This is a genomic window from Lacrimispora struthionigena (assembly GCF_048627165.1).
Classification (GTDB): domain Bacteria; phylum Bacillota; class Clostridia; order Lachnospirales; family Lachnospiraceae; genus Lacrimispora.
On the sequence record NZ_JBMBWP010000002.1, the window covers coordinates 2,579,434 to 2,637,104 of the forward strand.

Below are 57,671 nucleotides of genomic sequence, written 5' to 3' on the forward strand. Positions count from 1 at the left end.
TTAAACTGAACCCGAAATCCCTTATTAACTCTTACCTGTCCGTTGTCATCTACCCACGGCACACGAAATGAGATGATACGCTCAGGCTCTACCAGGCGCTCTAAAAGTGCGGCTTTTCTGAATTTTTCTTCATTTGCTTCAATGACAATGCGCAGAGAATCAAGAACTTCTTTTACTGCCTGATGAAATTCTACTTCTCCCTGGTTCTGCTTTACGACTCTGTCATAAACTTCATCCACGTAAGACATAATTTTCTTTCCTCCTAAGATTATAAATAATACAGTATTATTAATAAAATAAAGTTATTCCTAATGTTAAAATAAGGCCGGAACTCCTTAAAGTTCCGGCCTTATCTCCCCGCCATAACTTTTTAAAATTATAGCAAGTTAATTTAGTAAAGTCAATAAACCATTTCCTATATTTTACTTATCTGGCTTCTTTTTTTTATTAACCGCTGCATAGAGCGCCAGCATGAAGCCCGACAGTGCCACCATCACCTTTCCGGCATTGGACTTTCGTTCCCCTGTTTTAGGTAATTTTGCCAGAGGCACATTCCCATCATCAATTGTAACGAAATCCATCTGGCTGTCTCCCGGCATATTTGCCAGCGGCACCGGATCCGGTATTATGGTTACTGTACTTTGAGGAGTTCTTGGACCTGGACCATCATCATCTCCTCCATCCCCTCGGATTCTTTCATCCTGTATGGTAATTGTAAAGCTATTAATGCCATCAAGAGTCAGAGGTGTAATACTGGAGTTAATATGATATCCGTATGGTGCTCTCGTCTCCACAAATGTATACGTGTCTGCAGGCAGACGTTTTATTGAATATTGACCGCTGCTGTCTGTTTCAAATCTGGTAGCCTCTTTTTCATTGGCTGTATATCCGGCGAATGAACCATTATTCAGTTTCACATAACCGTCTTTAGAGGCCTTTACAATAAATTCTGCCCCACCCAGTCTGATATCTGCAAACACCGCATTGGTCTTAACTACAATCACTTTAGATGGCTGATTTTCAACAGCCCCTTTGGTTTTTTCTAATAAAGTAGGTTTCACATAAAGCTCGCTGGTTTCAGACTGACTTAAGGTAAATTCTCTGCTCCATGGCTGAGTCCCCAGTAAATATCCACTGGGCGCTTTCGTCTCTGTGATCCGGTACGTTCCATAAGGCAGGTTTGTAATTACTGCCTTTCCTGAAAGGGTGAAGACAATGGAACTGCCGGTTACATTATCTGGCGTCCAGGCTGCTCCGTCAGAGGCTGCCAGACTTCGATAACTGTCCCATGCTCCCGGTACCATGGTAGATACATTGGTAAGCATAAATTCCGCCCCAGCCAGCCTTTTATTTGTATCTTCACTGTCTACCTTTTCCAGGCTCATGCTTCCTGTACTGATCTGATTTGTTACGGTTAAGCTTACCTCAGAATCGTTATCTACCGAAACTGCCTTGCTGTTATCCTTTAAAATGCTTACCTTCCCTTTTTCATCCACTCTGATATAGAACGGTTCAATGGAATCATAGCGGTCAGTGGCAGCCTCTCTGATCTGGTAATCTCCGTGTTTTAAACCAAGACTTATAGTACCGTCATCCCCTGTAACAAAGGTCCCGTTTCCGGCATCCGGCAGGGTGTGGAACCGACTGGCTCCGAATACAGATAAAATTCCGTTATCCTCATACTTCCCAGGTCCCAGGATATAAAAGCTGATTCCACTTATGCTTCTTTTCAGATTATCTGTCTTCTTCAGCTTAATAACAAACTGTGCCCGGTCATTGACTACCTGGTTATCTTCGTTCAGCTTCGCATTCTTCTGGTCTGCAGAGAGGGTAAATTCAAATTCTGCTTTTCCGTTTAAGCTTAAATAACCCTCCGGTGCTTTTTCCTCCTTCAGCGTGTAGGTGCCATAAGGTATATTGCCAATATCAACGTGACCGCTTAACGCCGTAAATCGAATGCTGTCTCCGTCTTTTTTTACATCCCTGATTCCCATGGCTTCCAGTTCTTCCACACTGGTATCAAGCAGTTTATTAGCGAAATCTTCATATGTCCCTTCTATCTGCGTGGTTCTCTTCGTTAAAGAGAATTCCGCTGACGGAAGAAGTTTCTCTGTCACTCCATCCACCTTGTCAAAGGTCAGGTTTCCGGTTCCATAATCATTGAAGACAAGTTCACTTCCATCTGTTGTTACGATGCTGCTTTCACTGTCTGCCTTTAAGGTGACTTCATAGACCCTGCTGCCAGCTTCATATCCCGCCGGTGAAACCTTCTCTTTCACATAATAAGTTCCAAGAGGAAGCATCTGTGACTCACCCAATCCGTCAATTCCAGTTGTAATCGTACCTGCCAGTGCTGTTAATCCCTGATCAGAATAAATATCAAATACGGCTCCGGAAAGATGCATTTCATGGTTGTGGGACGCCGCCTTGTTAATACGTATCTTAGCCCGCTCTCTTGTATCAAATACCTGGATCCTGTCTGTATTACCAGTTTCCAGCACGGAAACTTCCGTGTCCGCAGACACACTGTAGTTTTCCGGGGCTTTTATTTCTTTTAAAACATAGTTTCCTGCAGGCAGACGTTTTATCGTTACCAAACCGCTGCTGCCAGTTGTAAAGGAAGATCCCTCCTCTTTTTTGTCTGTCAGACCGGTAAAGGAGTTATTGCCATCAAGGCTTACATACTTTCCTTCTGGTGTCATTAAAATAAATTCAGCATTGGAAAGCAGAGCATTTGTTGACTTATCCCGTTTCTCAATTGTCAGTTCATGAGGTGTATTAATAATTGCCTCATTTCCTGTCAGACTGATTCCTTCCGGTTCTTTCAGCTCAAACTCTTTTGTAAACCCATAATCACCGCCGAAGAGATATCCACTTGGTGCCTGAGTCTCCTTCAGTATATAGGTTCCGTATGGTATCTGGGTCAAAATTCCCTGTTTAGAATCTCCCAGGCCGTCTACCCGGAATGTTACAGAGAGGACATCCCCATCGGTTTTGGTTGTAACGAAAGAGACACCGGAGCCTGTCACATTACTTAAATATTTTTTAAATGCTCCATCTACCAGTGACGTACCGCTGAGTTCAAACCACGCTCCCGTAATAAGACTCTTACTTTCCCCATCCATTTTCTCAATCACAATGGGTGCAGTCAGCACATTGTTTGTTACAACCACATTGATTGTCTTCTGTTCCTGACTATCAAGAACAATCTCCGGCCTGTCTTTTGCGTTTAGCAGTGATACTGCTCCATCCTGGCCGATTCTGACATAAAACGGCTCTACTGCCTGATATCCAGGAGCTGGAAGCTCTGTAATCTCATAATCGCCGTAAGGCAGATTCCAGGTTACAACGCCATCATCACCGGTCTGTTTCACTTCATAACCGGTATTCCCCGGATCATTTACTTTAAACTTGTTTCTGCTAAATGGATTCCAGGTATTGCTTACATATTTCCCTGGACCTGAGATGGAAAATGAGATATCCTTTACTGCTTCATTTCCGGCGTTATCTGCCTTTCTGATGCTTAAACTGTATTCTGTTCTGGTATTCTCAATTACATTTCCATCTATATTGTTTAATTGTGCCTGCTGTCCATCCGAACTGATTTCAAATGCGGTTTCTTCCAGTTTCTTTGAGATATCATATCCGTCAGGAACCTGGATTTCTGAGAGAGTATAGCTTCCAAGGGGTATTCCCGTAATATGAACCGATCCGTCAGTAACCTTAAAACTTACGCCCTGACTGTTCTCTTTCACATCAGTTATTCCCATGGATGCGGATTCTTTCTTCATTGATGCAATCATAGCATCCCATGCATCTTTCACCACATCACTCTTTTTATTAATCTGGAATGAAGCACCGGCAATTTGCTCTTTGGTAATCCCGTCAATCTTTGTAAAATCAAGTGAACCGGCTATATACGAATCCTCTACTGTAACCGTACTTGGAATGGGATCAGCCTCTGTTTTAAACTCTTTACTCTTAAGAACCCATGCCTTTTGACCCTGTACCTGATAGGTATCCATTGCTTCCATATCACTGGAAACAGCGTTAGAAAGCTGGTAACCTGCGGGAGCACCATCTTCAACAATAATATAGTTCATGTAATACAGAAGCTCTCCTGCATTCCACACTGCTTCACCGTCTGTAAGCGTTGTTTTGCCTTGCGATACCGGAGTCTTCAGCGCGTTTGTATTAGTAATTTTTGTATTACGTAAGGAATCCATTTCCTGGTTTGTAAAAGGACCATATACCGTAAAATGAGCACCTTCAACCGGGTTTTGAGCTTTGTTTGTTTTCTTTACTGTTACACTTCTGTAAGGTACAAAGCCTATGTCCTTGGTTGTATCGTATTCCCCCGTTGTTGACCATAAGAAGAAATCTTCTGAGGAATATCCGTTTTTCGTTTCATTAAAGTTGCTGTCACGGCTTTCGTCGTAATTGACTCCACCCTCCAGCAATGTCTTTGGAACTCTGGATCTGCCAGCTTTTTTATTTTCTCCATCTGGCAGCATATTCGGCTTTGCAAGTTTTAATATCAGATCTTCAAAGCCTTTCGGCATAGTTCCTTCATTCACTTCAATTTGATAATGAGCCGGATCATCACCCTTTAAGCTGTTTAATTTCAGTGATGTACCACTGTACCATTTATCCTGTATACTCTCCGTAATCTCTGAGTCGGGGAGATCATAAGGCTTAGCCGGAGTCAGGCTGTCAAATAAGAATCTGGCATCTCCGGTTCCCGGTACCATAGAGGTCTGATCATCACCATTTTTACTAAACTTCAACAGGCTGACGTTGAAGTAACCACTTTGTAACAGTGGGAACAGATCGGTAAGCAAATGATCCTTGCTAACACTTTCATTCTGTATTCCGTTGTCATCATCATCAATCCAGATTCGTCCCGATACCTTTACTTTTCCAGGAACCAGAAGCACCTGAACGGAATTGCTGGTCTGCACCTGTGAGAATGGCTTTTCTATACTCTCAAGACTTGCTTCTTTATAACTATAGGCTGTTGCAAAATCATTGACAGCATATCCATAAGCAACATCCTCCAACTCTTTTGCCGTACTGTAGGGCACCACAGTCTTGTAGGTAACAACCAGATTTTCTCCTGGTGCCAGATAAAATTCAGGATCTGTGATTTTAATGCGGATGGCGGTAGGTTCACTGGAACTTGCCGACCAGAATCCGGAAGAGTTGTTATTTAGCATTGCATTCTTTCCGGCACTTGCCGTATCCCGATTATCAAATATTTTATTGGAATGCGAAATCTCATAATTAAATCCCTGAACTTTTCTTCCTGTACTTCCGGTATCTTTTCTGTTTTCAATTTCAATAGACTGAATGCTGTCATATTTCAAACGGAAATCACTAAGTCTTTCAAAATTACCGGTACTGTAATCTCCTTTAACCGGCAGAATATCCATAAGCTGCAGCTGGCTCACATAATCCTGCGCCGATGCATTGTTTACCATAAGCCGGTATAATACGGTTCCATCATACTGAGTAAGCTCGGTATCCTCTGCTGACTTCGCCACCTTACCAGTGGTAGTACCGGAAACATATCTGGTATCCAAATTACCTTTAACTTCTTTATAAAGCTGGATACCCGTTCCGGTGCTCATGGTATTTTCTGCGGAATCAGAAGCATAACCGTAGCTGCGGTATTTTTCATCCGGCAACAGCGCTCCAGACGGTAAATCATTGCTGGGCCACTTGGTACCAGAGCTGGTATTAATCATAAAGGAGGCTCCGGTATGATTCAGCGAAAATGCCGGTTGCAGCACATCGCTTGTTACAAACAGGGTGTTTAAAATGTTCTTACCATAATTAATAATATTTCCTGCAACTTTTGCTTTTACCGATACTGTAACAGACTCCCCTTTTTGCAGATTCCCATTCAGACGTATAAACAGTGTCTCACGCCCTGTTTCAGGGTCCACTTTCCGGACTGTCTTATCAATGGTTACACCAACAGGTGCCCGATCCAGTGCGACCGCAGTCAGCAGTCGCTCCTCTCCGGAAGTTTCTCCGGAAACGGATACTCCCAAAGGTACCAGATCAACAAGAACCGGCTTCTGGATAGGTGCAATTCCAGTATCACTGCTGGTGGTTGCGTTGGTTACAGTAAGCGTATAGGTAAGTATATCACCTGGCTGTACTCCCTTAACAGGATTTACATTTTTACTTACTGACAGGATTGGAGCCTGGCTCTGAACTACATTAATATCACATAATGCTTCTGCCTTGCTGACATCCTGGCCTGGATTTAAGGCTCCATTTACATCCCACTTCCGGTATTTCATAGATACATCTGCTTTGTTACGAATAAATTTAATATCCTTTTTGTAGCTTCCATCAGTAAGAGTTGCATCCTGACGATTCAGTTTCGCTGTAACAGCAATCGTTCCGGGTACAAAATCCTGCCCCAGTGTATAAGCGTTTTTGGTAGATCCCTTTAGCGTCTCATCCCGGTAACTAATCTTAAATGATTTGACTTTCCTGCTTCCAGCAGGTTTTATCTCACCAATTTCACCATCCCCGGATACGCTTACGGTCTGCACTGTACCAATTTGGCTTCCGTCAAATCCATAGAAGGTAACATCTGCCATAATGGTTCCTGTTCTTCCTTCCTTCAGACGGTTTACCTGAGCGGCCTTGCCTGGCTTAACAGAAAGAATAGTATACTTTTCATTGCTGTATTCTTTTTCATCAAGAACATTTTTACCTGAATCAAGCATAGTCAGTCCCTGGTCGGTTACTTCGTACTGATCAAGAGGAATGGTATTAACTGCTCCTGGTGTAAGGGTGTAGGTAACCACCTGGCCATCATTCCACCACAAATCTTTTAAAGAAGTGGTCTGAGTGGACTTTTCAAGATTTACTCCAGTCTTCTGCTTAACATTGGTAAATTCTAAGGGCGACGGAATAGTTCCTTTTTCAATGGTTACTTCCTTTTTATAAACGGTTCTGTTGTCATCCGGATTAATTACATATCCATCTGTATTTGGCGTAATAGCTGTCTCTTCTATCTCATAGGTTCCGGGAAGCAGCATAACTGTGGTTCCGCTTTCACCATAAGGCACTGAAACAATATCTCCCGCCTGTTTTCCGTTTTCTATATTTGTTACCTTTACAAATGCGCTTATGGCAGAGGACGGATTATCCTGTTTATTTACATCATTCTTAAACAGTTTTAATGGCAGCGCTTCCTGATTATGAACCGTAAACTGATACACTCCCGGAGCTTTGGTATTACTATCAGAAAGCACGTATAAATCTAGGTTCCGTATGGTCTCGCCATTCTTATTTAAATCTGCGGTCACGGGAAGAATGGTTCCGCTTTCCCCATCAAACGCCTCCAGCCGGAAGGTATCAAATCCATGATCCTTTACAGGCACTTCATATAACCCGTAAGAATATCCCGATTCCTGTTTCAGCCCCCGGAAAGAAAGTTTACCCTGGGCATCGGTGGTTCCCTCTGTTACATAGTTCCAGGTATTGCCGGCCTCTTTTTTATAAAGCTCAAAGGTGATTCCAGCTTTTCCGGCCTCTGTTTTACCATCTCCGCTGTATTTGGTAATCTGGAAATCAATGCCGCCCTGATTTTCTACGGTAATCTCCGTAGTCTTTCCGGTCTCAGCTGTCAATCCCTGTTCCGGAACTGCTGTCCCAATGGTTAAATATCCCATAGGGGCATTTGTCTCTTTCACATAATAGGTTCCCGGATTAAATGTTTTTGTAGATAATAAAAACTCATAAATACCGCTTGTTCCAATTTCTTTAAAGTCACCTACATAGGATGTCAGTGCCTGATCGGAATATAAGCTGAATCCAGCACCGGTCAGCTTCTTTGAAGAATCTGCTGAATCAACCTTAATTATGCGTATCTTAGCTTTTGCATATTGATTTACAACCCCTATGGCAACCGGAGTCTTGGTGGTAAAATCTGAATTCGTTCCTACCTGGATATAACCATCAGACCATAGTTTTCCATTGGTTACACCTGTTTCTCCAGTCAGCATCCAGTCTGGATTTTCCCGCTCTTTTACATAATAAGCTCCGCCTTCCGGATTCTGAGCCAGCTCAACTTTACCTTCCGCGGTATAATACCCGTCTGTTGCCGCAAAGTTATGAATCGTTACGGTAACTTGCTGGTTCTTCTCATCATATACCGGCTTATAGGCCTTTTGGGCATCAGAGTAGGTATAAACATCAAATACAACCTGAGATGGAAGTTTATCTTTAATATCCTGGTCATTTATAAACCCATCTCCAAAAATAAGTTTCTTTGTTATTGTCAGGGTAACCTTTTGCCGGTTCTCAAAGGTCACTTCCGTATTTTTATAAGCTCCGGTCATATCACCGGTTACAGCCACTATTAACGGTGCGGTATCAACGGTATATCCCTCGGGTGCTTTTGTTTCTGTAATACGATACCAGCCCGGCTGACAGTTCTTAAGGATATAAGAACCATTCCCCTGATCTTCCAGAGTTTTTGTCAAAGCTGTAAAGCCATCCCCTGGTTTGTCGTAAGCAGGATCTTCTACATTACCAAGAACACCTCCGTCTAAATCTGTACCCGGACGGAACTTCATGTATTCCAGACGGAACTCTGCTCCTTTCATGGAATCACCGCTTTGCTTATCCTCACCGTCTGTCTTATGTAATGTAAGCTGTGAAAGTCTTGGGTTTCTAACGGTCAGTGCAGCCAGAGGACTTGTTATGCCATCAGCAACCGGAACGAGAGTGACTTTGTTACCGTCTGCAACTGGCCTATAACCAACGGATACGGAATGTTGTTCGAAATAATAATCCGTTGCTGTATTTTCAGCGCTGCTTCCCAGTTTCTCACTGAGCACAGTATAGGTGCCGCTGTCAAGTCCGTTTAATACAGCAAGATATCTTCCGTCTCCCTGCTTTTGTGTAACAGCTGTGACCTGATTGCCTGAAGGAGTCTTTAGTGTAAACGTAATGCCTGAAAGTCCTTCTGGCCGCTCTCCGTTCCATGCTGTTTTTTCAATCTCAAGCTTTGGCTTTTGCGGATTGTAAACAGGTACTGTCAACGACGTACTGGCTACGGTAAAATACCTCCAAAGCCCGTTGTTACCGGTATACATGGTAATATATTGTTTGTTCTGTTCCGTAGTCAGGGTTTCCTTCATTTTATATAGACCGGAAGGAAGTCCGCCGGGAATTAAAATCTTGCCGGTACTGTCTGTTGTATAAGTGCCATATTCCTTATAATCATATCCAGATGCACTCCACTGATATTGCCAGACTTCAAACGCAACCCCTGAAAGAGGTGTTTTCTGAATATTCATCCCGTCTAGTTCGTCATCTGTTTTCTGGAATGTACCTGTATCTGGGGTATAACCGTATTTCTTAAGAGTAACCGGATATTCTTTAGAGACCTTGTTAATCAGCCTGAATTCAGTTGCTTTTCCAGAGTCCCAGAAATACTGCTCATCAATATAATCCTTACTAATTGGTACTGTCACATTTAAAACATGAAGTGTTGCATCCATCGTAACCTTAGATGGCGCATAAATCTCTTCCAGTCCCAGAACCAGCGTAACCGGTTTTCCATCTGTATTATATTGAAGAATATCTTTTGGATTCTTACCCAGTTTAGTAAGTTTATTGCTTATTTCATCAAGCCTGATAATTTTTGAAAGTGCATAGCCTGTTTTATGAGTTCCATCAGATTCCAATCCGGTTTCCACTACATCGATCGGCAGAAGTTTTTCATTATTTTCCGGATTGAGCAGCCATATCTGGAATTTTGCTCCGCCAAGCAGGCTATATTGCTTATCTGCTGTTTCCAGCCATTTATTTAAGGCAACCTGAAAATGATAATTTTCAAGTCCCGTACCTCCGCCAGAATGCTGATTGGTAATGACTGCTATCTTTTCATTTCTTCCACTCTGATAAGAGTGACGGATTTCATCATATCCGCTATATTCCCAATGATCAGGTACAAATACGGCAGCGATTTTTCCGCCTTCTTCCAGAAGATATCCCGGTGCGGCCTGGTCCTCAACCAGCCAGTATACATATCCGTCATCCAGAATCGTAGTATCAAACTGTCCATCCTGACGTTTACCTGTCTGGGGATCAATCCGGGTGCCGCTCTCATACTGGCCTTCTGTCTCAAATCTGCTTCCATCTGCTAAATCCTTCATCTGAATGGAGGCTAGATTCTTGGTGCTATCAAGCATTTTATAGAGTGTAAATCTTGCACCGTTTACCATGTGGCGCTCTTCATGTGTTCCTCCGCCAAACGTTATCCCATCACAGGTTTTCCATACGTTAAACTGGACCCAGGATTTATAATTGAATATTGGATCCGTATACCTGACCAGTGAATCTACATTTGCTGGAAGGTCTTTACCACTAAATGCAACTGCATTATACCGGGTTTGTAAATCTGCAACAGACAGACTCTTGGCAGGCTGACCATTCTCAAGTGGAAGGGGTTCTTTATTGCCCATATTTAATTCAAAAGGCAACTTGGATTCACCCTTTGTGGGAACCCGTACTTCAGCTACATAATATGTATCTTTACGGTCAATATCGTTGAACGTGGCAATACCATCAAATTCATTTGTTACCTGTGTCTGCACAAAATCTGCAATACCTGGCTGATCCCGGTTCACTTTATAAAGAGCCAGGTTTACATTTCCTAACGCCCGGTTCACCTCATAGAACTGATCATTCCAGCCATCACGCCAGTATTTCTGGGTACGAATGGTCAATTTGGGCTCATCTTTAATTATAAGAGGTGGGCCTGATGGCTCTCCATTTATAGTGTAAATAGTTTTCCCTTCTGTTAAAGTAGTTACCAATACTTCATGAGATGGAAGATATTGCGATGGTGGATTGATTTCAGCGATTACATATTTAATTTTATTTCCGTTCTCATCAAAAATTTTCAATCTCGGGTCATTAAAAAGAGCTTCTCCATTGGAATTTGTAAATACTCGCTGGAGAGGAGTCTTCTTTACGCTGTTCTCCCAGTCACCTGAATTAAACTCCTTCTCAAGGAAAATACCAAACTCTGCATTAGCTAATAGGCTTCCTCTAAGAGCATCTTGTTTCTTAACCAATATACTTCCCTGATTCAAATAATTACTTATTGGCTTACCACCTTTTTCCAATTTTATATCCATCTTTTGGAATTCTTTAGTTTGAGCCGCATCTACAGAAACAGGACCGTAATAAACTTCGTCATTGTGTATAATTCCATTTGTTTTATCCGAAAATAGAAATAACGGATTAATTACTTCTTTGTTCAGTACCTCTTTAAAGTAGTATGTACCCGGTGCTAGAGGTGTGTCTGTATTTGATTGTATTGTTGTAAAGTAATTAAAATTGTCATCTGATTTTTGAAAGACTTCAAAGTAAACTTTTATATTGGTATTTGGTGAACCAAATGCATCATATTGTGTTTTCTTCAAATTAATGATTTTATATGGTTTATTGTAAATTATGCGACTGACATCCGGTGATTTTATTTTATTTTCTATCCAGTCCTGCAACATTTTTTTTGTTATTGGCACATTGGGGGTTTTAAATTCAAAATCATCAATTTTTACATAATTTGTTGGTGCACTGATTTCTTTAACTCGGTAGCTAGTCCCTGGCTCCAAGGTGAGAAATATTCCTACTTTAGAAATCTTTCCATAAAAAATATCTTGTTCATTATCCAAGTTTGTTATTTTGAAGGTCGCACTTATGTCCCTGCTATTGTCTGTTATATCCTGTTTATAAAGCCAAAAAGGAACTTTCTGGGATATATTATAAGCCTTAACAATTGTGTCTGTTTCTCTACTGACTTTATATGGACCAATTAGAGAAACCTTTTCTCCATTAATCTCAACTTTTCCTTTGGTCTGCTCTTCAACTTCTGCCTCCAGGTAATCTGTATTTTCCACTTCACCCCAGTAATACGCCTTATTGATATCCAGATTTTTCACTATTATATTACCATATTCATCCGTGATATCCGTTGATACTTCAGTATAGTTAGTTTTATCAGTATCAGTGGCATAAAGTTTGAAATGATATCCACCTTTTGTATTATTCTGATTGATACTTATTTTGTTCTTGTTATTAACTATGGTCCAGGCTTCCTTCTGAAGTTTTAAAACTCCCTGCCTGTTATTTTTTATTTCAACTGAAGTTGTTTTTAATGGCACCAGAGTAAATTCTTTATAAAGGTAAGTTTTGCTGTTTTTTGTTTCAGTAGTAAAACCGCTTCCTGCAGGATTTCCATCCGAATAACCATCCGGAAGTTCTTCTACTACCCGGTAGCGAATCTCGCGGTTAACATTATCATAAACAGGAAGAACTGCTTCAAAACCGCTGTTACCATCCAGTGAATAGGTTTCCTTTGAATTTACGGAAACTCTGGTCCAGCTGTTTCCATCAGTAGTCGTTTCGAACCAAAAATGGTTATCAAAATTCCCTTTAAACTGTTGTGGAACGGACTGATAAGTCCCATCATCCTTTTGGAGCAGTTTTGTTACCTGAACCTTTGCCTGGTTTAAAGTATTAACCAGATAATTGCTGCCATCCTTTAAAACAGATGTTTCCCCTCTTTTTACAGTAACCGGGTACTCCCTGGTATCAATAATATACCCGTTTGCACTCTTTTCCTTAATTACATATTCTCCGGGAGTAACAGGCTTAAAACGTACCAGACCATTTTCATCAGACTGCACTGTTGTTACCTCTGTTAATGTACCGTTATCCTTTGTGTAAAGTGTAAACTGTGCACCTCTTAAGGCATTTAAATCGGTCTCCTTTGCGTCAGCGCTATCCCATGTACGTGCCTTCTTATAAAATTCAATTGCACCTTTTCCCACAACGTTATTAACGACTTTAACTTCCTTAATCTCTCCAGCCTTAATGGTAAATTGAATCTCCTGACTGTCTTTAAATGTCTTAGTATCCACAACTGCATAACTGTATTCTGTTCCTGCAGGCTTCTTTCCTTCCTTAATCACATAAGTACCAGGATCAGCCTGAATCTGAATATATCCTCTGTCTCCGGTTGTATATGAGATCGTTTCACCAGCTTCATTGGATGGATTAACAGCTATAGTTCCTTTTTGAATACTTTTACCGTTTGGATCTAACACAGTATAGTTGTCATAAGGTGTCTGGTTTCCCTGGGCATCAACGGAATAAATCTCAAATTCAGCAGATCCGGGATATTCCTTTTCCATCGTCAGACCATACGGTTTTAAAACTCCGATTCCTTCATCCAGCATTTTGGTTATCTGAATGACAGCTGGTTTATTAACCTCATGAACCGCTACCGCAGCTTCAGAATCATCTTTCATAACCTGGCTGGTTCCCAGTTTTACATATTCCAGATGTGCCTGGTTTAAAACAGTAAATACTGTAGAATCATTGACACGAGGATCATTGTATTTTAAAACAAAGGGTTCAAATGGATACCTGGCTGTAACCAGATAGGAACTGTAGGTAGGTGCCAGATCCGATACATAAATATGATCAGCCCCGTTTTGCCCCTGTGTCTTATAACTGTTTATTACTATAGAACCATCTTCCTTTTGATCTACAGGAATGCTGTTTCCATCGCCCCATTTTGCTGTAACAGATATTGGCTTCATCTCTGCGGGAGCATTGGGTGTTGTTATAGAAAGATTATCCGTAATATGGAAGGAACCTTCTTTAAATCCGGTACGCCCATAGGTCTGATAAACCGTGCCATCAGGCTGTCTTGATATCTCTCCCTGGTTTCCATACATTCCCACTTCTATCGTATAGGTAATGTCCACGTATTGAGGATTCCCCTGATTATCATTAATGATATCGTAAGACTGATCCGTTGGATAAACTCTCTTTTTAATATGCCACTGATCATCGGATATTAATTGGAGCTGGGTCTGTGACGGCTGTGTGGCATAAGTAACGGTTGGAATGTTTCCGGGATAAGTAACTTTATCTTTATCTGTTTTATCCGCAACCTTAACATCAGCATGAAATGCAACGCTGTTGTCTGGAAGGGTAAAGTTTTCTCCCACCGCTCTTTTACCATTTCCGTCTATGTACGCGTTTATTATGATATTATCCGATTTACCCGGACGTATGGAACGATTTTCGTCGCCTGCCTGAATTTTATAAACGCTTTTCTCGCTGTCTGAAGTGTCAAGTTCTACTTTTCCCTTCTGCTCTTCCAGGGTGATTCCAGCAGGAACAGTAAAATAAATGACAGCATTTTCATAAGTATCAAACAAAGACAATTTACCGCCCGCTGCATATTCATAAAGAGGTGCAGCCTGCATGGTATAAGTAATTGTATAAGTAAAGAGCTTCCCTGCCTTGATTTCTCCGGTCATACTCTGGGCAAGGTTGATTTCTACCGTTTCTTTTTTATCTGTGGCATCTTCTCCATAATAGCTTAATGCTGTCTCATAGGGTGTAAGCTTCGCCTCATCGCTTACTTCCATATTCAATAATGTGATACCATAGCTTGGAACTACCATAGAGAACGAAGGTTGAACAAATAAGGAAGTCAGGCTAAAGCCACTGTCTTCTTCACTGCTAACTCCCATTAATGCAGACTTTTCATCACCAGATAATACCTTTCCATCTCCAATAGATACAATATCTGCACTGTCAAATTGTTCCGGCGCAGAAACTGCCTCTGAAGGAGTGGCAACAGTATCCTGTGCTTCTGATAGCACCGGAACCTGGTGTCTGGAGATAGAAAGCTGCTGACTACTTATTTCATTTTTGCTAACAGTCACCTCATCACCAGATACGGAATTACCGGAATCTTTACTACCTTCCTCCGGCTCAGCTTTTTCTATTTTTACCTCATCCTGTTTAACATCCTCTGTCTTTTCTTCTCCAGTCTCGTCTGAGATGGATTCCTGTGATTCATCTTTACCCGCCTGTGTTTCAACAGGTTCCGATTCATTCTCCGTTGATGAAGCAGCTTTGGTTTCTGTATTTTCAGTACTGCCCTCATCCTTATTACCTGAAGTCGTTTCATTGGCCTGTGTTTCAGCAGCCGTTTCTTCTATTGTCTCTGCTTTTGTTCCTGCTGCTGCAGCTGCTCCTGTAGAACCTCCAGTTGCATTATTTCCACCATTCTGTAATGTGGCTTCCTCTGAATTTTCTCCCACAACCGCATATTCATCCATCTGGGCATCAGTGACAACAAAATTATCACTTACAACCCTGAGACGGAATTCGCATTCCCGATCTTTATAACCATTCACACCAATAATCTGAACGCTCTGAAGAATAGATTCCTGTTTAATACGGTCTGATTCATCAGTTTCAGAAAAGGGTTCGCCATCAAGAACATCGGAAACAACCACAAGGTACATGGCCTTTCCTTCTTTTTTCTGAAGAATTAAGGTTTTTCCTTCCAGCTCTTCATACAATTTTTCCGTAACCAGATCTTTTTGCTCCCCTTTAAACGGAATCAGATCTTCTTTTAATTCAGGTCTTCTGTCAGCATCCTTTTTAAGGACTTTTTCTATTGCAGACTGGGTGACTTTGACATCGATAACTTGTTTTGCCTGTGATGGCGTTGCTTCCGACGGAGATGCCTTGGACGCATTGGATGGACTAGCCGTATTTTGTTCAGTATACTCTCCCGCATAAACCGTAATTGCGGTAAGCTGTGATACATTTCCCGAGACAATGGCAATTGTTAATAACCAGGCAAGTACCCGCTTAAAGCGATGTATTTTTTTCATTGCTCCCTTCATTTTCACACCCTCCTATATATTTTTTACTCTTTCTAAATTCGTCTTCTATTTTAAGCCATGAGATGGCAATATTTCCCTCTTTCTCAGTATACATGAGACCGGTTACAAGCCAGTTATTTTTGGTTACATAATCATTTTTAACCAATTAATTTTTATGCTTGTTTTCTCACTACTTTGTATGCTTTTTCCCTTAATTCAAGTACATTTTTCATTACTTTTTAACACAAAATTATAACTTGATTCTAACTGTTAACTTAACATATATTTGTTGTTTACATTTATTGTTCTGTGTGATAAAAATAACAGATATGATTGTTAAAGAAAAAATGAGAATTGGTATTAAAGTTGCTATCTTGACAGAACGCCTGATTAATTCTAAAATAGATCCAACTGACTAATTTCTAATTACAAAAAAGAAGGTCTTAAACATATGATACAAGATATTTTTCCCCACGTATTTCATAACGAATTTGAAGTAAAATCACCCACTGAAGACAGCTGTTTTTTCTATTTTTCAGAAGGGAGCATCTGTCTGACAGAAGGCAAATCCAATACAATTCCCCGATTCTCCGCATTAGAAGATGAGGTTCGTAACCGATTCATGTCCCATTGTGATTATTTATTTTCCATCGATCAGATGGATTTTTTTCTGGTAGACGAAACCAGCGTATCACTGGCGGATACCCCCGGTATCAGTCTTTTCAAAAATAGCATATTGCGGGAATTAACCCCCATGTGGGTATCTTTTTCAGCTGTGTGTGCCTCCCAGCTTCACCGCTTCTACTCCTCTAACCGCTACTGTGGTTGCTGCGGATCAGAGATGATTAAAAGCAAAAAAGAACGCTCTATGGTTTGTTCCTCCTGCGGTAACACCGTCTATCCAAAGATTGCACCCGCAGTGATTGTTGGCATCATCCACGACGGAAAGCTGCTGCTTACGAAATATGCAGGCAGGGAATATACACGCTATGCACTTCTTGCTGGTTACACAGAGTTTGGTGAAACCTTAGAGGATACGGTAAACCGGGAAGTCATGGAGGAAGTAGGTCTGCGGGTAAAAAATATACGGTACTATAAAAACCAGCCATGGGGCTTTTCAGATTCCATTTTAATGGGCTATTGGGCAGAGCTGGATGGTTCTCCACAAGTCACACTGGATGAAACAGAATTATCCACAGCTGTCTGGATGGCTCCTGAGGATATCCCCGATGATTTTACCAATATCAGCCTGACCCATGAAATGATTCTGTTATTTAAAAATGGTAAAATAAACGAAACCCAGGAGTAAAAAAGCCTGATCAGGCTTTCCTTCCTGGGTTTCTGTAAAAAGTTGCATATCCATTTGCAATAAGAATTCCATCTTTCGGAACCTGTGAAAGAATTAATATTACATTTAACACATCAACACACGCGCCTCCAGCATTAAATACACTTAAAAAAATGAGATAAGCACTTAATCGACCGAAAACAGCGAAAAGAAACGGTACTGCAAATGAGAGAATAAAAAGCGGCATAAGTGATATGACCACCATTCTTTTTCTGGTAAGGATTTCTTCCGTAAATACAAAACCAAACAGTCCATTAAATCCCCAATAAGTCTTATCTGAATTTCTTATTCCTGGTATATATGCCGCATGAATCAACTCATGAATGAGAAGGTATAAAATCATTCCTAAGAGATAATATAAAAACTCTATGCCAATGGTAATTTCCAGGGAAAACCCCTGCTGTCCGGAAAGCAGATTCTTAAATGGCGGGTATAAAAAATAACACCATACTGCTGCGGATAACATCAGGATCAAACTGATAGGCATAGACCATAAAATTGCTCCCGATACAGACCTTGGTTCTTTTAAACGAAACCAGCCTTGCTCTTTCAGTTTTCTGGTTGTGTCTTCATTCTCCGGTGGTATTTTTTTAATAAATTTCATAGTTTGTCACCTCAATTATTGCATAATAGTTCTTATATATTATATATCGCTTTGCGACAATATTAAACAGTGATATTCCCGGATTTTTTAACGTATATAATTTCAATCAAAGGAGTTTTTATAAAATTAACCGTTTTAGTTGAATACGCTAAAATCGTTTGTAAAACTGAAACTGTCTTAGGAGTAATTGGAGGATTTCATCTTTTTCAAACAGGCACAAGGCTTGAGCAGACAATTCAGTATTTTCTCGATAATAACATTAAGGAATTATACCCTTGCCATTGCGTCTCTTTTAAGGTTAAAGCCGAAATAAACAGCCGCCTCCCCATCCATGAAGTAGGTGCTGGACTGACAATTACAATTTAACAATTGACTTACGACAGCGTTGCAGCCCATTTTGCCGCGCTGTCAATGCTTTCGGGATTTTTCTTAGGTTCCACAAATGCAATCTCACCTAAAAATTTATTCTCCGGCAATGCCTCCTTTAGCTTTGCAAAACACTTTGCTGCGCCTCCCCCGCCATGGCTTGCAAATATTGCAATCTTTTTATTAACAATCTTATAATCGTTAACAAAACTTCTGATAGGTGGAGCAAATGATCCCGCCCAAACCGGAGTTCCAATGATAATTGTTTCATAACAACTCAGATCAATGCTTTCGTTTGTTAACGTGGGCTTATCTCCAAAAACAACACTTTTTCCACCCCAAAAATACTTTCCAATCCCCTCTGTCGGATACTTCTTACTAGTCTTTAACTCAACAACATCCGCATTTAATGTCTCTCCAATTTTTTCCGCTATCAATTTTGTATTGCCTTCAAATGAAAAATATACAACTAAAGCACTCTTCATTATGATTCCCCTTTCTCAATTATAATTTTCTTTGCTTCTACAGCCCAATCCTTCATTGCAGAATAAACATGTACACCACACAGCGCAGTCAGGTGGCTATAAGTAAAATCAATCCCCTCACACGTTAACTGGCTAAGATTCTCCATACAGTCCTTCATTTCTTTTACCAGTTCTTCATTTCTCCTGATAAAATCATCCAGATGTCCGATTAATACTTCCGATTCAGTATTCTCTCCAAAAGAGATCTTAAGTAGTATTTCATATCGGAGCTTTTCAATCTCCGGTTTCTCCCGCAGCCATTCCGAAAGTTCTTTTCTGCCCGCTTCGGTAATGCTGTATACGATTTGTCCCCGTCCGTTACCATGCTCTCCCTTGTCGGAGCAGACAGCTAATCCCTGGGCAACTAATATCTTTAAAGTGGGATATATCTGTCCATAGCTTTCCTGCCAAAAATGACTGTATTCATTTTCAAGCCATTTTTTAATGTTGTAACCGGTCAGCGGCATACGGGCAAGCATTCCCAGTATTACATATTTTGACTTTCCAGTGTTCTCCTTCATTTGTATTCCTCCTGCGTTTATATAACATAATGATATATCATATTGATATATAAATCAAGTGAAAATTTCAACAAAATATAAAGCTGAATGTCCTTATCAATGCTCATTTTTCTATTTATGGCATGAAGAGAATGGTAATAGAACGTTACCTATGATATAATATCCACCAAAAGACATTAAATTAAAAGCGCAGATACAAAAAGATTTTTTAAGGCGGCGAAAAAATGACAAATGAAAAAACAGAAAACAAATACGCTGATTACGCGTTAAAACTAAAAATAAATTGCATAAATTGCAGCGGTTTATGCTGTGTTTCTTTATATTGCACAAAGACAGATGGATTTCCTGAAAACAAAGAGGCTGGAATACCATGTACATATCTCGACTCTGATTATGGGTGTAACATACATTCCAAACTAAGCGAAAAGAATTACAAAGGTTGTATCGCTTATGACTGTTTCGGCGCTGGACAAAGAGCCACTCAACTCTGTCTGAAAAATGGCACTTGGAAAACAAATCCCAAACAGGCAGACATGATATTCGAAACATTTATGATTGTATTTCAGCTTCATCAGATGCTATGGTATTTGGTGGAAGCATTTCAGTTAACATCTGATAATAAATTAAAATCAACCATAGATGAACTGATACTGGAAAATGAACAGATAGCAGAAATGCTTCCAGAAAATTGTTCAAAGACAGACCTTTCAGCATACCGCTTAAAAGTAAATACCGTTTTAAAACAAATAAGCACCCAAAATTCAATCAGTACATCAACAAGCAGGCATTCTGACATGATGTATCTGGGCAAAAATTTTAAAAAAGCAAATCTGGACGGAAAAGATTTCAGTATGTCACTGATGATTGCATCCGATTTTACAGGGTGCAGTTTGAAGAAAACCAATTTTTTAGGTGCTGACATCCGTGATGCCAACGTTAAAGATACGGATTTAAGTGAGTGTATATTTTTAACACAGATGCAGATCAACTCTGCAATTGGAAATAAAAACACCAGGTTGCCGGACAATCTAAGCCGTCCGGCAACCTGGAACTAACAACGTTAAATATTGTATTTTAATATCTTTCAAGTACAATTAACCCGTCACCTTTAAAATCATGCATGGACACAGAAGTTTCTCCAACCTCAGGAGTCAGCCTGACTCTGGCGGTTCTTCCAGTGGCCAGATCCACCACTTTGCCGTAATATCCTTTCAGTTCCTTTTCAATTACAAGCTTTGTCGTATAAGGTACATAGATAAGATACCGCTCATCATTGGTTACAGCCATCCGAATCTGCTCTGATTTCTCAAGTAAGAGCTCCTGCGCAGGGATCAACTCTTCAATACCATTGACTTCTAAAAAGTTAGCAATAAACCCGTAATCCCAGGCACCGGGAAAATGAATTGCCTCCCAGGCAGGGAACGCCTCATCAAACCCTTCACCCAGTACAGGATTGGCTTTCTTTCCTGTTTTTTTCCAGTTCCAGATTCCATGGGCTCCATACGTAACCCCGGCACATGCGCCAGACAAAATTCCGCTCCACGCTGCCTTACGTAAGTCATATGGCTGAAAACGTCCGTACATCTTCCGGCTGTATCCCATCTGCTCATAGCAGGGTTCCGCGTTTACAATCGGTTTTACCGGATAATCCCTGTAGAATTTTTCAGCAAGGAGATACGCCATATCCTGTCCCTCTGCAAAATGCCCTGACTGGTACATATAAAAATCCAGGCGGTTTAAAAACTGTTCCGGTATATAATCATATCCTCTCTTAATATGCATGGTTTTTAATGATTGGGGAGATTTCTCACATACCGTTTTAAGCGCTGCTTCATAATAAGAAACCGCCTCCGCCGTATCAAAATCCGTATCTCCGCTGACAACATAGATGGGATCAAACTCATCAAATACTTCCACTATTTTTTCCGTATAAGTACTGACAAACTCCTCCGGCATTACATTTAAATCTACCACTCTGCTTCCCCAGGTTCCCGGAACATAATTAAGCCACAATACAACCAGAGCCAGCTGAAATCCTTTATTAACAGCCATGCGGCACATCTGCCGTGCTCTTTCATAATACGCTTCATCCCACTTCGTAAAATCAAATTTCTGACCATCCTCAGTGTAAAATGGATATACCCCCACATCGGACATACATCTGTCCCATTGCGGCATTGTATTGATCTGCAGCACATTGAATCCCTGAACCCAGCGTCTTTCCAGATACTCTTCCCACTCCTCCAATGTAATTGAGGTAAATGCGCTCCAAACCGTATCTGCCAGATAAAAGAAATTCCGCCCCTCCAGTGTAAACCCCCTCTTGTTTTCATGTATCTTAAGTCTGCTCATGGAAAACCTCCAAATCTTTTATTACCTGGGAATACAACGAATCATACATTTTCCTGCCACAGCCTTTTTTTCCTCTGTAGTTAAAATATCTGCATAATCATTGCTGTTTGTTACCAAAACCATGGTAGTTACATCATAACCTTCCTGCCTGATACTGTTTAAGTCGGCCTTTATAAGAAGATCACCTTTCTTAATCCTGTCTCCAGTTTTTACCAAAAGCTCAAAAAATTTACCTTCCAGTTTCACCGTGTCTAAACCAACATGAATAAAAACCTCAGCCCCCTGATCCGTCATGATCCCCACTGCGTGATGATATGCAGTTTCAACTGTTCCATCACAAGGTGCATAAAATGTGCCGTCATCCGGTAAAATTGCACTGCCTTTTCCTAATCCTCCTCCTGCAAATACAGGGTCCTTTACTTCAGATAATGACAGGATGGTTCCGTTTACAGGCGCTGCTAATTCTTCTTCCTGTTTAACCACATCGGCAGAAGTCTCTGTTGTTGTTTCTTCAAGGAGCATATCATCACTAAATCCAAACAGATACGTACATATGGCAGATCCAAAATAGGCAATCGCGCATGCCACACAGAATCCTGCAAATCCCACTCCGATATAACCAGTTAAGGTAAGAAGGCTGGTCCCTAAAACGGTAGGAGCTCCTGCACCAACTGCTGCAGTGATTGCTCCTGCAATACCAGAGAAAAATGCTCCGATAAAGAACGGCTTTTTGTATTTTAATGTTACTCCATAAATGGCTGGTTCTGTAATACCGGCAAGTACTGCTGAAAGTGCTGCAGGTCCGGCAATATCTTTTACTTTTTTATTCTTAGTCTTTAAAAACACTCCGAGCGCAGCTCCCGCCTGAGCAAAATTGTTCGGCCCAGTTATAGTAAACAGAGTATCTCTTCCATACTGTGAAATGTTATTGATAACAATGGGAATAAATCCCCAGTGAAGTCCAAACATAACCGCAGCCGGCCATACAAGTCCCAGAATAAAGCCTGCAATAATCGGATTGACAGAAACAAGAGCTGTATAACCTCCTGCCAGCATTTTTCCCGCAAAATCAGAAACCGGACCAATTACCAGGAAAGTAGAAGGGACCATAATGACGAGCGATAATAGAGGTGTAAAAATATTCTTAACTATATCCGGAAGAATACTCCTAAGTCCTCTTTCCAGCTTAGAAAGTACATAAACGGAAAGAATAATTGGAATTACAGATGAAGTATAGCTTACAAGAACCACCGGAATATTTAAAAATGTCAAAGACTCTTTTGCTGCAAACGCTGCAGTTATGTTCGGATACATCAGTGCCGAAGCGATTGCCACTGACACAAACGGATCTGCCTTAAATCTTTTGGCTGATGTATAGGCAAGGAAAACCGGAAGAAATGTAAATACCCCGTCTGCCGCAGCAAATAAAATACGGTAGGTTCCCATATCCGTTGACAGCCAGCCCATTGTTGTAAACAGAATCAGGAGTCCCTTTAATAAACCGGCTCCTGACATCGCTCCCAGTATTGGCGCAAAGATACCGGAAACTGTACTCATGAACATGTTAATAATATTTTTATCACTACTCTTTTTATCGTCCGTATCCATATCCCCGGCCTTAATGGATGACGTTGCTAATATTGTATCATACACATCTCCTACTGCATTTCCGATCACTACCTGAAGCTGACCACCAGCTTCCACCACCGTTATAACTTTTTCCGTCTGGCTCAGCCTTTTTTTATCAACTTTAGCCGGATCTTTAATCTGGAAGCGCAGTCTGGTTGCACAGTGTATCAGGGAATTAACATTACCCGCTCCCCCTACGCTGGCCACAATCTGTTTTGCCAGCTCATCGTAATTTTTCTTAGCCATGATTATCCCTCCTGAGATTGAGTCATACCTTTAATACCTTCTTTGTATTACGTTTTGTAAACTCATACTAACACCCGTTTTTTTCTCAATCAATCCCCCTCGGACATTTCTCCGTATCAATCAAAACACCCTAGAAAACCCCCACGATTTTCCATGTTTTTTATGCATTTATGATAAATATTTAAATTTAATTTAAAAACTATTACTTGTAAATGTACTTGTTTTTATCAAAAACACTTTCTCCCTCCAGCAGTCTGGTTTTGTAATAAACCCGGACCATCTCCCCTTCTTCATTTTCCATATGCCTGATCAGATGACTCATGGCTGCTTTATGCCTCATTGTATGGGTTCCCTTTATTAGTGTAAGATTTATTCCAGGTATACTAAGATTCGGAAGTGCATCAAACCCAATTAAGGAAATTTCTCTCGGCACACGTATATTTCGTTCCAAAAGAGCTTTGCTCACTCCCAGGGATACCACAGAGCTTTCCAGAACAAAAGCGGTTGTTTTTCTGAGACCTCCATCCAGATACCGGTTCATAGCATCATATACCTCATCAATCTGGTTTCCCAAGCGGATAATGCGGCTGCTTCCGTCTCCACAGTGACGTTTCTCCATTTCCTCTACAAACGCTTCTCTACGCTCTGTAAAATTAAAGATATCAACCTTTTCTGCAAGATAGGTTATATAGCTGTGCCCTTTATCAACCAGATAATCTACCGCTCTGCAGATTCCTTCTTTATTATCAATCAGAAAGCTGTCCATCCCCTGTTCATAAAACAGATTGTCTCCCACCACTACAGGAATTTTAAGCTGGCCAAAAGGATAAATATCACTGTAATTCATTTCCGCTGCCATCATGTAGATTCCCTTTATATTTCCGTTCCTGCATTTATCCAGCAATTTCTCCAGACTTCCTGTCTTTTCATAAAACTCCTGGTAATCAAACCGGTATCCCGCTTTATTACAGATGTACTCAAAATCATCAAAAAGCAGAGGGTTCCGTTTATTTTCCCTCTGCTTTAAAATAATCCCATGCTTAATATAGTTAAGCATCAGCACAGTTCCCTTACTTTCGGTATACTCTGCCCTTAACCTGCTGTTATTTTTCTCTTCTTCCATCAGAATATAATTCTGAATCCGCTTTCTTGTTGAGGGTTTAACCCCGGGCTTATTATTTAATGCCAGAGAGACGGTCGCCGGTGAAATCCCCAGCGCCGCCGCAACATCCTTTGCTTTCAGCCGCATAGCCGTATCCTTTCTTTTATGGTCTTTTAGCCACCGGCATTTAAGCAGACCAGATTAATCCCCTCCTTCCAGCGGTTTTTTCTCTCATTTCTGCTATCCTTGTCCATGTGACTGTTATAAATTTCATAATCTATATTGGTAAATATTTTACTTCTGTCATATATCCCTGCCGCGATTCCTGCCATGTATGCTGCCCCAATGGCAGAAAGCTCTTCCTGTTTTGATACCCGCATACGGATATCTGATATATCAGACTGAAACTGCATTAAATAGCGGTTTTTAGCAGGCCCGCCATCTGCACACAACTCCTTTAGCATTTTATTACTGTCCTTTTCCATGGCAGTCAGTATGTCAGCTACCTGGAAGGCAATGCTCTCAACTGCCGCTTTTACCAGCTCTGCTTTTCCTGTAGTCCGGCTCATACCTAAAATCATGGCTCTGGCATGTTCCATCCAGTAAGGCGCAGAAAGTCCCGAAAATGCCGGAATTAATACAGCTGTATCCTTTTGATTTGCATGATAAACCAGTTCTTCCGCTTCTTCCTCTGAGCAGATAAGCCCCATCTCATTTTTCAGCCAGGAAATAACTGCTCCTGCGTAATTAATATTCCCCTCTAAAACATATTCTACACGACCTCCCAATCCCCATGCAAGAGATGTGGCAAGACCTGTACTGCTTTTTACAAATGAATCCCCGGCATTCATCATAATGGAGGATCCCGTTCCATAGGTTGCCTTTGCCTGTCCCGGCATATGGCATCCCTGCCCAAACAGGGCCGCATGGGAATCTCCCATTACTCCGTATATAGGTACCGGCACATCAAGATACCCCTCAAAATCAGTATAACCAAAACAGGCATCACTGGAACAGACTTCAGGCAGTTCCTTTATGGGTATCCCAAACATCTGGCACAGATCTTCATCCCATTTTAAGGTATGGAGATTAAATAACTGGGTTCTGGATGCATTGGAGTAATCTGTAAAAAAACCACATCCCTTTGTAAGCCTGTAAACCAGATAACTGTCCATTGTTCCAAGACAATAAGATTCCTTTGGCGAGATATTTTCTAAAAGCCATGTCATTTTAGCCGCCGGAAAATAGGGTGATAGCGGAAGCCCAGTCTTCTCATAAATATCACTGCTGCAGTTCTTAAAACGGTCAGCGACCCGTGCTGCCCGGTTACACTGCCAGACAACGGAATTGGCAAGTGGTTCCCCGCTCCGGCTCCATATGGCAGTTGATTCTCTCTGATTACTGATTCCTACCGCTGCCACGCTCTCTTTTCCTATGTCGGAACAATCCAGTACTTCCCTTACAGATAAAATTGTATTTTCATAAATTTCTTTTAAATCGTGAGAGATCCAACCCTTTTCATTGACGATCTGGTTATGCTTTCGGTCTGCCCTGCCAATTAATTTTCCCTTATCATCGAATAGTACTGCTTTTGTACCCTGTGTACTCTGATCGATAGCGATTACACAACTCATTTTACCAGCCCCTGACTCAATCCGGCTATAACAGCCCTTTTTATTCCCTGATCGTCCAGTCCATAATATTGAAATATTTCATGATTTGTACCTGCAATAATATGTCCGTCAGGTAGCGCCAGGTTCACTACCTTTTTGGGACAGCTGGCAGATACAATCTGTGCCACCATGCTCCCAAGCCCCCCGTAAGGAGAATGCTCCTCTGCTGTCACAATTAAATCAGCCTTCTCTGCCGCATCAATCACAGCTTTCTCATCCATTGGCTTTAAGCAATACATATCAATGACTCCAACACCATACCCCTCACGTTCCAGCTCCTTTGCTGCTTTCACAGCATAAGGAACCAATTCTCCGCAGGAAATAATGACGGCATCTGCTCCCTCCTTAATCACATTGGCGCGATTCAGTTTAAAATCCATATTCTCTTCATATACATCCTCAGTGGCAGAACGGCTGACTCTTACGTAAGCAGGTTTTTCATCCTCAAGAAGTGCCTCAATCAGCTTTCTTGTCTGAAAACGGTCGCAAGGCAGATAAACCCGCATATCAGGCAGACTTGCCATGGCGGCTATATCCTGACAGGAATGATGGGTCATACCCAGTGCTCCGTAGCTGACACCTCCGCTGATTCCGATTAAGGTTACATTGGTCTTTGAGTAAGCCACATCAACCTTTACCTGTTCGTAGCTTCTGGTAGACAAAAAGCTTGCTGGTGATGCTGCGAAAACCTTTTTATTGCAGGAAGCTAAACCCGCAGATACAGATACCAGATTCTGCTCCGCAATTCCTACTTCAACAAACTGTTTGGGGTACTGTTCTGCAAACGGTGCCAGGGAAGCGGAACCTCTGGAATCAGAACATACTACCACGATATCCTGGTCTTTCTTTGCTGCATCCAAAAGAGTATCACAAATCACCTGACGGTTGGTTATCTGACTCATGCCAACACCCCCTCTATTTCTTCAACTGCCTTCCTGTATTGCTCCTCTGTCATGACACCATGATGCCATTTCTTCTGGTTTTCCATAAATGACACCCCTTTTCCTTTTGTAGTATGGGCAAGAATGACGGAAGGCTGACCTTTTTTAGCCTCAGCTTCCTGGTAAGCGGCAAGAAGCTGCTCACAATTATTTCCATCTTCTACTTCTATTACATACCAGCCAAACGCCTTGAATTTTTCACCCAGATCATCACTTTTCATCGTCTCCCCAGTAGTCCCGCTGATTTGAAGACCATTTAAATCGACGGTTGCGCACAACTGGTCCAAACCATAATGTCCGGCTGCCATCATAGCTTCGTAATTTGATCCCTCAGCCATTTCACCATCTCCCAGAACAACATAGGTTCTGTATGACCGTCCATCCATTCTGGCTGCCAGTGCCATTCCTACTCCCAACGAAAGTCCATGCCCTAATGATCCGGAATTCATCTCAATTCCAGGCACATCTGTATTAGGATGTCCAATAAAAACAGAACCAAAGCTGCTGAATGTGTCTATGGCTTTCTGCTTATCAAAAAAACCCCGCTCTCCCAGAGTTATATAAAGTGCATCAGTACAGTGTCCCTTACTAAGCAAAAAGCGGTCTCTGTCCTCAGACTTCCAGCTTTCAGGATTCACATTCATTACTTCAAAATAAAGCACGGTTAAGATATCAATCACACTTAAATCCCCGCCAATATGTCCGGCTTTCGACCGGTATACTTCCTCAATTATATCTCTTCGAAGCTCATAAGCCTTCCTGGTGAGTCTGTCCATGTCCGTTCACATCCTTTCTTATTCTCCCCGTATCCACGCTTTTACTTCTTCATCATTGTTATCATACAGATCCGGTGAAATACCAATATACTTACATGCCTCATAAAGAACCGGTACCACGTTTTTATGAATCCCTACGCAGTGATGGATATAAGGTCCTTCCACAATTTTAGCTTCCAGCCTCTTTAAATTTTTAACCTCCACCCATACGTAAGTTCCCTTGGTATAAGGCCCCTCGATGCCTTTCGCATTGCCAAGAAGCAGACTGTACTCTCCGTTATCACCATCAAACCGGCAAAGGGTCATCTCTCCCAGCTTTGCCTGTGCTTCTACGGCTCCCGGATGGCTGAAAGCAAGAGGATATCCAATTGACGGTTTACAGGATGCGCAGGATAGAGGCCATGGACCGCAGTGCTGCAGAAGTTCTCCATTTTCATTATCAGGGTGCCGGACCGTCCAGTCAGCAAAAAATGTCCTTGCTTCCCCAAGTCCTGCAGCCTCACACATGATTGCTGTAATAGCACCATGAATATCAGTCTCGCATACAACAGGAAGTCCCTCTTCGTTTAACAGACTGTTTGCTGCACAGGGCATAATTCCGATTTCTTCCTGTAGTTCATTCCAGCACTGCAGGGCAATTGCATTGCACCCATAACGGTCTGCCAGAGCTTTCATAGCCGCTTTTAGCGCTGCCACCGTCTTAAGATCCTCATCCTTTATGTTCACCTCAAAATTTTCCTTACAGTAACTTATAATCTTCTGAATTTTATCCTCATCTTCTCTTACCCGTTTCATTTCTCTTGTCAGTTCAGGCATGGGGATAGGTGCCAGCTGAATATTAAAATTCTCAAGAAGTTCCCCTTCATTACACATAGTGGACCAGAAATCAAAGGGCCTTGGTCCAATCTGAAGGATCCGGGTATTTTTAAATGCCTTTACCACATTACATACAGCCAGGAAATTAGTGACCCCTCTGTAAAATGCCTCATCTTCCAGACGGCAATTGCATAAATAAGTAAATGGAATTTTAAATCTTCGCAAAACCTTTCCTGTTGCAAAAAGCCCGCACTGACTGTCTCTGAGACGGATTCCGTTTTCATCCGGCCGTTCATCTCTCGGTCCCCAAAGCAGTACTGGTACACCGCATTCCCTGCAAAGTCTTGCTACCTCATACTCTGTTCCAAAGTTACCGTGGGGAATAAACAGACCATCAATTTTTTCTGCCTTGAATTTCTCTGCAATTCTTATTCTGTCATTTTCACTGTGCAGCAAACCATCCTCTGAGATATCTGTAATATCTACGAAAGTAACTCCCATTTCCTCCAGCTTTTTTCTGGTCAAATCTGCATACTTAACTGCATCCGGTGCAGAAAAAATGCTCCTTCTCGTTGGTGCAAATCCCAATACTACATTTGTCATACACATGTCTCCTTTTCTTAACTGCTACCCATATTATTTACTGGAGCCAACTTAATTACAATTAATAGTTAAGTGAAATATAGTATTTTGTTGACTTAATTCACTTAATCTGTTACCTTGATAATTAAGTAGTCTGTCAGTAAGAAAGGAGCCCATTTCGATGTCCATAACAGCAAAGGAACTTGCTAAACTGCTTAATCTGTCAGAGGCTGCTGTCTCCATGGCACTTAACCATAAACCAGGAGTCAGCACTCAGACAAGAAAGAAGGTCATAGAGGCTGCAAAAGAACATGGTTTTGATTTTTCAAAGATAAAAGAGACCTCTCTGAGCACCAGCCCTCAGGGCATGATACAATTTATCATATATCGAAAAAATGGCGTTGTTGTTTCAGATACCCCCTTCTTTTCCCAGTTATCAGAAGGAATTGATGCCGGCTGCAAAGAGGCCTGTTATTATCTGAACATTTCATATCTTTATGAAGAAGATGATATTCCAGCCAAGGTTTCCGAAATGATGCGGTTAGGCTGCAGGGGAATTTTGCTACTAGGAACAGAGATGGGGGAAGAAGACTTTAAACCGTTTTTAAGTCTTCCCGTACCCGTTGTGGTAGTAGATACCTGCTTTGAAAACCGGAGCACTGACTGTGTCATAATAGACAATGTGCAGGGCGCATTTTTTGCAACAAATTATCTGATCAGAAAAAGGAAAAAGCAGCCTGGATATTTAAAGTCCTCCTATCCCATCAAGAATTTCGAGCAAAGATCTGACGGCTTCTACCAGGCAGTCAGAAAGAACGGAATGTCTGTTTCCAATTCAAAAGTTCACAAACTATCTCCGTCCATGGATGGTTCCTATGCTGACATGGCGGCTATTTTAAAGCAGGGAGAAACCCCGGCAGACTGTTATTTTGCAGACAATGATCTCATTGCAGCCGGAGCCATTAAAGCACTGAAGGAATATGGTTACCGGATTCCACAGGATGTGGCCGTAACTGGTTTTGATAATATGCCTTTATGTACGTTCCTGGACCCACCCCTTACAACTATCCATGTTCCCAAACAGTATATGGGAATGATGGCGGCAAAGCGTATGGCAGAACTTATTAAAACAAAATCATCATACCCTGTGAAAATTGAAATCAGTACCACTCTGGTTCTAAGAAAATCTACTTAATATATTGTTGCAAAAAAAAAGAGAACAGATTTGAAATAACTCCAAATCCATTCTCTTTTATTGATTGTCCTGTCAAAAGATCCTGTTATGATCTTTTCCCGGTTTCTATTTATTTACCGTAGTAAGCCTTTAAATACATTTCCTTAATTTCACTGAACAGCGGATATCTTGGGTTTGCACCGGTACACTGATCATCAAATGCATTTTCAACCATCTCATCAAGTGTATCTAAGAAATACTTCTCATCTACGCCGTAATCTTTAATAGTTGCCTTAATGCCTACTGCTTTCTTTAATTCCTCAACCTTAACAAGGAATTTTTTAAATACTTCCGCATCATCCTTGCCTTCCACTCCACAGAAGCGTGCGCATTCTGCATATCTGGCCAGTGTATGGGGATACTGATACTGGGGGAATGTTCCCATCTTAGTCGGAACTTCAGAAGCATTAAACTCCATAACCAGAGTGATTAACAGTGCATTTGCCACACCGTGAGGAATATGGTGGTAAGCTCCTAATTTATGAGCCATAGAGTGACAAACTCCTAAGAATGCATTGTTAAATGCCATACCAGCCATACAGGAAGCGTCAGCCATCTTGCATCTTGCTTCAACATTTGTTCCATCGTTATAAGCGGTTGGAAGGTATTCAAATACATTTTTCATAGACTTCAGTGCAAGACCGTCCGTATAGTCAGAAGCCATGACTGAAGCGTATGCTTCCAGTCCGTGAGTCAGAACATCAATACCAGAAGCACTGGTCAGCCCCTTAGGCTGGCTCATCATGTTGTCTGCATCAACGATAGACATATTGGGCATTAACTGGTAATCTGCAAGCGGATATTTTACTCCAGTGTTCTGATCTGTAATAACAGCGAAAGAAGTTACTTCAGAACCAGTACCGGAAGAAGTTGGGATTGCTACAAAATAAGCTTTCTCGCCCATCTTCGGGAATGTGTAAACTCTCTTACGGATATCCATAAAGCGCATTGCCATATCCTGGAAATCTACTTCCGGATGCTCATACATAACCCACATGATCTTCGCAGCATCCATAGCGGAACCGCCGCCCAGAGCAATGATTGTATCTGGCTGGAATGCCTTCATAGCTGCAGCACCGGCCTCAGCGTTTGCAAGAGTCGGGTCAGGCTGAACATCTGAGAATACAGTATAAACGATTCCCATTTCATTGAGTTTGTCAGTAATTGCCTTGGTATAACCATTCATATAAAGGAAAGAGTCTGTTACTACAAATGCTCTCTTTTTGTTATAAACATCTTTTAACTCACTAAGTGCAACTGGCATACAGCCTTTTTTGAAATAAACTTTCTCCGGATTTCTGAACCACAGCATGTTCTCTCTCCTCTCAGCAACGGTTTTAATATTCAGCAGATGCTTCACACCTACATTTTCAGAAACAGAGTTTCCTCCCCAGGAACCGCAGCCCAGTGTCAGAGATGGCTGTAACTTAAAGTTATAGATATCACCGATACCGCCATGAGAAGATGGTGTATTAACCAGAATACGACAGGTTTTCATTGCAGCTGCATGTTTTGCCATCTTTTCAGTTTCATTCACATTCACATACAGAGAAGCTGTATGGCCATAACCACCGTCTGCAACCAGCTGTTCTGCCTTTTCAATTGCCTCATCGAAGGTTTTAGCCTTATACATAGCCAGAACTGGAGACAGCTTTTCATGTGCAAATTCTTCCTCAAGATGTACGCTTTCCACTTCACCAATTAAGATCTTAGTTGATTCCGGAACTTCAACACCTGCAAGCTTTGCAATGGTATGAGCTTTCTGACCAACAATCTTTGCATTTAACGCACCATTGATAATAATGGTTTTACGTACTTTCTCAATCTCATCGCCTTTTAAGAAGTAGCAGCCTCTTGCTGCAAATTCCTTCTTAACCGCGTCATAAACCTTTTCAAGAACAGTAACAGACTGCTCAGAAGCACAAATCATACCGTTATCAAATGTTTTGGAATGAATGATGGAGTTGACTGCCATCTTTACATCAGCTGTATCATCAATGATAACCGGTGTATTACCTGCACCAACGCCCAGAGCCGGCTTGCCGGAGGAATAAGCTGCTTTTACCATTCCAGGTCCGCCTGTTGCAAGAATGATATCTGCACTTCTCATAACCTCGTTGGTTAATTCCAGAGACGGTACATCAATCCATCCAATAATTCCTTCCGGAGCACCTGCTTTGACAGCCGCATCAAGAACTACTTTAGCTGCTGCTATTGTACAGTTCTTTGCTCTTGGGTGTGGGGAAATGATAATAGCATTTCGGGTTTTTAAGCTGATTAAGGTTTTAAATATAGCAGTTGAAGTCGGGTTTGTAGTGGGAATAACAGCTGCTACCAGTCCGATTGGTTCTGCAATTTTCTTTATTCCAAATGCTTTATCTTCTTCAATTACACCGCAGGTTTTTGTATCTTTATAAGAATTATAAATATATTCAGCTGCATAATTGTTCTTAATTACTTTATCCTCTGCAACGCCCATTCCGGTTTCTTCGACGGCCATCTTTGCAAGAGGGATTCTTAATTTATTTGCAGCACTGGCTGCTTCATAAAAGATCTTATCAACCTGCTCCTGAGTGAAGGTTGCGAATACTCTCTGAGCTTCTCTCATTGCCTCCATTTTTGCGATCAGGGTATCTACACTATCAATTATCTGGGGAACCTTAACCAGTTCTTCTTTTTTTGCCATCTTGAATTTCCTCCATTTTATAAGTATCAATCCCATTGGTTACTTGATCGATATTTTTTTAACGATCTTTATGATCTTATTATATTCTATCGTTATTTTTTTGTCAATGTGAGAACTCACAAAAAAATACATCAATCGCTATATTTTTTATATAATTTTTATAAATATTTTTTTACTTATATAAGAATAGGCCTGAACCTTATAAATCTCATAAAACAAGGGTTTATAGGGGTTGATATTGATTCAGAATAATCAATAAACCGTTATACCCTGTTTTTTCTTTATTTTTATCTCAATTATAATAAAGAAATTACATGATTCTGCCCTGCTTCTATGAACACATTTAAGAACTTGGCATTTACCTATAAATATGGTATAGTTAGCCTTACTACCTGCTATAATAAGGTCCGGACAGGTTGATTAGATAAGGTGATTTAAGGGGACATATATGAAAATAACCATTGGAATTGATCTTGGAGGAAGTACAACGAAGATTGTAGGATTTCAGGATCATAAATTGAAAATACCCACATTTGTGAAAGCAGATAATCCCATCGCTTCTCTATTTGGTGCTCTGGGTAAATTTATCTATGATAACAACATTCAGTTAAATGAAATAGAAAAAATTATGATTACAGGGGTAGGAAGTGCATATGTAGAGCAGCCCCTTTATGGTATTCCAACTTTTAAGGTGAATGAATTTACCTGCAATGGATTAGGTGGTCAGTATTTTACCGGATTAAAAGATTTAATCGTGGTAAGTATGGGAACTGGTACTTCACTGGTACAGGTAAATGGAGATTCCATTGTTCATACCGGAGGTATTGGAATCGGCGGAGGAACCATCCTGGGTCTTTCAAGCCTTTTATTAAAAACCCAGGATATCTCCCATATCATGGATCTGGCCAGCAGAGGAACTTTGAGTAATATCGACTTACAGATTCAGGATATTTCAAGAACTCCTCTTCCAGGGCTGCCATTATCTGCGACAGCATCAAACTTCGGAAAAGTGAGGGGTTTTGTATCAGATGAAGATATTGCAATCGGTATCATTCATATGGTACTCCAGGTAATAGGAAAGTCCGCCATTCTTTCTTCATTAAACAGCAATATTAATGACTTTGTTATGACAGGGAATCTTTCTAAGTTTCCTCAGTGCAGGGAGATCTTTCAATCCCTGGAGACCATGTTTGATGTTCACTTTATTATTCCTGAACAGGCTGAATACGGTACTGCCATCGGCGCTGCTCTCACAGAAGAGCATCATTTTGAGATGACAGAGATCCGTTAGTTAAAACGAATATTCTTTCTTTTCACTGGTAAGGGACTGGATTACAGCTTTGGCATTTTGTAAATAGAAAACTTCCATTAAGTAATCGTCAACCGAATACATTCTGCTTAAAGCTGATCCATACTCTTCCATCATTGCTACTCTCGCTTCTCTTCTGGAATCTAAAACAGCTTCGCACTGAAGACGGATCCAGGTCCCGTGGTTCATTCCGCTGATTTCAATTTTAGGGTTTTTCATCATTTGATCATATACCGGTTTTTTATTGTTGGTAATAATATAAATTCTTCCTTCAAACTGGCATACTGCTCCAAAGGGGCGTACTCTTGCCTGATCGCCGTCACAGGTAGCCAGATAAAACGTTTTGCATTCCTTTAAATACTGAAGTACTTCTTCCATATTGATTTCTCCTCTTCTTATTATAATGATTCATAAAACATATATATAAAAAACACGGTAAAAACCGTGTTTTTATGAATGATATCCCAATGCCCGTTCCAGAGCTTCTTTTTCTTCACTTCCAAGAAGTACTTCTGTTTCTCCTCTTTCTACTTCTTTAATGTATACATAACACCCTTCTCTGCTATGAACTGAGTTCAGCACAAATCCACTGTTTGTATAATCCAATAATGACATAGCAAAGCTTAAATTACCTCCCATGCCCTTAAAAGCGTTATATTTTACAAGACCAAACTTCTGGAATGCACTTCTATAGTTTTTATTGGTATTTCTCAGAGAGTCTTTATTCGCACGATCCTCTGATTTTAACTGGGCAATATCTTCCATCTGTTCCATGATAATGCCCTCAAGTGTCTCTGCATCTTTACCTCTCATAAAAAAATCATACCTGCGATACAATTTTTTCATTTGTATCATACAAATAATTACGACAATTAGTAATATTAGTGTAAGCGCGGATAGTCCAATGATCAAAAAGGCTGGATCAATCGGCAGCTGATTTAATATACTGTTATCCATTCTTTCGTCCTCACTTCCATGATGTTATCTTATGGATTCTAATAACTCTACTATTCTTTCCAATTCTGCCTCAGAATAGTACTCAATTTCAACTCTTCCTTTATTTTTATCTTTTCGGTTAATGCTGACTTTGGTGCCCATGGCAGTTTTCATTCGATCTTCCAACTCCCGGAATATCAGTGAAATACTTTCATCCTCATCTTTTACTTCCTTTGGTTCTTTCTTTTTTGACAAGGATTTTACAAGTTTCTCTACTTCCCGGACACTCATGTTTTCAGCCACAATCTTACCGGCAAGCTGATATTGTAAATCTCTATCTTCCACTGCCAGTAATGCTCTTGCGTGACCACTGCTGATCTGATCCTGTATCAGCATCTCCTGAATTCGTTCATCCAGCTTTAATAATCGCATGCTATTAGTTATGGTAACCCGATTTTTAGCTACACGTGCTGCTATTTCTTCCTGCTTCAAACCAAATTCCTGCATCAGGATAGAATAAGCTCTGGCTTCTTCAATGGGATTTAAATCTTCCCTTTGAACATTTTCAATTAATGCTATTTCCATGGATTGCTGCTTTGTATATTCCCGGATTACTACCGGTACTTCTTTTAAGCCAGCCAGTTTCGCTGCCCGCCATCTACGTTCACCAGCGATAATTTCATAGTATTCGCCTTTTTTTTGCACTAAAAGTGGTTGTAATACACCATACTCCTTCATGGATTCAGCCAATTCTACTAATGCTTCTTCCCGAAATTCCTTCCTTGGCTGATTATGGTTAGGCTCAACCATTGAAATTTTTAAAAACATCTCTTTCCCAGTTTCCGAATCAGCTTTCTCTTTTTCCGGTACTTGAGTTGGATGTTCTGCTTCTTTATGATTCTTCATTTCCTGCTCTTCTGCTGCAGATTCCATTACTTCATCTCCAAAAATTGCGCCAAGGCCTTTCCCTAAACCTGTTCTCTTTGCCATATCTAGATCTCTTCTCCTCTGCTGATAACTTCTGCCGCCAGTAACCGGTAGCTTTCTGCCCCCGCTGATCTGGAATCATATAAATTGATCGGCATTCCATGGCTGGGAGCCTCTGCCAGTCTGACATTTCTGGGTATGATTGTTTTATAAATATTTTGATTCAAATTGTTTTTTACACTTTCAACAACTTCCAATGAAAGATTTGTTCTTGCATCATACATGGTAAATACGACTCCCTCCATTTCAAGGGAAGGATTCAATTTCTTTTTTACTAAATTTACTGTCTTTAATACCTGACTAAGACCTTCCAATGCATAATATTCACACTGGATGGGTACTAGAACGGTATTAGCTGCTGTTAAGGCATTAATTGTCAGTAGACTCAATGACGGAGGACAATCTATAATAATAAAATCATAGTTTTTCTTGACTTTTTCAAGATATGACTTAAGGAGTATCTCCTTATTTTCTATTTCCAGCAGTTCAATTTCAGCTCCTGCCAGATCCACGTTTGATGGCAATAAATCCAGATTTTCCTGAACGTTAGGTATCAAACATTCTTCTATTTCACATTCTCCAACCAACAGATCATAAACAGTACGCTCAATCGTTGACTTTTCCATACCAAGTCCGCTGGTTTCGTTTCCCTGTGGATCAAAATCCACAGCTAATACCCGTTGTCCTGACTCTGCAAGACAAGCTGATAGGTTTATTGCGGTCGTTGTTTTACCAACTCCGCCCTTCTGGTTTGCTATCGCAATGATTCTTCCCATTTTTAATTTTCTCCTGTTACAACGTACGGAAATGCAGTTCAAATTAGAGTATAACATACTTTATTTTTTTTTCCTATGGTTTCAAGTAAAAAAATACAGAAATTACAAAAAATGTTTCACGTGAAACATTCTTCCAAGTTTAAGAATAAATTAATATGTTTGACGTTGTAAGTCCATATCGATTATATTATAATAAGAAGAGATTATCCGCACTCAGGAGGTATATAATGAAAACTAAGAGTAAATTACTGACTCTGCTCATCCTTTCAGCAAGTACAGCTGCCGCAACTGCAGTTATTAATAAATTTGTTAAACTCTCTGCATCTTCTAAAAATATCTTATCAGATGCAAAGTCCCTATGTTACAAATGGAGATTTGGTAATATCCATTATACGAAATCTGGCACAGGGAAACCACTTCTTTTAATCCATGATCTGACTGCATACTCGAATGGCTATGAGTGGAACAGCATGACTTCATTGTTGAAAGAACAGTATACCGTATATACCGTAGATCTTCTGGGATGCGGTCGTTCAGAAAAACCCGATCTTACCTATACTAATTATCTCTATGTACAGATGATTTCCGATTTTATTAAATCAGAAATTGGACACCGAACCAATGTAATCGCTACCGGTGCTTCATCAGCGCTGACTCTTATGGCATGTAATAATGCTCCGGAACTATTTGACCAGATTATGCTCATTAATCCGGAAAGTCTAATGACGTGTAGCCAGATACCCAATAATCACTCCAAAGTATATAAATTCATTTTGGATCTGCCAATATTAGGTACTCTTCTATATCATATATCAGTAAGCAAACAATCTATAACAGAAGAATTTAGCAAAAATTACTACCTCAACCCCTATTCCGTAAAAAGCTCAATCATAGACGCATATTATGAATCGGCTCATTTAGGAGAATCACCAAAATCGCTGTATGCCAGTGTTAAGTGTAATTATACAAAATGTAATGTGACTAATGCACTGAAAAAAATTAACAACAGCATCTACATTACTGGTGGTGAAGAAATGGATCGCATCAGTGAAGTTATTTCAGAATACCAAAAGTATAATCCAGCTATTGAAAGTTCACTAGTGCCGAAGAGTAAATATCTTCCACAATTGGAGAATCCTAACAGTTTGTATCAAATAATTCAAATGTATTTTCTATAAAAAAATGTTTCACGTGAAACATTCCTACAGAGATATGATTCTCCACTGGATGTTTCACGTGAAACATTTTACTTTAACGGCTCTTTTGATGGTGATCCTGCTTTTCTTGGATACTTTTTAGAAATACCGTTTACTTTATTAATTTTAATCAATGATCTCTCTGCCTCAGTACCTGGCAGTAAAAATCGTTCTGTATCTTCTATTTTTCCACCTAAGAGAAAAACCGCATGTTTTGCTTCTCCTAACTCCTCTTCTATCTTGCCAGATTTGTATGGTATAAAATATCCACCTACTTTCACAAATGGCATGCAATATTCTGATAAAGTGCTTAAATTTGCTACTGCTCTGGAAACACAAAGATCATACCGTTCTCTATGATTGGTATCACGTCCTAAATCTTCCGCTCTTCCATGAATTGCATAAATTTCTTCTAAACCCAAATTATTAATTACTTCATTAAGAAAATTTATTCTTTTATTCAAAGAATCCATCAATGTAATTTTAAGTTGTGGAAATGCAATTTTTAAGGGAATTCCAGGAAAACCAGCACCTGTACCAACATCTATTATGCTATAATCCTCAGTACCCAGATCACTCAAAATCTTTATCAGAGATAAGCTATCAACAAAGTGTTTCGATATAACTTCTTCCATCTCCGTAATTGCAGTAAGATTCATTACTTTGTTCCATTCAACTAATATTTCATAATACTTATAAAATTGCTCCAATTGATTCTTTTCCAAATTAATAGATAATAGACTCAATTCACTTTGGAACTTCTCATAGAAAGCATCTGTCATATTTCCTACCTCACTCCTTCTGATCTGTATTTTTATGAATCTTCATCTGTTCTAAGTAAACCAGAAGCACGGAGATGTCTGCTGGAGAAACACCTGATATTCTGGATGCCTGTCCAATGGACAAGGGTTTATATAAATTCAGCTTCTGGATGGCTTCTCTTCTCAATCCTTTTACTTCTGCATAATCGAATTCTGCCTGCAGCTTTCTGTTTTCCAGTTTTTTATATTGTGAGACCTGTTGCTTCTGTCTGCGTATATATCCTTCATACTTAATATTGATATCTACCTGTTCCATTACATCATTTGGAAGTGGCAGCCGATTGGTATCTATATCAGTTAACATAACATAATCAAGTTCTGGTCTGCGCACTAATTCCGCTAAAGTTGTTCCTGTTTTTAGCGGAGTGCTCCCATGCTTCTCCAAAAACTCCTGTACTTTACTGGATGCTCCCATATTGGTTGATTCCAGACGTTTAATTTCTAATTCGATTGCTTCTTCCTTTTTTAATAATTCTTTATATCTTTCATCACTGATCAAACCAATCTGATGCCCAATTCCCATTAAACGCAGGTCCGCATTGTCCTGACGAAGAAGAAGCCTGTATTCTGCTCTTGATGTCATCATACGGTAAGGTTCCAGATTCTCCTTGGTAACCAGATCATCAATTAATACTCCGATATATGCCTGTGAGCGATCTAAAATGACTGGCTCTTTATTAAGAATTTTCATGGCAGCATTTACTCCCGCCATAAATCCCTGAACAGCCGCTTCCTCATAACCTGAACTTCCGTTAAACTGTCCGCCGCTGAATAAACCACTGACTGCTTTAAATTCCAAGGTTGCGTACAGCTGTCTGGAATTAATACAGTCATATTCAATTGCGTATGCATTTCTCACAATCTTAACATTTTCCAGCCCAGGAACCGTTCTGTACATAGCATACTGGACATCCTCTGGAAGGGAACTTGACATTCCTCCCAGATACATTTCATTGGTGTAAAGGCCTTCCGGTTCCACAAAAACCTGGTGACGGTCCTTATCCGGGAATTTCACCACTTTATCCTCGATGGATGGGCAATATCTTGGTCCTGTACCTTCAATTGCACCGGAATATAAAGGGGAACGATCCAGATTATTCCTGATAATCTCGTGCGTGTTGCTATTTGTATAAGTCAGCCAGCAGGATATCTGTTCCTTCTGGATGGATTCCGGATCCGTTGAAAAGGAAAACGGTACTACTCTCTCATCACCCAGCTGCTCCTCCATTTTAGAAAAGTCAATGCTTCTTTTATCCACTCTGGCAGGAGTACCTGTTTTAAAGCGCCTCATTTCGATTCCATTGGCCTTTAAGGAATCAGTTAAGTGATTGGCTGCCTGCAGCCCATTGGGGCCTGTATAATTACTTACATCACCGTAAATACATCTTGCTCTTAAATAGGTTCCTGTGGCTAATATAGCTGCCTTACAGTGGTATACAGCACCGGAATAAGTTTTAACTCCAGTCAGAATCCCGTTTTCTGTTATGATTTCAGATACTTCTGCCTGCCTTATGGTCAGATGATCCGTATTCTCCAGGATTCTCCTCATAGATCTTGAATAGTCCTGTTTATCAGCCTGAGCTCTTAATGAATGGACAGCCGGACCCTTAGACTGGTTAAGCATCTTTGACTGAATAAATGTCTTATCAATGTTTTTTCCCATCTCTCCGCCTAACGCATCCAGCTCTCTCACCAGATGGCCTTTTGAGCTTCCACCAATATTGGGATTACAAGGCATCAGGGCAATACTGTCTACACTGACAGTAAACATAATTGTCTCAAGGCCCAGCCTGGCGCATGCCAGGGCAGCCTCACAGCCAGCGTGACCAGCGCCGACTACTACTACGTCATAAGACTCCTCTAAATACTGCATTTTTATCTCCTCTTTTCTGATCCTTACTTACCCATACAGAATTTACTGAATATTTCTTTGACCAGATCATCTTCTATGGATTCTCCCAGTATAATTCCAAGCTGCTCATATGCATCCATTAAGTCAATGGAATAGAAGTCCTCAGCCATCCCGTCATGTATGCTCTGCTCCACCATAGAAAGACTTTTAAACGCCTCTTCCAGTGCATTCTTCTGCCTTACATTCGTGATATAAACCTGATCATTAAAATCAATTTCACCCTCGTAGAACATGGTCTTAATCTCATGCTCCAGATCCTCTATACCAGAACGGTTTCTGGCAGAAATTGTAATCACCTTATGACTGGTTCTTTCATTTAATAAATCTGGTGTAACAACCATGGATAAATCTGATTTATTTAAAACAATCACTGCTTTCCTGCCTTCAATAAAAGATAATATATCTTCATCATTTTCATCAAGCGGGCAGGAACCATCCACCACATAGATAATTAAATCAGCGCCCTCAGCCGCCTGCCTTGCTTTTTCAACCCCTATTTTTTCAACTACATCTTCCGTATCACGGATACCAGCTGTATCTATCATATTCAGGCTTAAATCTTCCAGCATGATCTGTTCCTTTAATGTATCACGGGTAGTTCCGGCAATATCTGTAACAATTGCCCGATCCTCACCCACAAGAACATTGAGAAGAGAGGATTTACCAGCATTGGGTTTTCCCATAATGACAGTTTCAATGCCTTCAGAAAGTACTCTTCCGTTCTCAGAAGAACGAATCAACCGCTTCAGTTCCTCCTTTATGGGCATAATCCCCTGAAGCAGAGTTTCCTGATAACCATCCAGAGAGATATGCTCCGGATCATCAAGTGCCGATTCGATAAAGGCAATATGATAAATAATCGTCTCTCGTAGTGCACGGACACGCTTGGATACAGCACCATCCAGCTGACTGACGGAAGACTTTAAAGCATATTGATTTTTTGCATTAATTACATCAATGACTGCCTCTGCCTGAGTTAAATCAATTCTTCCGCTTAAAAATGCCCGTTTGGTAAACTCCCCTGGTTCAGCCGGTCTGGCCCCGTACTTTAATACAGTCTCCAGTATCTTTTTAGTAACCAGAACTCCTCCATGACAGTCAATCTCAACGGTATCTTCTCCCGTATAACTGCCTGGTCCTCTCATGATCAGAACCAGAACCTCATCAATCAGTTCCTCGCCATCATAAATGTATCCGTAGTGAATCGTATGTGATTTCTCCTCAGAGAGCTTTTTCACACGTTTCCCTTTTCCTTTAAAAATTCTGTCTATAATCTGAAATGACTCCTCGCCGCTGATCCTTACAATTCCAATTCCGGAACTGGATATCGCTGTGGCAATCGCCGCTATTGTATTCATCTTCATATTCTATCACCTGTTTTACACCAGTCAATATACTGGCGTGAGAAAAGGGTTGAGGGTGCCTTCCGACAGCCCCAACCCTCATTGTTGTTTGACTATTTATCTCTATCCTGATATCGTTCTTTTTTCACATGTTCCTTTTTCAAGGATATTACCACATGTCTGAATGGTTCTTCCCCATCACTTCTGGTAACAACAAATTTGTCATTCTGAAGTGCGGAATGAATAATTCTTCTTTCATACGGATTCATAGGCTCCAGAGATACCGGTCTTCTGGTTCGCTTTACTTTATAAGCAATATTCTTAGCCAGTGTTTCCAGAGTCTCTTTTCTGCGCTCTCTGTAATTTTCCGTGTCCAGTTTCACGCGAATATAATCTTCGCTTTCTTTATTAACAACAAGACTTACCAGATACTGCAAAGAATCCAGAGTCTGTCCTCTTTTTCCAATCAGGATTCCCATGTCATCACCAGACATATTGATGGAAAGCTCACGCTCTCCCTGATCAAATGCGGCTTCCATAGAAACTCCTAAATTCATTGCACCAAATACATCGGAAAGAAAGGTCATTGCCATGTCCTCCAAGGTTTCTTTCTTCCTTGCGCGGATGACAGCAGGCTTTGAACCGATAAATCCCAGAATACCATTACTACCTTTATCAACAATCTCATACTCCAGTTTATCACTGGTTGTTTCCAGTTGGATTAATGCTTTTGTAATCGCCTCATCAACGGTTTTTGCTGAAACTGTAATCATATCCATAGGTCACCCCTCCTATTTACTGTGCTTTTCATTATACTTCGAAACCATACGTGCTTTGGCAGAAATGCTGTTGGGATCTGAAGTTGAGCTTTGATAGTAATCGGTAGAAGCCTTTACCTGCTCCTTTGCTTTTTCTATTTTAGCATTCAGTTCCTGCTCTGCTTTCTCATTGTTAGCCTGAAGATTCTTAAGGTTCGCAGTAGCATTCTGAGAAACACGCTGAGGTGGAAGACCTTTTTTCGCACGCTTTTTATTTGCCTTATCCAGATTCTTCTTAATCATCTCATCCATATCAATGCGGTTTAAATGACGGTTAATTAAAACCTGCTGAATGATCTGGAACACACTGGACGCAATCCAGTAAATACCAATACCAGACGCAAATGTAAAGCAGAAAAATACAGACATTAATGGCATAACTGTATTCATGCTCTTCATTGACTGTGCCATAGCATTATTCTCATCTGCTCCACTCTGAGGCTGATTCACTGTCATAAGCTTTGTACTAAACCACTGGCTGGCACCAGCAAGAATAGGAATCAGGAGTGCAAGGCTTAAATGAAAACCGCCGCCAGTTGGGAAAATAACACTGGCTGGTGTTGATGCCAGGTTTATACCAAGGAAGGAATTCATATGCTCAATCTGTGCAGCATTGGTAGTAATGGTATCCTGGATGGTTGGATAAAGAGCCTTTAAAGCATTCCACTGATCCGGATTTAACTGGTATAAGAAATCCACCATTCCATTACTGGTATTTAAATCTCCGATTCTTGATAATGTGACCTTATGATCAGCTGCAAACTGTGTCAGCTGTGCAACATGATCACCACCAAGAGAAGTAATTGCAGTCACTACATTAACAAAAACAGCCTTAACACTCTGTACGTAAGCAGGAATATGATAAATTACCTGATAAAGAGCGAACAGAATTGGCATCTGGATTACCAGCTGAACACAGCCACCAGTCATGGATGTTCCGTATTTCTCATAAACTGCCTGCATTTCCACGTTCTGTTTTCTCATGGATTCCTGGTCAGTTTTACCTTTATACTTTGCCTGTACGGCAGAAATTTCCGGCTGCATAACGCTCATCAGTTTTGATGATTTCTGCTGTTTTAATGTCAGCGGAAACATTAGAAGCTTTGTCACGAGAGTAAATAAAATAATACATAAACCAATGTTCTGGATTCCAACTGCAGATGTCATCTGGAATAGCAAATCCATGATTACACCCAGAACAGTTGCGAAAGGTCCCAGAACTCCTCCTACCTTAGTGAGTACTAAGAATTCCAATGAACTACCTCCTCATCATTTACGGAACTGGATCATAACCGCCTTTTGCAAAAGGATTACAACGAATAATTCTTATGCAAGCCAAAAACGTACCTTTTAACACACCATACTTTTGCAGTGCCTCAATGGCGTATTGAGAACACGTAGGTGTGTATATACAGTGAGTTCTTATCTTCAGAGGAGACAAATACTTCTGATATCCTCTGATCATCAAAATCATGATTTTTTTTACCATAAGATCACTTCGATTCTTTTTTTAAAATGTTATGAAGTCCGCACAAGTGCAGATATGCACTTTCGATTGTCTTGTATTTTTCTTCTTTTGCCGATGTTCTCACAACGACCACGATGTCTAATCCTGTCTCAATCATATCTTCATGAAGCCTGAAGCTTTCTCTGATTAATCTGGTTATATGATGCCTGATTACACTGTTTCCTACCTTCTTGCTCACCGAAATACCGATTCTTGTATCCGGCCTGTCCGTCTTTAAAACGTACATGACAAGAAGTCTGTTAGCAAGGGATTTTCCACTCTGATATACTTCTTTGAAATCCCTGTTCTTTTTAATCGAATTAAAATGTTTCATTCAACTCTTTCCTTTTCCGATTTCTGGAATTTGAGAAAAGAAAAGGCCACAATTACTTGCGGCCTGGTCCATTAAGCTGATAATTTTGCTCTTCCTTTTGCTCTTCTGGCAGCTAAAACTTTTCTTCCGCCGGGAGTGCTCATTCTGGCTCTGAAACCATGAACTTTTGATCTTTGTCTCTTTTTTGGCTGGAACGTCATTTTCATAATATACGGACACCTCCTCTTGTTACAATAGCTTATCATAGGCAATATGATGAAACATATTGAGACTATTTTAATTAAACATCATACCAATTATATAGAAGAAACCATGGTTCGTCAAGGGAAAAATATAAGTTTTCATTAGACTTCTAATATTTTCCACATTCCCTGATTATGCAGTATAATAAATAAAACTATTTAATTTCCCAATGGGGATTCTTAAAAGAATAAAAAAGGATGGGTTAATACGATGAAAAGTGAGCAAATCAATATCAGAGATCCTTACGTACTGCTGTCTGACGGTATCTATTATATGTACGGAACCAGAGCAGAAACCTGCTGGATGGCCGCCACAGGCTTTGATTGTTATACCAGTACTGACTTAATTGAGTGGGATGGCCCTCATGAAGTTTTTCACAAGCCTGAGAACTTTTTTGCAGACCAAAACTGCTGGGCCCCTGAAGTTCACTGCTATCAGGATTCCTATTATATGTTTGCTACATTTAAAGATACTAAAAATCATGGCGGAACTGCCATTTTAAAAGCAGACCATCCACTGGGACCATTCACCTTATTCAGTCAGAAACAAATAACTCCCCCTGATTGGGAGTGCATTGACGGAACCTTTTATGTGAGTTCTGATGGAACTCCCTATATGGTTTTTGTGCATGAATGGGTTCAGATATCGGATGGTTCCATCTGTGCAGTAAAGTTAAGCAGCGATTTAAGCCATGCCGTATCGGAGCCTGAACTTTTATTTCATGCATCGGAAGCCAAAAGCTGGGTCGTTACAATTGAAAATAAAAACAGACCAGGAAAACATTATGTTACGGATCGGTCCATTCCTTTACCGGACAACAAACGGCCGCCTTCTTATGCTGTGGTCAAGTTTTGGAAACGAAGGTTATACCCAGGCCATTGCATATTCTGATAATGGGGATATTACTGGCAACTGGATACAGCAGGATCAATTGCTCTTTGAAAAAGACGGAGGTCACGGCATGATCTTTAAAGATAAAAAAGGAACGCTTATACTTACCCTTCACACACCCAATGAGCACAAAAAAGAGCACCCCGTTTTTTATCGGCTGGAAGAACGAAATAATACCCTGACTGTTAAAGGACTGTATCAATGAAAGAAGTCATTTTTGCAGGAAAATGCCGGGGCGTCGGGATGAGCCATGTATCCAGAGACTGTGATCTGGCTGAAACCATCGGATTCTATAAAAATGAATATCAGATTTATTATATCTTAAATGGAGAGCGTTTTTTTTATTACGGCAACCAAAGCTACCGGATGGGAAAAGGCACGCTGACCTTTATTGACAAGAAACTCATCCCTTTTACCAATGTAATCGGTGGTAATTATCATGAACGGATTCTGATCGAACTGGAAGAGTCCTGGCTTCGTCTTGCAGGAAATGCAATGGAACTTAATCTTTTGGAGTTTTTTCAAAATAATCACGGTGTTCTGCAATTAGACGAAAAGCAGCAAAGCATTCTGGAAAAAAAACTGTTCCGCATGGAATCTGCATTGAAAAACCAGAAAACATACGGTGCAACAGAGGTTAAAAATCAGCTGCTGTCTTTATTTCTCATGATACTAAATGGAGCCGGAATCAAACCAGAGGTCTATTATATGCCAAAGAGAAAAATGATGCGCTACGTAAAAGTCGCAGAAATCATACAGTATATTATGATTCATTATTCAGAAATCTTTGGCTTAGAAGATCTGGCCAACATATTTTATTTAGATAAAAGCTATTTAAGCCGAATATTCAAAGAAGTTACTAATTTTACTGTCAATGAATTTATCAATTGCCAGAGAATTGAGCAAGCCAGAATTCTTCTACTTGACGAGAAACTTACCATGGAAGACATCTCGCAGAAACTGGGTTATGAACGGTTGTCTTACTTTGATCGTGTTTTTAAAAAATATACCGGTTTATCCCCTCTTCAATACAGAAAATCCAAGAAATATAATGACGTTTAGTCAATATAGTGCAAATTAAAGGTTTTTTTTGATGTATTGGGGCTTTCCTTCAAATGTATTGTGATTGTGGTTGATTAATAGTAAAATGTAACTATACAAAAACAAATCCGGATTTTATAATTGGTACATTTACACAATATTTTATAATGCAATCACAATTAGGAGGAACTATGAAAATCAAAAAGTTTACTGCACTGTTTTTATCTGGCCTGATGACTTTTTCTCTTGCCGGCTGTTCCGGAAGCAAACCTTCCTCTTCTGCAGAGACCGTCTCTAAGGACACAGGAAAACAGATAACTCTACGAATGGCCTGGTGGGGTTCTCAGACAAGACATGATGCCACCAACAAGGTTATTGAGCTCTATGAATCACAAAACCCCAATGTGCATATTGAAGCAGAATTTTACGATTTTGACAGTTACTTTACCAAGCTGGATACTTTGGTAGCAGCTGACGATGTGTGGGATATCTTTCAACTGGGTGGGAATTTTCCAAAATACATCAAAAATATAGAACCACTGGATGGTTACATAAAAGATGGAATTATTAATACCAGTGATACCACCGAAAATTTTCTGGCAACAACAAAAGACAACAACGGTTCTCAGATTGGGATATCCATTGGCACTAACACTTATGGAATTGCATACGATCCGGAGTTATTTCAAAAGGCCGGCTTAGCCGAACCTGAAAATGACTGGACGTGGGATGACTGGAAAAAAGACTGTATTACCATAAAAGAAAAACTTGGTATCTACGGGAGTTCAAAGATTGACCATTTTATAGCAGGTGTAACCATGCGTGCCTCACAGACAAAAAAAGATGCAAATTTCTTTAAGAAAACCAATGATGGCATTGAAGCAGAAGATCCGGCACCCTTTGCTGATTACTTAAAAATGATCAAAGAACTGACAGATGACGGCGCCTATCCCGATGCCGGGGCGATAAAAGAAATCAAGGACATAGAAGGGGATTATCTGGTTACCGGGGATGCAGCAATGACCTGGGTTTCCTCCAATCAGGTTTCTTCCATTGTCCACGCCTCTGGCAGAAATATTAAAATTGCACCAGTACCAAGATTAACGAAAAATGGCCCTTATGGAATGGGAGTCCAGTCTTCCCAGCAGCTTTGTATCTCCAGTAATTCCAAAGCAAAGGAAGAAGCCGCCAAATTCATTAACTTTTTTGTCAATGACATAGAAGCGAATAAAATATTAAACGGAGAACGGGGCGTTCCTATTATGTCAAAGGTAAGAGAAGCTGTCGTTTCCCAGGCAGATGACTCCGGTAAAATCATTTATGATTTTGTTGATAAAATAGGAAATTTTCCAAAAGAAGACAGCAATGTTATAAGCCCTGATCCAAAAGCTGAAATTGAAGATCAATATAAGCTTCTGATTGAAAAAGTACAATATGGTGATGTAACACCAGAAGATGCTGCAAAACAATTGCTGGATTTTTCCAAGTCAAAATTTCAGCATTAAGGATCATTAAGAGGCAGGTAAGGATTCTCTTTGCCTGCCTTTCCTATGGAAAAAAGGAGGTAATAAGCAATGAACGAACTAAAAACTAACTGGAAAAAAATCCTCTATCATAACAATACCGTAGGTTATATTTTTTCCTTTCCCTTTCTATTTGGATTTTTCGCATTTACATTGATTCCAGTTCTGGTATCCGTATATTATTCCATGACCAATTATAAACTGGGTCAAAGTCCGGTATTTATAGGACTTGAAAACTATAAAAATCTGTTTTCAGATGACCGTTTCTTAAATTCAGTAAAAGTCACCCTTATTTATGTCATCACCTCCGTTCCATCCAAACTGGTTTTTGCCCTTTTTATTGCATATCTTCTGACGCAGAAACACAGTGGTGTAACATTTTACCGGTCTCTCTATTATGTTCCTTCCCTGATTGGCGGAAGCATTGCCGTAGCACTTGTCTGGAAAACCATATTTTCAAGGAAAGGACTGGCAAATACCATTCTTGCCTCTTTTGGTATTCCAAAACTATCCTGGCTGGGAGAACCCCATCTGGCAATGGGAATCCTTGTCCTCATGTCCGTCTGGCAATTCGGATCATCTATGATTATATTTGCTGCCGGATTAAAAGAAATATCTCCAACTTATTACGAAGCTGCTGAAATTGATGGTGCAAACAAATGGCAGCGCTTTACAGCAATTACACTCCCCTGCCTCTCACCCATTATTTTATATAATCTGATTATGCAAACCATAACTGCCTTCATGGCTTTTACCCAGGCTTTCGTCATCACGCAGGGAGGCCCCAACGACTCCACTAATTTCTACGCGCTTTACGTTTACAACCATGCCTTTAAATGGTCCAATATGGGATACGCCAGTGCCATGTCCTGGGTCATGCTGGCTTTAATAAGCATTATTACTTTCCTGTTTTTTAAGACATCAAAATTCTGGGTATTTTCAGAAGCAGACCAATAAGGAGGATCATAACATGACAAACAAACATAAAATACATGCTTCTGTCTATCATTTATTTGTCTGTATTCTTGGATTGGTGATGATTTATCCGGTTCTCTGGATGGTCAGCGGTTCACTTAAAAATAATGCGGAAATTTTAAATGGAGGTATGAACTTAATTCCACCCCAATGGAGATTTTCTAATTTTTTCACTGGTTTTCAGGGTTTTGGCGGCATTACCTTTCAAACATTTTTTTCCAATTCATTTTTTGTTGCATCTGTCTCCACATTTGCAACGGTTCTGTCTTCATCCTGTGTTGCCTATGCTTTTTCCAGGGTGAGTTTTAAAGGGCGAAACATCTGGTTTATGTCTATGATCTGCACCATGATGCTCCCATCCCAGATAATTCTGGTGCCTCAATATATTATATATAACAAACTTGGCTTTGTAGGAACTTATCTCCCACTCATACTGCCCCATTTTTTCGGTCAGGCATTTTTCATCTATCAGATGATGCAATTTGGTGCTGGTATTCCAAAAGACCTTGATGAAGCTGCAATTATTGATGGGTGCAGTAAATATTCAATATTTACCAGAATTTTTTTACCTCTTTTAAAACCATCCATTGTAACCACAGTCATCATTCAGTTTTACTGGAAATGGGATGATTTTATGTCTCCCATGATTTATTTAAGCAAACCCCGGATGTATACCGCATCTGTGGCAATAAAAAATTTTGCAGATTCCACCTCCACAACCGATTATGGAGCAATGTTTGCCATGTCCACACTTTCATTAATACCAGTATTTTTGATCTTCTTATTCTTTAACCGTTATCTGGTGGAAGGAATCAGTGGAAGTGGGATCAAAGGTTAATATACATACAGAGAGGAAAAAAAGTGAATATCCAAACCAGTGTATCATTTCAGACTTCTAACGAACTTCTGCAAAAACTAATGGATTCAGCACAGAGGAAAACGTTAAACAACTTAAAAATGTTTGAGAACCGGCTCGTTCTGATTGAAGGAGGCGGATATGAAAAAATATGGCTGGAAACCCAGCCTATGGGCGGAGAAATGTATGCCAAACGCAACATGGAGGCTGGAATTAATAATCAGCTCCTTTTTATGGAGCACCAAAGAGCGGATGGCCGCATGCCCGGAAGCATTGCCTTAATTAATAACCGGATCACTCCCCAGTTTGATAAATTCCAAGGCTTTTGCTTCCCCTCTTCTGCTCTTAACATATATTACTTAATGGGAAAAGATAAAGAATATTTAACTCTTCTTTACCTTACTCTGGAAAAATTTGATTCCTATTTATGGAAAACCAGGGATTCAGACGGCGATGGCTGCCTGGAAAGCTGGTGCAAGTATGATACAGGGGAAGATCATGCACTTCGATACCAGGATGCTCCCGACTCCTGGAGTAAAGAAACTCCTCCAAAAAATTGCACAGCAGTTCCCATGGCATCTCTGGATATTATGAGTTTTTCCTACTCTGCCAGAGAGACCCTATCCATTATCAGCTCTATTCAAGGTAATGAAGACCGAAAAAACCATTGGAAACGAAAGGCATCGGCCATCCAGAAAACCATAAAAGATTATCTCTGGGTCGAATCAAGAGATGCCTGCTTTGACCGGAATAAAAATCATAAATCTATTGATGTTTTATATCACAACAATTTAAGAGCAATGTACTGGAACAGTTTTACAAAGCCCATGGCAGAACGTTTTGTCAAACAACACTTATTAAACCCAGAAGAATTCTGGACGTATATGCCCCTCCCCTCCGTTGCGGTAAATGATCCTCTTTTCCGTAACATAAAAACAAATAACTGGAGTGGGCAATGTGAAGCCCTCACCTACCAGAGAGCCATACGGGCTTTTGAAAATTATGACTATGATGATCTGATTCCAAAACTGGGAAAAAAATTATTTCACGCCATTGGAGATTCCTGCGTTTTTGTGCAGCAATATGATCCTTTTACAGGCTCACCTTCCCTGATATCTCTGGATGGTCTCCAGGATTCCTATGGCCCCGCCATGTTATCTGTTATGGAATATACCTCCCGTATGTTGGGAATCCATATAGAGCAGGATCACATCTTTTGGGGAACATGCAAAGGATATGAAAGTGACTATGAACAAATCTGGGGGAATCATTCATTTAAAATAATAAATAATGAAAAAACAGCTGAGGCTTTTGTTGACGGAAAAAAAGTTTTTGAATCAGGAAAAGACTTAAAAATTATAACGGATCTTTCCGGTAATCTTCTTTATATAAAGCAATTTTCTGCTGACGCTGATATCAGGAGCATTAAAACATTCAAAATATCCCCTTAAAAAAACAAAGTCTCCGGTATCATTCAATAACCGGAGACTTTTATATACATATATTATGAAGCGTACAAATGTAATCTATTTAATTTCTCATAACCTTAAAAAGTGCCTGAGTGATGGCAACCGTTAAAATTCCTGCTACAATCGCCTCTGGAATCCCATTCATACAGATGATACCAATAATTACGGAATAGATTCCCTCAGTCAGCCCCTTAGCCGCCTGACCGTACTCTTTGCCAAAAAGAAAATAAATCAGATTCATTACCAGCAATGTGTTGGTTAATGATCCGGCAACGCCTGCCGCTGCAAGAGCCACAGTCGTTTTCATCTTACTTCCCTTTAAAGCTTTTAATACTCCCCTGAATACATAATATGCCACGATTCCAATGAGAATTCTTGGCACCATACAGATAATCAGGCTTCCTAAATTGCCTCCGTACTCTCCCATCTTTACAAATGGTGAAAATACAAATGAGGTTGCATTGGGCATGTTGGTGTTTTTCCACAGACTTGTCAGCCCAAAAATCATTCCCAGAAATCCGCCATATTTTGGTCCAAGTATAATGGCTCCAATAATGACCGGAACGTGAATGATGGTGGCGTTCATAAATCCCAAAGGAATATATCCAAAGGGCGTAAACGCCATGATGATGATAAGGGCAACAAAGATTGCAGCCAGTACCATGTCGCGTGTTTTGTTTCCAGTATTCATATTTTTCCTCCTGTGCTACTGTTCTTTTATAAGATACAATGCATCTGGTTACAACTGCATTATACATAACTGAACTTTATCCGTCAATCCTGTCTATTAAATCGACATTTCTTTGTTAATTTACATAAAGTTATCAACATTATGGGGATAACTTGTGGAAAACTCTCTGGATAGTATCTTGATAACCTTTTTTTGTACACATGCCTGTCCGAAAGATTTTGATAAAATCAATATTTCCCGGATGTGAATAACCAGAGTTTTAAAATCGGGTTTTTTGTGGACAACTTTCCCTCTGGATGCTTATCAACAATCCATACACAGCTAATTCACAGCCCTTTCACACACTTATCCACAATTTTTTACTATTATCATTGAAAATTATTACAAAATAGTATAGAATGAACAGTAGATTGGGCTAATGCGCATATTTGCATTTTAATAGATGTAGGAGACATACAATGTTAGAAAAGTTAAAAGAAAAATGGGACGAAATCTTATTGAATTTAAAAGAAGAGCACGAAATTACAGATGTTTCTTTCAAAACCTGGCTTCTCCCGCTTAAAGTTCATGCCGTTGACGGAGAAAAGGTAATCGTCACGGTACCGGATGTAGAATTTCTAGGATACATCCGCAAAAAATACGGGTTTCTTCTAAAAATCACCATAGAAGAAGTAACTGGCTTTGAATGCAGCGTTGATTTTGTTGTGGAAAATCAGATTCAAAAAGAAGCAGCTCCCGCTCCTGCAGGAAATACACTGATAACCAATACGGTAAATTCGGTCAGTCAGTCCGCAATCATAAACGCGAATTTAAATCCAAAATACATCTTTGATACCTTTGTTGTAGGTGCCAATAATAATCTGGCGCATGCGGCATCCCTGGCAGTTGCAGAATCCCCCGGTGAAATTTACAACCCTCTTTTCATCTATGGAGGTGTGGGACTGGGGAAAACTCACTTAATGCATTCCATCGGTCATTTCATATTAAAGAATAATCCGAATGCAAAGGTTCTCTACGTGACCAGTGAGAAGTTCACCAACGAGCTGATCGATGCGATCCGAAACAAGAACAACTTCTCTCCTACTGAATTCAGGGAAAAGTACCGAAATAACGATGTTCTATTAATCGATGATATTCAGTTTATCATCGGTAAAGAAAGTACACAGGAAGAATTCTTCCATACATTTAACGCATTATATGAAGCGAAAAAGCAGATTATTATTTCATCTGATAAACCGCCAAAAGAAATTGAGACATTGGAGGAACGTCTCCGATCCCGTTTTGAATGGGGTTTAACAGTGGACATACAGTCTCCCGATTACGAAACCAGAATGGCCATTCTTCGCAAAAAAGAGGAAATGGAAGGCTACAATATTGACAACGAAGTTATTAAATACATAGCTACCAACATCAAATCCAACATCCGGGAGCTGGAAGGCGCCCTGACAAAAATCGTAGCACTCTCACGCCTTGATAATAAGGAAATCACCGTTGAGCTGGCTGAAGAAGCCTTAAAAGATATTATATCACCCAATGATAAACGGGAAGTAACCCCAGAACTGGTGATTCAGGTTGTTGCTGATCATTATGGTCTGACACCTCTTGACATCTGTTCTCAAAAGCGTAACAAGGAAATTGTATATCCACGCCAGATTGTGATGTACCTTTGCCGTGAGATGGTTGGAACTCCACTGCAGATGATTGGAAAATTCCTTGGAGGAAGAGATCATACCACCATTATTCATGGTATTGATAAGATCTCCGTGGAGGTTAACAAGAACGATACCTTAAACAACACCATTGAGATATTAAAGAAGAAAATTAATCCACAATAGGGTGTGAATCACCTGTTAATCTCATGTGGATAATTAAGCTTCTCAAAAGTGTTCTGATCAGTCTGTGGATAACCTTTCATTTTTCCTCACGTTTTGTGGACGTTATTCACATTGTTATGAACAGGACAACTTTAGGCTTTATAACGGTTATGAGGGCTTTTACACAAACCCACAGCCCCTACTACTAATACGACGAAATTAATCTATATTATTTATCTATTTATTGTTATTTTGAGAGCAAAGGAGTTATCAACAATTATGAAACTGACATTTAAGCAGGATGCCATTTTAAATGGTATTAATATTGTATTAAAAGCAGTTCCCAGCAAAACAACCATGTCCATCCTGGAATGCATCTTTATCGATGCCAGTGGTTCTGAAATTAAACTCACTGCCAATGATATGGAGCTTGGTATTGAAACAAAGGTGGAAGGAACCATCCTGGAGCGGGGAAAGATTGCTTTAGAAGCCAAACTTCTTTCAGAAATCGTAAGAAAGATGTCCTCTTCTGGTGATTCCATGGTAACAATTGAAAGCGATGAAAAATTTACAACAACAATTTCCTGTGACAACTCTATTTTCCATATACAGGGCCGGGATGGGGAAGAATTTGCATACTTACCTTATATTGAGCGTGATCACTATATCTGCTTATCCCAGTTTTCCTTAAAAGAAGTCATCAGGCAGACTATTTTTTCCATCGCACCCAATGACAGTAATAAGATGATGACAGGAGAACTGTTTCAGGTTACAGGTAACCAGTTAAAAGTGGTTTCTCTGGATGGTCACAGAATATCCATTCGAAATATTGAATTAAAAGATACCTATCGTGATATAAAAGTCATTGTTCCTGGCAAGACTCTAAATGAAATCAGCAAGATACTTGGCGGAGATAACGAAAAAGAGGTTCTTATTTTCTTCAGCACAAACCACATCCTCTTTGAATTTGATCATACAATCGTTGTATCCCGTCTGATTGAAGGAGATTATTTCCGTATTGACCAGATGCTCTCCAGTGATTACGAGACAAAAGTCAGTGTAAATAAGAAAGAGCTTTTAGACTGTCTTGACCGGGCAACCATCCTGGTAAGAGAAAATGACAAAAAACCTCTGATCATCAATATTGAAGATCAGGAGATGGAACTTCGTATGAATTCCAGTTTTGGATCTATGAATGCCCAGGTACCAACCCATAAAACCGGAAGTGACATCATGATTGGATTCAATCCAAAATTCCTCATTGATGCATTAAGGATTATTGATGACGAAGAAGTGACAATTTACATGTTAAATCCCAAATCCCCCTGCTTTATCCGGGATGAGGAAGGAAAATACATTTATTTGATTCTTCCTGTAAACTTTAACGCGGCATCTGTTTAAATTAACTGCAGGAGCGTCCTGCGGACATACCTTTATGTCCGAAAGCGTGGACAAGAAAGAGGAGCGTCCTTACGGACATACCTTTATGTCCAAAAAGCGTGGACAAGAAAGAGGAGCGTCCTTACGGACATACCTTTATGTCCAGAAAGCGTGGACAAGAAAGAGGAAACCATGGAAACAATAAAATTAAGGGATGAGTATATTAAGTTAGGACAGGCTTTAAAAGCTGCCGGTCTGGTAGGATCCGGTGTTGATGCCAAGTTTGTTATCGAGGATGGTCTTGTTTCCGTAAATGGACAGCCTGAGTATCAGAGAGGGAAGAAATTAAGAAGCGGAGATATGGTTACATTCGATGGTAAGAGCATTAAAATTGAGTGATACTAAACAGCCATACCTTTATGTCCAAAAAGCGTGTACAATAGAGAGGGACGCCCTGTGGGCATACCTTTATGTTCAGAAAGAGTGGACAATAGAGAGGAACGCCCTGCGGGCATACCCTTATGTCCAGAAACCAGGGACAATAGAGAGGAACGCCCTGTGGGCATACCTTTATGTCCAAAAAGCGTGGACAATAGAGAGGAAATCACAACATCCATGATCATTGAATCGATAGAGCTTAAGAATTATCGCAACTATGATGAATTACATATGGATTTTAGTCAGGGAACCAATATACTCTATGGGGACAATGCCCAGGGAAAAACAAATGTCTTAGAAGCTATCTATGTCTGTGCTACGACAAAATCCCACAGAGGCAGCAAGGACAAGGAAATCATACAGTTTGACAGGGATGAGTCGCATATCAAGCTAAACGTCAGAAAGAATGACATTCCATACCGGATTGACATGCATTTGAAAAAGAATAAAGCCAAAGGCGTAGCGGTTAATGGTGTGCCCATCCGCAAAGCCAGCGAATTATTTGGAATTGTCAACGTTGTATTTTTTTCTCCGGAAGACTTAAATCTCATAAAAAACGGACCGGCAGAAAGGCGTCGGTTCGTTGACATGGAATTATGTCAACTTAACAAGCTGTATGTACACTCATTAGTCCAGTATAACCGGATTGTGACACAGCGTAATAAATTATTAAAAGATCTTGCATTTCGCCCGGATTACGAGGAGACACTGGATATCTGGGACATGCAGCTGGTGCAGTATGGGAAAGAAATCATACTGTACAGAAAAGAATTTGTAGAGAGACTTGGAAGGATTATTGAACCCATCCACCGTAAGTTATCCGGGGATAAAGAATCTTTGCATATTCTTTATGAACCGGACGTGGAGGCAGATTCTTTTGAAGAAACCTTAAGACGAAGCAGAAGTCAGGATCTGAAGCAGAGAACCACTCTGACCGGCCCCCATCGGGACGATTTAAGTTTCATGGTGAATGGCATTGATATCAGGCGGTTTGGTTCTCAGGGGCAACAACGGACTGCAGCTTTATCTTTAAAACTGGCAGAAATAGAACTGGTAGAAAACATTGTGCATGATTACCCCATTCTTTTGCTGGATGATGTACTGTCTGAACTGGATAACAGCAGGCAGAATCAATTACTGGCAGGAATTAATCATATACAGACTGTAATTACCTGTACGGGACTGGAGGATTTTGTAAATGACCGGTTCCATATTGATAAGATATTTAAGGTAATAAACGGTACCGTAGACAATGAAAATTAACGATT

General features: G+C 40.3%; 42 protein-coding genes (1 of these 42 running past the window's edge). 16 read left to right on the forward strand and 26 right to left on the reverse strand.

The window, feature by feature from the left end:
• On the reverse strand, nucleotides 1-248 hold the 5' portion of the coding sequence (gene gdhA, locus ACOAOT_RS21095) for an NADP-specific glutamate dehydrogenase (RefSeq protein ID WP_420218756.1). Its footprint begins 1,087 nt before the window's first position; 248 of the gene's 1,335 nt are visible here — the first part of the coding sequence; it begins with the start codon at nucleotides 246-248; its stop codon lies beyond the left edge, outside the window.
• A gap of 174 nt (nucleotides 249-422) precedes the next feature.
• Complete coding sequence (locus ACOAOT_RS21100; protein ID WP_420218757.1) at nucleotides 423-15,764, reverse strand: doubled motif LPXTG anchor domain-containing protein; 15,342 nt, start codon at nucleotides 15,762-15,764, stop codon at nucleotides 423-425.
• 430 nt (nucleotides 15,765-16,194) lie between these two features.
• On the opposite strand from ACOAOT_RS21100, the gene nudC reads away from it, so the two are divergent.
• Nucleotides 16,195-17,052, forward strand: coding sequence for an NAD(+) diphosphatase (nudC, locus tag ACOAOT_RS21105; RefSeq protein WP_420218758.1), 858 nt, complete (start codon nucleotides 16,195-16,197; stop codon nucleotides 17,050-17,052).
• A 10-nt stretch (nucleotides 17,053-17,062) separates the two neighbouring features.
• Here the strand turns inward: nudC and ACOAOT_RS21110 are convergent, their stop codons facing one another.
• The 3 genes from ACOAOT_RS21110 to ACOAOT_RS21120 form a co-directional block, all read right to left on the reverse strand.
• Nucleotides 17,063-17,695, reverse strand: a complete 633-nt coding sequence (locus tag ACOAOT_RS21110; RefSeq protein ID WP_420218759.1) for a DUF3267 domain-containing protein — start codon at nucleotides 17,693-17,695, stop codon at nucleotides 17,063-17,065.
• Between the two features lie 374 nt (nucleotides 17,696-18,069).
• Entirely contained in the window at nucleotides 18,070-18,546 is a 477-nt protein-coding gene (locus ACOAOT_RS21115) for a flavodoxin family protein (protein ID WP_420218760.1), read from the reverse strand.
• Entirely contained in the window at nucleotides 18,546-19,106 is a 561-nt protein-coding gene (locus ACOAOT_RS21120; RefSeq protein ID WP_420218761.1) for a PadR family transcriptional regulator, read from the reverse strand. Before ACOAOT_RS21120 ends, ACOAOT_RS21115 begins: the two co-directional genes overlap by 1 nt.
• Nucleotides 19,107-19,330: 224 nt before the next feature.
• Here ACOAOT_RS21120 and ACOAOT_RS21125 point away from each other — a divergent pair, with 224 nt between their 5' ends.
• Nucleotides 19,331-20,161: a pentapeptide repeat-containing protein gene (locus ACOAOT_RS21125; RefSeq protein ID WP_420218762.1), complete on the forward strand. Its 831-nt coding sequence runs from the start codon at nucleotides 19,331-19,333 to the stop codon at nucleotides 20,159-20,161.
• 19 nt (nucleotides 20,162-20,180) lie between these two features.
• Here the strand turns inward: ACOAOT_RS21125 and ACOAOT_RS21130 are convergent, their stop codons facing one another.
• From ACOAOT_RS21130 to ACOAOT_RS21160, 7 genes are all read right to left on the reverse strand, one after another.
• Complete coding sequence (locus ACOAOT_RS21130; RefSeq protein ID WP_420218763.1) at nucleotides 20,181-21,458, reverse strand: glycoside hydrolase family 140 protein; 1,278 nt, start codon at nucleotides 21,456-21,458, stop codon at nucleotides 20,181-20,183.
• A 21-nt stretch (nucleotides 21,459-21,479) separates the two neighbouring features.
• Entirely contained in the window at nucleotides 21,480-23,333 is a 1,854-nt protein-coding gene (locus tag ACOAOT_RS21135) for a beta-glucoside-specific PTS transporter subunit IIABC (protein ID WP_420218764.1), read from the reverse strand.
• A 202-nt stretch (nucleotides 23,334-23,535) separates the two neighbouring features.
• Nucleotides 23,536-24,582 (reverse strand): LacI family DNA-binding transcriptional regulator, encoded by a 1,047-nt coding sequence (locus tag ACOAOT_RS21140; RefSeq protein WP_420218765.1) that lies wholly within the window; start codon nucleotides 24,580-24,582, stop codon nucleotides 23,536-23,538.
• A gap of 26 nt (nucleotides 24,583-24,608) precedes the next feature.
• Nucleotides 24,609-26,069: an FGGY-family carbohydrate kinase gene (locus ACOAOT_RS21145; protein ID WP_420218766.1), complete on the reverse strand. Its 1,461-nt coding sequence runs from the start codon at nucleotides 26,067-26,069 to the stop codon at nucleotides 24,609-24,611.
• Nucleotides 26,066-27,010 carry a transketolase family protein gene (locus tag ACOAOT_RS21150; protein WP_420218767.1) on the reverse strand — a complete coding sequence of 315 codons (945 nt, stop codon included), beginning with the start codon at nucleotides 27,008-27,010 and terminating at the stop codon, nucleotides 26,066-26,068. Before ACOAOT_RS21150 ends, ACOAOT_RS21145 begins: the two co-directional genes overlap by 4 nt.
• Nucleotides 27,007-27,825, reverse strand: coding sequence for a transketolase (locus ACOAOT_RS21155; RefSeq protein WP_420218768.1), 819 nt, complete (start codon nucleotides 27,823-27,825; stop codon nucleotides 27,007-27,009). The genes ACOAOT_RS21150 and ACOAOT_RS21155 overlap by 4 nt, the downstream gene beginning before the upstream one ends.
• A gap of 18 nt (nucleotides 27,826-27,843) precedes the next feature.
• Nucleotides 27,844-29,244 carry an L-fucose/L-arabinose isomerase family protein gene (locus ACOAOT_RS21160; protein WP_420218769.1) on the reverse strand — a complete coding sequence of 467 codons (1,401 nt, stop codon included), beginning with the start codon at nucleotides 29,242-29,244 and terminating at the stop codon, nucleotides 27,844-27,846.
• A gap of 160 nt (nucleotides 29,245-29,404) precedes the next feature.
• Here ACOAOT_RS21160 and ACOAOT_RS21165 point away from each other — a divergent pair, with 160 nt between their 5' ends.
• Entirely contained in the window at nucleotides 29,405-30,418 is a 1,014-nt protein-coding gene (locus tag ACOAOT_RS21165) for a LacI family DNA-binding transcriptional regulator (RefSeq protein WP_420218770.1), read from the forward strand.
• A 109-nt stretch (nucleotides 30,419-30,527) separates the two neighbouring features.
• Here the strand turns inward: ACOAOT_RS21165 and adhE are convergent, their stop codons facing one another.
• Nucleotides 30,528-33,143 (reverse strand): bifunctional acetaldehyde-CoA/alcohol dehydrogenase, encoded by a 2,616-nt coding sequence (gene adhE / locus ACOAOT_RS21170; RefSeq protein ID WP_420218771.1) that lies wholly within the window; start codon nucleotides 33,141-33,143, stop codon nucleotides 30,528-30,530.
• 448 nt (nucleotides 33,144-33,591) lie between these two features.
• On the opposite strand from adhE, the gene coaW reads away from it, so the two are divergent.
• Nucleotides 33,592-34,434: a type II pantothenate kinase gene (gene coaW, locus ACOAOT_RS21175; RefSeq protein WP_420218772.1), complete on the forward strand. Its 843-nt coding sequence runs from the start codon at nucleotides 33,592-33,594 to the stop codon at nucleotides 34,432-34,434.
• Here the strand turns inward: coaW and ACOAOT_RS21180 are convergent, their stop codons facing one another.
• The 4 genes from ACOAOT_RS21180 to ACOAOT_RS21195 all read right to left on the reverse strand — a co-directional run bounded on the left by ACOAOT_RS21180 (nucleotide 34,435) and on the right by ACOAOT_RS21195 (nucleotide 37,151).
• Nucleotides 34,435-34,830, reverse strand: coding sequence for a pyridoxamine 5'-phosphate oxidase family protein (locus ACOAOT_RS21180; RefSeq protein WP_420218773.1), 396 nt, complete (start codon nucleotides 34,828-34,830; stop codon nucleotides 34,435-34,437).
• Between the two features lie 72 nt (nucleotides 34,831-34,902).
• Nucleotides 34,903-35,409: a DUF4446 family protein gene (locus ACOAOT_RS21185; RefSeq protein ID WP_104439534.1), complete on the reverse strand. Its 507-nt coding sequence runs from the start codon at nucleotides 35,407-35,409 to the stop codon at nucleotides 34,903-34,905.
• Between the two features lie 24 nt (nucleotides 35,410-35,433).
• Nucleotides 35,434-36,378, reverse strand: a complete 945-nt coding sequence (locus ACOAOT_RS21190; RefSeq protein WP_420218774.1) for a ParB/RepB/Spo0J family partition protein — start codon at nucleotides 36,376-36,378, stop codon at nucleotides 35,434-35,436.
• Between the two features lie 2 nt (nucleotides 36,379-36,380).
• A complete protein-coding gene (locus tag ACOAOT_RS21195) occupies nucleotides 36,381-37,151 on the reverse strand; it encodes a ParA family protein (RefSeq protein ID WP_104439532.1) in 771 nt (256 codons plus the stop codon).
• 227 nt (nucleotides 37,152-37,378) lie between these two features.
• Here ACOAOT_RS21195 and ACOAOT_RS21200 point away from each other — a divergent pair, with 227 nt between their 5' ends.
• On the forward strand, nucleotides 37,379-38,329 hold the full coding sequence (locus ACOAOT_RS21200) for an alpha/beta fold hydrolase (protein ID WP_420218775.1): 951 nt from the start codon (nucleotides 37,379-37,381) through the stop codon (nucleotides 38,327-38,329).
• 68 nt (nucleotides 38,330-38,397) lie between these two features.
• Here the strand turns inward: ACOAOT_RS21200 and rsmG are convergent, their stop codons facing one another.
• The 8 genes from rsmG to rpmH form a co-directional block, all read right to left on the reverse strand.
• The gene (gene rsmG / locus ACOAOT_RS21205) at nucleotides 38,398-39,129 is read right to left on the reverse strand and encodes a 16S rRNA (guanine(527)-N(7))-methyltransferase RsmG (RefSeq protein WP_420218776.1); all 732 of its coding nucleotides are present in this window, start codon (nucleotides 39,127-39,129) and stop codon (nucleotides 38,398-38,400) included.
• A 10-nt stretch (nucleotides 39,130-39,139) separates the two neighbouring features.
• Nucleotides 39,140-41,041, reverse strand: coding sequence for a tRNA uridine-5-carboxymethylaminomethyl(34) synthesis enzyme MnmG (mnmG, locus tag ACOAOT_RS21210; protein ID WP_420218777.1), 1,902 nt, complete (start codon nucleotides 41,039-41,041; stop codon nucleotides 39,140-39,142).
• A gap of 23 nt (nucleotides 41,042-41,064) precedes the next feature.
• Nucleotides 41,065-42,444, reverse strand: a complete 1,380-nt coding sequence (gene mnmE, locus ACOAOT_RS21215; RefSeq protein WP_420218778.1) for a tRNA uridine-5-carboxymethylaminomethyl(34) synthesis GTPase MnmE — start codon at nucleotides 42,442-42,444, stop codon at nucleotides 41,065-41,067.
• A gap of 92 nt (nucleotides 42,445-42,536) precedes the next feature.
• On the reverse strand, nucleotides 42,537-43,202 hold the full coding sequence (gene jag / locus ACOAOT_RS21220) for an RNA-binding cell elongation regulator Jag/EloR (RefSeq protein WP_277405339.1): 666 nt from the start codon (nucleotides 43,200-43,202) through the stop codon (nucleotides 42,537-42,539).
• Nucleotides 43,203-43,214: 12 nt separating this feature from the next.
• Entirely contained in the window at nucleotides 43,215-44,495 is a 1,281-nt protein-coding gene (locus ACOAOT_RS21225) for a YidC/Oxa1 family membrane protein insertase (RefSeq protein ID WP_420218779.1), read from the reverse strand.
• A gap of 19 nt (nucleotides 44,496-44,514) precedes the next feature.
• Nucleotides 44,515-44,730, reverse strand: coding sequence for a membrane protein insertion efficiency factor YidD (yidD, locus tag ACOAOT_RS21230; protein WP_170820227.1), 216 nt, complete (start codon nucleotides 44,728-44,730; stop codon nucleotides 44,515-44,517).
• A gap of 4 nt (nucleotides 44,731-44,734) precedes the next feature.
• Complete coding sequence (gene rnpA / locus ACOAOT_RS21235) at nucleotides 44,735-45,082, reverse strand: ribonuclease P protein component (protein WP_420218780.1); 348 nt, start codon at nucleotides 45,080-45,082, stop codon at nucleotides 44,735-44,737.
• Between the two features lie 71 nt (nucleotides 45,083-45,153).
• Nucleotides 45,154-45,288, reverse strand: a complete 135-nt coding sequence (rpmH, locus tag ACOAOT_RS21240) for a 50S ribosomal protein L34 (RefSeq protein WP_013274848.1) — start codon at nucleotides 45,286-45,288, stop codon at nucleotides 45,154-45,156.
• A 247-nt stretch (nucleotides 45,289-45,535) separates the two neighbouring features.
• Between rpmH and ACOAOT_RS21245 the strand changes: the two genes are divergently transcribed.
• From ACOAOT_RS21245 to ACOAOT_RS21275, 7 genes are all read left to right on the forward strand, one after another.
• Nucleotides 45,536-46,216, forward strand: a complete 681-nt coding sequence (locus tag ACOAOT_RS21245) for a family 43 glycosylhydrolase (RefSeq protein ID WP_420218781.1) — start codon at nucleotides 45,536-45,538, stop codon at nucleotides 46,214-46,216.
• Nucleotides 46,217-46,286: 70 nt separating this feature from the next.
• Nucleotides 46,287-46,421 (forward strand): hypothetical protein, encoded by a 135-nt coding sequence (locus tag ACOAOT_RS21250; RefSeq protein WP_420218782.1) that lies wholly within the window; start codon nucleotides 46,287-46,289, stop codon nucleotides 46,419-46,421.
• Nucleotides 46,418-47,278, forward strand: coding sequence for a helix-turn-helix domain-containing protein (locus tag ACOAOT_RS21255; RefSeq protein WP_420218783.1), 861 nt, complete (start codon nucleotides 46,418-46,420; stop codon nucleotides 47,276-47,278). Before ACOAOT_RS21250 ends, ACOAOT_RS21255 begins: the two co-directional genes overlap by 4 nt.
• Nucleotides 47,279-47,448: 170 nt before the next feature.
• Nucleotides 47,449-48,762: an ABC transporter substrate-binding protein gene (locus tag ACOAOT_RS21260; RefSeq protein ID WP_420218784.1), complete on the forward strand. Its 1,314-nt coding sequence runs from the start codon at nucleotides 47,449-47,451 to the stop codon at nucleotides 48,760-48,762.
• A gap of 69 nt (nucleotides 48,763-48,831) precedes the next feature.
• On the forward strand, nucleotides 48,832-49,737 hold the full coding sequence (locus ACOAOT_RS21265) for a carbohydrate ABC transporter permease (protein ID WP_420218785.1): 906 nt from the start codon (nucleotides 48,832-48,834) through the stop codon (nucleotides 49,735-49,737).
• A 13-nt stretch (nucleotides 49,738-49,750) separates the two neighbouring features.
• Nucleotides 49,751-50,593 (forward strand): carbohydrate ABC transporter permease, encoded by an 843-nt coding sequence (locus ACOAOT_RS21270; RefSeq protein ID WP_420218786.1) that lies wholly within the window; start codon nucleotides 49,751-49,753, stop codon nucleotides 50,591-50,593.
• A gap of 23 nt (nucleotides 50,594-50,616) precedes the next feature.
• Nucleotides 50,617-52,062 carry an MGH1-like glycoside hydrolase domain-containing protein gene (locus ACOAOT_RS21275; RefSeq protein ID WP_420218787.1) on the forward strand — a complete coding sequence of 482 codons (1,446 nt, stop codon included), beginning with the start codon at nucleotides 50,617-50,619 and terminating at the stop codon, nucleotides 52,060-52,062.
• A 79-nt stretch (nucleotides 52,063-52,141) separates the two neighbouring features.
• Here ACOAOT_RS21275 and ACOAOT_RS21280 read toward each other — a convergent pair whose 3' ends face one another.
• Nucleotides 52,142-52,771: an ECF transporter S component gene (locus tag ACOAOT_RS21280; RefSeq protein ID WP_104439517.1), complete on the reverse strand. Its 630-nt coding sequence runs from the start codon at nucleotides 52,769-52,771 to the stop codon at nucleotides 52,142-52,144.
• A gap of 458 nt (nucleotides 52,772-53,229) precedes the next feature.
• On the opposite strand from ACOAOT_RS21280, the gene dnaA reads away from it, so the two are divergent.
• The 4 genes from dnaA (at nucleotide 53,230) to recF (ending at nucleotide 57,666) form a co-directional block, all read left to right on the forward strand.
• Nucleotides 53,230-54,606, forward strand: coding sequence for a chromosomal replication initiator protein DnaA (gene dnaA, locus ACOAOT_RS21285; RefSeq protein ID WP_420218788.1), 1,377 nt, complete (start codon nucleotides 53,230-53,232; stop codon nucleotides 54,604-54,606).
• Between the two features lie 258 nt (nucleotides 54,607-54,864).
• A complete protein-coding gene (gene dnaN / locus ACOAOT_RS21290) occupies nucleotides 54,865-55,986 on the forward strand; it encodes a DNA polymerase III subunit beta (RefSeq protein ID WP_420218789.1) in 1,122 nt (373 codons plus the stop codon).
• A gap of 171 nt (nucleotides 55,987-56,157) precedes the next feature.
• Nucleotides 56,158-56,364, forward strand: a complete 207-nt coding sequence (locus ACOAOT_RS21295; protein WP_104439514.1) for an RNA-binding S4 domain-containing protein — start codon at nucleotides 56,158-56,160, stop codon at nucleotides 56,362-56,364.
• A 216-nt stretch (nucleotides 56,365-56,580) separates the two neighbouring features.
• Complete coding sequence (gene recF, locus ACOAOT_RS21300) at nucleotides 56,581-57,666, forward strand: DNA replication/repair protein RecF (RefSeq protein ID WP_420219464.1); 1,086 nt, start codon at nucleotides 56,581-56,583, stop codon at nucleotides 57,664-57,666.
• The last annotated feature ends 5 nt before the right edge of the window (nucleotides 57,667-57,671 follow it).

What these genes read in the sequence shown, in the direction of transcription:
- ACOAOT_RS21100 (WP_420218757.1), bottom strand. Translation starts at nt 15,764, where the DNA reads ATGAAGGGAGCAATGAAAAAAATACATCGCTTTAAGCGGGTACTTGCC.
- nudC (WP_420218758.1), top strand. Translation starts at nt 16,195, where the DNA reads ATGATACAAGATATTTTTCCCCACGTATTTCATAACGAATTTGAAGTA.
- ACOAOT_RS21110 (WP_420218759.1), bottom strand. Translation starts at nt 17,695, where the DNA reads ATGAAATTTATTAAAAAAATACCACCGGAGAATGAAGACACAACCAGA.
- ACOAOT_RS21115 (WP_420218760.1), bottom strand. Translation starts at nt 18,546, where the DNA reads ATGAAGAGTGCTTTAGTTGTATATTTTTCATTTGAAGGCAATACAAAA.
- ACOAOT_RS21120 (WP_420218761.1), bottom strand. Translation starts at nt 19,106, where the DNA reads ATGAAGGAGAACACTGGAAAGTCAAAATATGTAATACTGGGAATGCTT.
- ACOAOT_RS21125 (WP_420218762.1), top strand. Translation starts at nt 19,331, where the DNA reads ATGACAAATGAAAAAACAGAAAACAAATACGCTGATTACGCGTTAAAA.
- ACOAOT_RS21130 (WP_420218763.1), bottom strand. Translation starts at nt 21,458, where the DNA reads ATGAGCAGACTTAAGATACATGAAAACAAGAGGGGGTTTACACTGGAG.
- ACOAOT_RS21135 (WP_420218764.1), bottom strand. Translation starts at nt 23,333, where the DNA reads ATGGCTAAGAAAAATTACGATGAGCTGGCAAAACAGATTGTGGCCAGC.
- ACOAOT_RS21140 (WP_420218765.1), bottom strand. Translation starts at nt 24,582, where the DNA reads ATGCGGCTGAAAGCAAAGGATGTTGCGGCGGCGCTGGGGATTTCACCG.
- ACOAOT_RS21145 (WP_420218766.1), bottom strand. Translation starts at nt 26,069, where the DNA reads ATGAGTTGTGTAATCGCTATCGATCAGAGTACACAGGGTACAAAAGCA.
- ACOAOT_RS21150 (WP_420218767.1), bottom strand. Translation starts at nt 27,010, where the DNA reads ATGAGTCAGATAACCAACCGTCAGGTGATTTGTGATACTCTTTTGGAT.
- ACOAOT_RS21155 (WP_420218768.1), bottom strand. Translation starts at nt 27,825, where the DNA reads ATGGACAGACTCACCAGGAAGGCTTATGAGCTTCGAAGAGATATAATT.
- ACOAOT_RS21160 (WP_420218769.1), bottom strand. Translation starts at nt 29,244, where the DNA reads ATGACAAATGTAGTATTGGGATTTGCACCAACGAGAAGGAGCATTTTT.
- ACOAOT_RS21165 (WP_420218770.1), top strand. Translation starts at nt 29,405, where the DNA reads ATGTCCATAACAGCAAAGGAACTTGCTAAACTGCTTAATCTGTCAGAG.
- adhE (WP_420218771.1), bottom strand. Translation starts at nt 33,143, where the DNA reads ATGGCAAAAAAAGAAGAACTGGTTAAGGTTCCCCAGATAATTGATAGT.
- coaW (WP_420218772.1), top strand. Translation starts at nt 33,592, where the DNA reads ATGAAAATAACCATTGGAATTGATCTTGGAGGAAGTACAACGAAGATT.
- ACOAOT_RS21180 (WP_420218773.1), bottom strand. Translation starts at nt 34,830, where the DNA reads ATGGAAGAAGTACTTCAGTATTTAAAGGAATGCAAAACGTTTTATCTG.
- ACOAOT_RS21185 (WP_104439534.1), bottom strand. Translation starts at nt 35,409, where the DNA reads ATGGATAACAGTATATTAAATCAGCTGCCGATTGATCCAGCCTTTTTG.
- ACOAOT_RS21190 (WP_420218774.1), bottom strand. Translation starts at nt 36,378, where the DNA reads ATGGCAAAGAGAACAGGTTTAGGGAAAGGCCTTGGCGCAATTTTTGGA.
- ACOAOT_RS21195 (WP_104439532.1), bottom strand. Translation starts at nt 37,151, where the DNA reads ATGGGAAGAATCATTGCGATAGCAAACCAGAAGGGCGGAGTTGGTAAA.
- ACOAOT_RS21200 (WP_420218775.1), top strand. Translation starts at nt 37,379, where the DNA reads ATGAAAACTAAGAGTAAATTACTGACTCTGCTCATCCTTTCAGCAAGT.
- rsmG (WP_420218776.1), bottom strand. Translation starts at nt 39,129, where the DNA reads ATGACAGATGCTTTCTATGAGAAGTTCCAAAGTGAATTGAGTCTATTA.
- mnmG (WP_420218777.1), bottom strand. Translation starts at nt 41,041, where the DNA reads ATGCAGTATTTAGAGGAGTCTTATGACGTAGTAGTAGTCGGCGCTGGT.
- mnmE (WP_420218778.1), bottom strand. Translation starts at nt 42,444, where the DNA reads ATGAAGATGAATACAATAGCGGCGATTGCCACAGCGATATCCAGTTCC.
- jag (WP_277405339.1), bottom strand. Translation starts at nt 43,202, where the DNA reads ATGGATATGATTACAGTTTCAGCAAAAACCGTTGATGAGGCGATTACA.
- yidD (WP_170820227.1), bottom strand. Translation starts at nt 44,730, where the DNA reads ATGGTAAAAAAAATCATGATTTTGATGATCAGAGGATATCAGAAGTAT.
- rnpA (WP_420218780.1), bottom strand. Translation starts at nt 45,082, where the DNA reads ATGAAACATTTTAATTCGATTAAAAAGAACAGGGATTTCAAAGAAGTA.
- rpmH (WP_013274848.1), bottom strand. Translation starts at nt 45,288, where the DNA reads ATGAAAATGACGTTCCAGCCAAAAAAGAGACAAAGATCAAAAGTTCAT.
- ACOAOT_RS21245 (WP_420218781.1), top strand. Translation starts at nt 45,536, where the DNA reads ATGAAAAGTGAGCAAATCAATATCAGAGATCCTTACGTACTGCTGTCT.
- ACOAOT_RS21250 (WP_420218782.1), top strand. Translation starts at nt 46,287, where the DNA reads ATGATCTTTAAAGATAAAAAAGGAACGCTTATACTTACCCTTCACACA.
- ACOAOT_RS21255 (WP_420218783.1), top strand. Translation starts at nt 46,418, where the DNA reads ATGAAAGAAGTCATTTTTGCAGGAAAATGCCGGGGCGTCGGGATGAGC.
- ACOAOT_RS21260 (WP_420218784.1), top strand. Translation starts at nt 47,449, where the DNA reads ATGAAAATCAAAAAGTTTACTGCACTGTTTTTATCTGGCCTGATGACT.
- ACOAOT_RS21265 (WP_420218785.1), top strand. Translation starts at nt 48,832, where the DNA reads ATGAACGAACTAAAAACTAACTGGAAAAAAATCCTCTATCATAACAAT.
- ACOAOT_RS21270 (WP_420218786.1), top strand. Translation starts at nt 49,751, where the DNA reads ATGACAAACAAACATAAAATACATGCTTCTGTCTATCATTTATTTGTC.
- ACOAOT_RS21280 (WP_104439517.1), bottom strand. Translation starts at nt 52,771, where the DNA reads ATGAATACTGGAAACAAAACACGCGACATGGTACTGGCTGCAATCTTT.
- dnaA (WP_420218788.1), top strand. Translation starts at nt 53,230, where the DNA reads ATGTTAGAAAAGTTAAAAGAAAAATGGGACGAAATCTTATTGAATTTA.
- dnaN (WP_420218789.1), top strand. Translation starts at nt 54,865, where the DNA reads ATGAAACTGACATTTAAGCAGGATGCCATTTTAAATGGTATTAATATT.
- ACOAOT_RS21295 (WP_104439514.1), top strand. Translation starts at nt 56,158, where the DNA reads ATGGAAACAATAAAATTAAGGGATGAGTATATTAAGTTAGGACAGGCT.
- recF (WP_420219464.1), top strand. Translation starts at nt 56,581, where the DNA reads ATGATCATTGAATCGATAGAGCTTAAGAATTATCGCAACTATGATGAA.